At 64.3% G+C, this 57671-nt stretch carries 56 protein-coding genes and 5 tRNA genes (2 of these 61 cut by a window edge); 7 read left to right on the forward strand and 54 right to left on the reverse strand.

Translation table 11 applies throughout. From position 1 onward, the window contains the following. The 8 genes from GEMMAAP_RS09735 to GEMMAAP_RS20420 all read right to left on the reverse strand — a co-directional run. On the reverse strand, window positions 1-578 hold the 5' portion of the coding sequence (locus tag GEMMAAP_RS09735) for a 2,3,4,5-tetrahydropyridine-2,6-dicarboxylate N-succinyltransferase (RefSeq protein ID WP_026850715.1). 274 nt of this gene lie to the left of the window's left edge; the window shows 578 of its 852 coding nt (coding positions 1-578); it begins with the start codon at window positions 576-578; its stop codon lies off the left edge, out of view. Between the two features lie 42 nt (window positions 579-620). Further along, window positions 621-1514: a 4-hydroxy-tetrahydrodipicolinate synthase gene (gene dapA / locus GEMMAAP_RS09740; RefSeq protein WP_026850714.1), complete on the reverse strand. Its 894-nt coding sequence runs from the start codon at window positions 1512-1514 to the stop codon at window positions 621-623. Then, window positions 1511-2236 (reverse strand): 4-hydroxy-tetrahydrodipicolinate reductase, encoded by a 726-nt coding sequence (locus tag GEMMAAP_RS09745; RefSeq protein WP_043581639.1) that lies wholly within the window; start codon window positions 2234-2236, stop codon window positions 1511-1513. The genes dapA and GEMMAAP_RS09745 overlap by 4 nt, the downstream gene beginning before the upstream one ends. After that, window positions 2233-3588, reverse strand: a complete 1356-nt coding sequence (gene lysC, locus GEMMAAP_RS09750; RefSeq protein WP_043581638.1) for a lysine-sensitive aspartokinase 3 — start codon at window positions 3586-3588, stop codon at window positions 2233-2235. The genes GEMMAAP_RS09745 and lysC overlap by 4 nt, the downstream gene beginning before the upstream one ends. Continuing rightward, entirely contained in the window at window positions 3585-4661 is a 1077-nt protein-coding gene (gene asd / locus GEMMAAP_RS09755; protein WP_026850712.1) for an aspartate-semialdehyde dehydrogenase, read from the reverse strand. Before asd ends, lysC begins: the two co-directional genes overlap by 4 nt. Beyond that, the gene (locus GEMMAAP_RS09760) at window positions 4658-5650 is read right to left on the reverse strand and encodes a M20/M25/M40 family metallo-hydrolase (RefSeq protein WP_026850711.1); all 993 of its coding nucleotides are present in this window, start codon (window positions 5648-5650) and stop codon (window positions 4658-4660) included. Before GEMMAAP_RS09760 ends, asd begins: the two co-directional genes overlap by 4 nt. 81 nt (window positions 5651-5731) lie before the next feature. Continuing rightward, window positions 5732-5950: a hypothetical protein gene (locus GEMMAAP_RS09765; protein WP_158514798.1), complete on the reverse strand. Its 219-nt coding sequence runs from the start codon at window positions 5948-5950 to the stop codon at window positions 5732-5734. A gap of 86 nt (window positions 5951-6036) precedes the next feature. Then, window positions 6037-6131 (reverse strand) — tRNA-OTHER (locus tag GEMMAAP_RS20420). Window positions 6132-7949: 1818 nt separating this feature from the next. On the opposite strand from GEMMAAP_RS20420, the gene GEMMAAP_RS20545 reads away from it, so the two are divergent. Then, window positions 7950-8120 (forward strand): hypothetical protein, encoded by a 171-nt coding sequence (locus tag GEMMAAP_RS20545; protein ID WP_158514799.1) that lies wholly within the window; start codon window positions 7950-7952, stop codon window positions 8118-8120. A gap of 6 nt (window positions 8121-8126) precedes the next feature. Further along, window positions 8127-8300, forward strand: coding sequence for a hypothetical protein (locus tag GEMMAAP_RS20550; protein WP_158514800.1), 174 nt, complete (start codon window positions 8127-8129; stop codon window positions 8298-8300). A gap of 473 nt (window positions 8301-8773) precedes the next feature. On the opposite strand, the gene GEMMAAP_RS09775 is transcribed toward GEMMAAP_RS20550, so the two are convergent. The 3 genes from GEMMAAP_RS09775 to GEMMAAP_RS09785 form a co-directional block, all read right to left on the reverse strand. Further along, a tRNA-Leu gene (locus tag GEMMAAP_RS09775) sits at window positions 8774-8857 on the reverse strand. Between the two features lie 137 nt (window positions 8858-8994). Then, window positions 8995-9067: transfer RNA gene (locus tag GEMMAAP_RS09780), tRNA-Gly, on the reverse strand. A 72-nt stretch (window positions 9068-9139) separates the two neighbouring features. Continuing rightward, window positions 9140-10957, reverse strand: a complete 1818-nt coding sequence (locus GEMMAAP_RS09785; RefSeq protein ID WP_053334494.1) for a hypothetical protein — start codon at window positions 10955-10957, stop codon at window positions 9140-9142. 197 nt (window positions 10958-11154) lie between these two features. Here GEMMAAP_RS09785 and GEMMAAP_RS09790 point away from each other — a divergent pair, with 197 nt between their 5' ends. Further along, window positions 11155-12816: a hypothetical protein gene (locus tag GEMMAAP_RS09790; protein WP_158514801.1), complete on the forward strand. Its 1662-nt coding sequence runs from the start codon at window positions 11155-11157 to the stop codon at window positions 12814-12816. Here the strand turns inward: GEMMAAP_RS09790 and recN are convergent. The 17 genes from recN to GEMMAAP_RS09875 all read right to left on the reverse strand — a co-directional run bounded on the left by recN (window position 12792) and on the right by GEMMAAP_RS09875 (window position 30156). After that, window positions 12792-14534, reverse strand: a complete 1743-nt coding sequence (gene recN, locus GEMMAAP_RS09795) for a DNA repair protein RecN (RefSeq protein ID WP_053334493.1) — start codon at window positions 14532-14534, stop codon at window positions 12792-12794. The two genes, GEMMAAP_RS09790 and recN, sit on opposite strands and share 25 nt — an antisense overlap. A 28-nt stretch (window positions 14535-14562) precedes the next feature. Beyond that, complete coding sequence (locus tag GEMMAAP_RS09800) at window positions 14563-15435, reverse strand: NAD(+)/NADH kinase (RefSeq protein WP_053334492.1); 873 nt, start codon at window positions 15433-15435, stop codon at window positions 14563-14565. Next, window positions 15435-17333, reverse strand: coding sequence for a 1-deoxy-D-xylulose-5-phosphate synthase (gene dxs, locus GEMMAAP_RS09805; protein WP_053334491.1), 1899 nt, complete (start codon window positions 17331-17333; stop codon window positions 15435-15437). Before dxs ends, GEMMAAP_RS09800 begins: the two co-directional genes overlap by 1 nt. 69 nt (window positions 17334-17402) lie before the next feature. After that, window positions 17403-18323: a polyprenyl synthetase family protein gene (locus tag GEMMAAP_RS09810; protein WP_053334490.1), complete on the reverse strand. Its 921-nt coding sequence runs from the start codon at window positions 18321-18323 to the stop codon at window positions 17403-17405. 3 nt (window positions 18324-18326) lie between these two features. Continuing rightward, on the reverse strand, window positions 18327-18548 hold the full coding sequence (gene xseB / locus GEMMAAP_RS09815; protein ID WP_026850705.1) for an exodeoxyribonuclease VII small subunit: 222 nt from the start codon (window positions 18546-18548) through the stop codon (window positions 18327-18329). Continuing rightward, on the reverse strand, window positions 18545-19828 hold the full coding sequence (gene xseA / locus GEMMAAP_RS09820) for an exodeoxyribonuclease VII large subunit (RefSeq protein WP_053334489.1): 1284 nt from the start codon (window positions 19826-19828) through the stop codon (window positions 18545-18547). The genes xseB and xseA overlap by 4 nt, the downstream gene beginning before the upstream one ends. Beyond that, on the reverse strand, window positions 19815-20711 hold the full coding sequence (locus GEMMAAP_RS09825) for a bifunctional 5,10-methylenetetrahydrofolate dehydrogenase/5,10-methenyltetrahydrofolate cyclohydrolase (RefSeq protein ID WP_026850704.1): 897 nt from the start codon (window positions 20709-20711) through the stop codon (window positions 19815-19817). Before GEMMAAP_RS09825 ends, xseA begins: the two co-directional genes overlap by 14 nt. Next, window positions 20701-22287 carry a ribonuclease Y gene (gene rny / locus GEMMAAP_RS09830; RefSeq protein ID WP_053334488.1) on the reverse strand — a complete coding sequence of 529 codons (1587 nt, stop codon included), beginning with the start codon at window positions 22285-22287 and terminating at the stop codon, window positions 20701-20703. Before rny ends, GEMMAAP_RS09825 begins: the two co-directional genes overlap by 11 nt. 195 nt (window positions 22288-22482) lie before the next feature. Beyond that, on the reverse strand, window positions 22483-22773 hold the full coding sequence (locus GEMMAAP_RS09835) for a cell division protein ZapA (protein ID WP_158514802.1): 291 nt from the start codon (window positions 22771-22773) through the stop codon (window positions 22483-22485). A gap of 17 nt (window positions 22774-22790) precedes the next feature. Further along, entirely contained in the window at window positions 22791-23231 is a 441-nt protein-coding gene (locus GEMMAAP_RS09840) for a hypothetical protein (RefSeq protein WP_026850702.1), read from the reverse strand. After that, window positions 23221-25656, reverse strand: a complete 2436-nt coding sequence (gene pheT, locus GEMMAAP_RS09845) for a phenylalanine--tRNA ligase subunit beta (protein ID WP_026850701.1) — start codon at window positions 25654-25656, stop codon at window positions 23221-23223. The genes GEMMAAP_RS09840 and pheT overlap by 11 nt, the downstream gene beginning before the upstream one ends. Then, entirely contained in the window at window positions 25653-26663 is a 1011-nt protein-coding gene (locus GEMMAAP_RS09850) for a phenylalanine--tRNA ligase subunit alpha (protein WP_026850700.1), read from the reverse strand. The genes pheT and GEMMAAP_RS09850 overlap by 4 nt, the downstream gene beginning before the upstream one ends. A gap of 110 nt (window positions 26664-26773) precedes the next feature. Beyond that, complete coding sequence (gene rplT / locus GEMMAAP_RS09855) at window positions 26774-27145, reverse strand: 50S ribosomal protein L20 (protein WP_026850699.1); 372 nt, start codon at window positions 27143-27145, stop codon at window positions 26774-26776. Window positions 27146-27157: 12 nt separating this feature from the next. Then, window positions 27158-27355: a 50S ribosomal protein L35 gene (gene rpmI / locus GEMMAAP_RS09860; RefSeq protein ID WP_026850698.1), complete on the reverse strand. Its 198-nt coding sequence runs from the start codon at window positions 27353-27355 to the stop codon at window positions 27158-27160. Window positions 27356-27434: 79 nt separating this feature from the next. Further along, entirely contained in the window at window positions 27435-28037 is a 603-nt protein-coding gene (infC, locus tag GEMMAAP_RS09865; RefSeq protein ID WP_082821212.1) for a translation initiation factor IF-3, read from the reverse strand. Between the two features lie 236 nt (window positions 28038-28273). Continuing rightward, window positions 28274-29161 (reverse strand): MBL fold metallo-hydrolase, encoded by an 888-nt coding sequence (locus GEMMAAP_RS09870; RefSeq protein ID WP_075071642.1) that lies wholly within the window; start codon window positions 29159-29161, stop codon window positions 28274-28276. Between the two features lie 5 nt (window positions 29162-29166). Beyond that, window positions 29167-30156 carry a 3'-5' exonuclease gene (locus tag GEMMAAP_RS09875; protein WP_145979081.1) on the reverse strand — a complete coding sequence of 330 codons (990 nt, stop codon included), beginning with the start codon at window positions 30154-30156 and terminating at the stop codon, window positions 29167-29169. 107 nt (window positions 30157-30263) lie between these two features. On the opposite strand from GEMMAAP_RS09875, the gene GEMMAAP_RS09880 reads away from it, so the two are divergent. Beyond that, window positions 30264-30908 (forward strand): redox-sensing transcriptional repressor Rex, encoded by a 645-nt coding sequence (locus GEMMAAP_RS09880; RefSeq protein ID WP_026850694.1) that lies wholly within the window; start codon window positions 30264-30266, stop codon window positions 30906-30908. 21 nt (window positions 30909-30929) lie between these two features. Here the strand turns inward: GEMMAAP_RS09880 and rsmA are convergent, their stop codons facing one another. From rsmA to GEMMAAP_RS10000, 24 genes are all read right to left on the reverse strand, one after another. Next, window positions 30930-31820: a 16S rRNA (adenine(1518)-N(6)/adenine(1519)-N(6))-dimethyltransferase RsmA gene (gene rsmA, locus GEMMAAP_RS09885; RefSeq protein WP_082821213.1), complete on the reverse strand. Its 891-nt coding sequence runs from the start codon at window positions 31818-31820 to the stop codon at window positions 30930-30932. 7 nt (window positions 31821-31827) lie between these two features. After that, complete coding sequence (locus GEMMAAP_RS09890) at window positions 31828-33462, reverse strand: PP2C family protein-serine/threonine phosphatase (protein WP_026850693.1); 1635 nt, start codon at window positions 33460-33462, stop codon at window positions 31828-31830. Continuing rightward, window positions 33459-33983 (reverse strand): ATP-binding protein, encoded by a 525-nt coding sequence (locus GEMMAAP_RS09895; RefSeq protein WP_158514803.1) that lies wholly within the window; start codon window positions 33981-33983, stop codon window positions 33459-33461. The genes GEMMAAP_RS09890 and GEMMAAP_RS09895 overlap by 4 nt, the downstream gene beginning before the upstream one ends. Before the next feature lie 4 nt (window positions 33984-33987). Further along, entirely contained in the window at window positions 33988-34320 is a 333-nt protein-coding gene (locus tag GEMMAAP_RS09900) for an STAS domain-containing protein (RefSeq protein WP_053334483.1), read from the reverse strand. A 7-nt stretch (window positions 34321-34327) separates the two neighbouring features. Continuing rightward, window positions 34328-35353: a phosphate acyltransferase gene (locus GEMMAAP_RS09905; RefSeq protein WP_026850691.1), complete on the reverse strand. Its 1026-nt coding sequence runs from the start codon at window positions 35351-35353 to the stop codon at window positions 34328-34330. Beyond that, window positions 35350-35913, reverse strand: coding sequence for a pantetheine-phosphate adenylyltransferase (coaD, locus tag GEMMAAP_RS09910; protein WP_145979082.1), 564 nt, complete (start codon window positions 35911-35913; stop codon window positions 35350-35352). The genes GEMMAAP_RS09905 and coaD overlap by 4 nt, the downstream gene beginning before the upstream one ends. Then, window positions 35910-36431, reverse strand: coding sequence for a 16S rRNA (guanine(966)-N(2))-methyltransferase RsmD (gene rsmD / locus GEMMAAP_RS09915; protein WP_026850689.1), 522 nt, complete (start codon window positions 36429-36431; stop codon window positions 35910-35912). The genes coaD and rsmD overlap by 4 nt, the downstream gene beginning before the upstream one ends. Window positions 36432-36434: 3 nt before the next feature. After that, window positions 36435-38198: a single-stranded-DNA-specific exonuclease RecJ gene (recJ, locus tag GEMMAAP_RS09920; protein WP_158514804.1), complete on the reverse strand. Its 1764-nt coding sequence runs from the start codon at window positions 38196-38198 to the stop codon at window positions 36435-36437. A 79-nt stretch (window positions 38199-38277) separates the two neighbouring features. After that, window positions 38278-38991: a zinc ribbon domain-containing protein gene (locus GEMMAAP_RS09925; protein WP_043581634.1), complete on the reverse strand. Its 714-nt coding sequence runs from the start codon at window positions 38989-38991 to the stop codon at window positions 38278-38280. 4 nt (window positions 38992-38995) lie between these two features. After that, complete coding sequence (dnaG, locus tag GEMMAAP_RS09930; protein ID WP_053334482.1) at window positions 38996-40960, reverse strand: DNA primase; 1965 nt, start codon at window positions 40958-40960, stop codon at window positions 38996-38998. A gap of 50 nt (window positions 40961-41010) precedes the next feature. Continuing rightward, complete coding sequence (locus tag GEMMAAP_RS09935; protein WP_145979083.1) at window positions 41011-43473, reverse strand: endonuclease MutS2; 2463 nt, start codon at window positions 43471-43473, stop codon at window positions 41011-41013. Window positions 43474-43506: 33 nt separating this feature from the next. Then, on the reverse strand, window positions 43507-43971 hold the full coding sequence (locus tag GEMMAAP_RS09940) for a GatB/YqeY domain-containing protein (protein ID WP_053334481.1): 465 nt from the start codon (window positions 43969-43971) through the stop codon (window positions 43507-43509). Next, window positions 43968-44156: a 30S ribosomal protein S21 gene (gene rpsU / locus GEMMAAP_RS09945; RefSeq protein ID WP_026850684.1), complete on the reverse strand. Its 189-nt coding sequence runs from the start codon at window positions 44154-44156 to the stop codon at window positions 43968-43970. The genes GEMMAAP_RS09940 and rpsU overlap by 4 nt, the downstream gene beginning before the upstream one ends. Window positions 44157-44388: 232 nt before the next feature. Next, on the reverse strand, window positions 44389-44730 hold the full coding sequence (locus GEMMAAP_RS09950; protein WP_026850683.1) for a histidine triad nucleotide-binding protein: 342 nt from the start codon (window positions 44728-44730) through the stop codon (window positions 44389-44391). Beyond that, window positions 44727-45524 (reverse strand): RsmE family RNA methyltransferase, encoded by a 798-nt coding sequence (locus GEMMAAP_RS09955; RefSeq protein WP_026850682.1) that lies wholly within the window; start codon window positions 45522-45524, stop codon window positions 44727-44729. Before GEMMAAP_RS09955 ends, GEMMAAP_RS09950 begins: the two co-directional genes overlap by 4 nt. Further along, window positions 45497-46354 (reverse strand): 50S ribosomal protein L11 methyltransferase, encoded by an 858-nt coding sequence (locus tag GEMMAAP_RS09960; RefSeq protein ID WP_053334480.1) that lies wholly within the window; start codon window positions 46352-46354, stop codon window positions 45497-45499. The genes GEMMAAP_RS09955 and GEMMAAP_RS09960 overlap by 28 nt, the downstream gene beginning before the upstream one ends. Continuing rightward, on the reverse strand, window positions 46347-47480 hold the full coding sequence (dnaJ, locus tag GEMMAAP_RS09965; protein WP_026850681.1) for a molecular chaperone DnaJ: 1134 nt from the start codon (window positions 47478-47480) through the stop codon (window positions 46347-46349). Before dnaJ ends, GEMMAAP_RS09960 begins: the two co-directional genes overlap by 8 nt. Before the next feature lie 133 nt (window positions 47481-47613). Then, window positions 47614-48672, reverse strand: coding sequence for a heat-inducible transcriptional repressor HrcA (hrcA, locus tag GEMMAAP_RS09970; protein ID WP_026850680.1), 1059 nt, complete (start codon window positions 48670-48672; stop codon window positions 47614-47616). A gap of 10 nt (window positions 48673-48682) precedes the next feature. Next, window positions 48683-49792, reverse strand: coding sequence for a radical SAM family heme chaperone HemW (hemW, locus tag GEMMAAP_RS09975; protein ID WP_158514805.1), 1110 nt, complete (start codon window positions 49790-49792; stop codon window positions 48683-48685). Window positions 49793-49860: 68 nt separating this feature from the next. Beyond that, window positions 49861-50766 carry a DNA-processing protein DprA gene (gene dprA / locus GEMMAAP_RS09980; RefSeq protein ID WP_053334478.1) on the reverse strand — a complete coding sequence of 302 codons (906 nt, stop codon included), beginning with the start codon at window positions 50764-50766 and terminating at the stop codon, window positions 49861-49863. Then, entirely contained in the window at window positions 50747-51769 is a 1023-nt protein-coding gene (obgE, locus tag GEMMAAP_RS09985) for a GTPase ObgE (protein WP_026850679.1), read from the reverse strand. The genes dprA and obgE overlap by 20 nt, the downstream gene beginning before the upstream one ends. Window positions 51770-51797: 28 nt before the next feature. After that, on the reverse strand, window positions 51798-52484 hold the full coding sequence (locus tag GEMMAAP_RS09990; protein ID WP_026850678.1) for a carboxymuconolactone decarboxylase family protein: 687 nt from the start codon (window positions 52482-52484) through the stop codon (window positions 51798-51800). After that, entirely contained in the window at window positions 52481-53590 is a 1110-nt protein-coding gene (locus GEMMAAP_RS09995) for an asparaginase (protein ID WP_053334477.1), read from the reverse strand. Before GEMMAAP_RS09995 ends, GEMMAAP_RS09990 begins: the two co-directional genes overlap by 4 nt. Before the next feature lie 65 nt (window positions 53591-53655). Beyond that, window positions 53656-54600, reverse strand: coding sequence for a DMT family transporter (locus GEMMAAP_RS10000; protein ID WP_043581633.1), 945 nt, complete (start codon window positions 54598-54600; stop codon window positions 53656-53658). A 34-nt stretch (window positions 54601-54634) separates the two neighbouring features. Here GEMMAAP_RS10000 and rfaE1 point away from each other — a divergent pair, with 34 nt between their 5' ends. From rfaE1 to GEMMAAP_RS10015, 3 genes are all read left to right on the forward strand, one after another. Next, a complete protein-coding gene (gene rfaE1 / locus GEMMAAP_RS10005) occupies window positions 54635-55645 on the forward strand; it encodes a D-glycero-beta-D-manno-heptose-7-phosphate kinase (RefSeq protein WP_043581675.1) in 1011 nt (336 codons plus the stop codon). A 92-nt stretch (window positions 55646-55737) separates the two neighbouring features. Continuing rightward, a tRNA-Ile gene (locus GEMMAAP_RS10010) sits at window positions 55738-55811 on the forward strand. A 131-nt stretch (window positions 55812-55942) separates the two neighbouring features. Beyond that, a tRNA-Val gene (locus tag GEMMAAP_RS10015) sits at window positions 55943-56016 on the forward strand. 68 nt (window positions 56017-56084) lie between these two features. On the opposite strand, the gene hflX is transcribed toward GEMMAAP_RS10015, so the two are convergent. Together hflX and GEMMAAP_RS10025 are read right to left on the reverse strand one after the other, a co-directional pair. Further along, entirely contained in the window at window positions 56085-57455 is a 1371-nt protein-coding gene (gene hflX, locus GEMMAAP_RS10020; protein WP_338011331.1) for a GTPase HflX, read from the reverse strand. 30 nt (window positions 57456-57485) lie between these two features. Next, window positions 57486-57671, reverse strand: partial view of an LEA/WHy family protein gene (locus GEMMAAP_RS10025; RefSeq protein WP_043581632.1) — the final stretch only. 294 nt of this gene lie beyond the right edge of the window; 186 of the gene's 480 nt are visible here — the last part of the coding sequence; its start codon lies off the right edge, out of view — the gene reads right to left on this strand; it ends in the stop codon at window positions 57486-57488.

Below are 57671 nucleotides of genomic sequence, written 5' to 3' on the forward strand. Positions count from 1 at the left end.
TCGTACACCCCGCAGTTGCCGCCGACAATCACATCATCTTCGATCACCACCGGCGACGCGTTGATGGGCTCGAGGACACCACCAATCTGTGCCGCGGCACTCAGGTGGACTCGTTCACCAATTTGTGCGCAGCTGCCCACCAGGGCGTGAGAATCCACCATCGTGCCGCGCCCGACATACGCGCCGACATTGATGTACATAGGGGGCATGCAGACCACACTGGGGCCGAGATACGCCCCGCGCCGCACCGTTGATCCCCCGGGCACAATGCGCACCTGATGTTCCACCCGGAATTCACGGGTGGGGTACGTGTGCTTGTCGAGAAAACTGAACGGCGGCGTACTCGGCAGACTCTGCACATGACCGATGCGGAATCCCAGCAGAATGGCGCGTTTGACCCAGGGAACGGCGCGCCAGGTGCCGTCATCATCACGCCGCGCCGCACGGATCTCGCCGCGCTCCAAAAGCGCCATGGCAGTATCGAACAGCAACTGGGCATCGTGCACCAGCGGTGCGCCGCTGTCCAACAGCAGCGGATCGTTCAGACGGACTTCAAGTTCGGCGATCGAGAGGGCCATGGCGGGTCGCGGCCTAGAGAAGAGGAAAGTGAAGCGAACGAATCACGACGCCAGCAGACCGGCGCGGACGAGCACATCGCGTACGCGTGGCCGAAGCGCATCGGCCAGAGGCACTAGCGGCAAGCGCACGCGCTCCTGCATACGCCCCATCACGGCGAGCATGGCCTTGGCGGGAATCGGGTTGGATTCCACGAAGCATGCGTCAATGATTGGCGCGAGCGTGGCATCCAGCGCGCGCGCGGCGGCAAGATCGCCGCGCCACATGGCGTCGCACAGCTGAACCATCAGTGAAGGCGCCACATTGGACACGACGCTGATGATCCCATCGCCACCGTGTGCCATGAGCGATAGCGTGTACCCATCATCGCCAGACAACACGGCGAATTGCGGTGGGCGGTCACGCAGAATCGTGGTCATCTGGGCCAGGCTGCCGCTGGCTTCCTTGACCGCCACAAACCGCGGGTCGCGTGCCAACTCCAGCGTGGTGGCCGCTTCCATGTTCACCGCGGTGCGTCCTGGCACGTTGTACAACATGATGGGCAAATCGCACGCATCTGCAATGGCGCGGAAATGGGCCAGCAACGCACGCTGTGGCGGCTTGTTATACATCGGGGTCACGTGCAACAGATGCGACGCGCCGATGCTGCGCATCTCGCGTGAGGTGGCGATCGCCCGCTGCGTATCGTTGCTGCCGGCACCGGCAATCACCGGGACTCGGCCGTTGACCTCTTCCACCGTGATCTCCACCACGCGCCGATGCTCGGCGGACGCCAACGTCACCGCTTCGCCCGTGGAACCGCAGGGGATCAGCATGTGCACCCCGGCAGCCAACTGCCACTGGACCAGCGCGCGCAGCGCCGGCTCATCGAGCGACCCATCGGGCTGGAAGGGGGTTACCAACGCGGTCCCGCAGCCGCGGAGCGTAGTGGTCGTCATGGCGCGTCCGTAAGGGTTGGCGAAGACGTCAGCACGTCCCGCATGGTATACACCGCCGGTTCACGCGACACGGACAACCACCGGGCAGCGGCCAGTGCCCCGTCGGCAAAGACGCGTCGATCGCGCGCCGTATGCGTCAGCGAGATCTGTTCGAAGGCCGCGTCGAGCAGCACTTCATGTGTACCCGGCACACTCCCCACGCGCACGCTGGTAATGGGCACCTCTCGACCCAATCCGGCCTCCAGACGCTCGCCAATGGCGATGCCCGTGCCAGATGGCGCATCCTTCTTGGCGGTGTGATGTGTCTCGACAACATGCACATCAAACCCGCTGAGCTCGCGCGCCCGCCGTGCCACATCCTCGGCAAGGGCCAGGAACAACTGCACGCCAAGCGAGAAGTTCGGCGCCCACAACGCCGACTGCCCGTTCGCCCGAACAGCGGCGTCAAGACGCGGGAGTTGCGCATTCCACCCCGTCGTGCCGATCACGACCGGACAGCCGAGGGCCAACAGCGCCTCCGCGTTGGGGAGCGCGGTCTCCGGCGTGGTAAACTCAATGGCCACCTGTGCGCCGCCCAAGTCTGCCACGGTCAATCCACGCGCCATCTCCGGTGCATCAAGGCGGGCCACGATCTCGATGCCACGCTCCGGGGCCAGCGCATCAAGCGCGCGCCCCATGCGTCCCATGCCAACGAGGGCGACCTTGACCGCCGGAGCACTCATGATGCGGACTCGAAGAAGGTCGCATGCAATCGCTGCATGGCCGGGATCACCTGATCGTCGTCAATGACCAGCGTGAAATTGATTCCCGTGGCGCTCAGCGAGGCCATGTGGATGGGAATGGGCCCCAGCGCGGCGATGGCCTGCGCAATGGCCAGGCTGCCATCAGAAATTCCGGCCCCGACAATGGCAATCAGGCCGGCACGCGGCGACACCGAGACATCACCAAAGGCGGCCAGATCCTGGAGGATCGAGGCCAGGTTGGTCGCATCATCGAGAGTGACGGACACGGAGACTTCCGAGGTGGTAACGACATCCACCGACGTGCGATGGGTTTCAAACACCTCAAAGACCCGCCGCAGGAAGCCGGGGGCGAGCAGCATGCGCGACGAGCGGAGCTTCACCATGGTGGTGGCGCGCTTGCCGGCAATGGCGCGTACGGGCAGGCGAGGGGCATCGAAGGCAATCATCGTCCCTTTGCCACCCGGGTTCCGTGAGTTGTACACGTACACGGGAATCCCGCGCTGCACCGCCGGTGCAATGGTGGCAGGGTGCAGGACTTTCGCGCCAAACGCCGCCAACTCCGCGGCTTCATCAAAGCTGATACGCTCAATGAGTTGTGCGGCCGGAATCACCCGCGGATCGGCGGTCAGCATGCCGTCCACGTCTGTCCAGATTTCGATGCCGGTGGCATCAATGGCGGCGCCGATCAACGAGGCCGAGTAGTCCGACCCACCACGTCCCAGTGTTGTGGTGACCCGTGAGGCCGTGGCCCCCACAAAACCACCCATCACCGGGATCTTTCCCTGTTGCACCAGTGGCACCAGTCGCGCCTGTGCGAGCTGCCGGATCTCGTCGGTATCCGGTTCGGCCTTGGTGAAAAAGTCGTTGGTGCGCATCACGTCGCGGGCATCCACGAACACGGCCGGGTGCCCCTGATGGCGAAACGCGGCGGCCACGATCTGCGACGACAGTAGTTCGCCGATAGCCGCGACCGCATCCAGAGAGCGCGGCGTGAGATACCCGAGCGTTCGAAACGCCTCGGCCAGATGGGCCAACTCGTCGAATGTCGCACTGATGTCGAGCGACAGTTCCTCTGCCTCAGTGCTGCCACCCAGCAGCGCCTGGGCTTCGCGCTGGTGTCGATCGCGCAACTGCTCGATGAGCTGCAGTGCGGACAGGAGTTCGCCGCCGGCGGCCTTGTTGGCGATATCCAGCAGCAGATTGGTCGCCCCACCGAGCGCCGACACAATGACGACCGGCTGTTCCGACTGCTTGTTGGTAATGATCTCAACGACGCGTGAAATGGCGGCGGCATCGGCCACCGACGTGCCACCAAACTTGCAGACGATCACTGGCGCGCGAGCCCCGCCAACTGCCCGGTCTTGGCCAACAGCTCCGCGTTCAGAATCGAGCCACCGGCGGCGCCGCGCACCACGTTGTGCGACATCGCCACGAGGCGCAGATCAAACAGATGATCGGCGCGGACCCGCCCCACCGTGGTGGCCATGCCGCGCCCTCGCCCGGCATCGCGACGCGGCTGCGGGCGATCGGGTTCATCGCGGATGATCAGCGAGGGCTCGGGCGCCGACGGGAGACCGCGCACCGCTTCGTATCCCGTCCAGCCGCGCAACACCTCCAGCGCCTGCTCCGGTGTGGGCTTGGTGGCGAACGCGACGGACATGCATACGGTATGCCCATGCTCAACCGGCACCCGGTTCGCGTGCGCACTGGTCACGATGTCCGCCATCGTGATCGCGCCCTGCCGGTACGTCCCCAGCAACTTCACCAGCTCCGTTTCGATCTTCGGCTCTTCGTCGCCGATGAACGGAATCACGTTCCCAAGAATGTCGAGCGAAGCCACTCCGGGATATCCCGCACCGGACACGGCCTGCATGGTGGTGGCAAACACTTTCGTGACCGTGAATGCCTGGTGCAACGGAGCCAGTGCCGCAGCCATGACCGTGGTGGCACAGTTGGCATTCGTGACAATGCCTCCACTCCACCCACGATTCGCGCGCTGCACCGTCAGCAGCTCCAGGTGATCACCATTGACTTCCGGAATGACGAGCGGCACATCGGCATCCATGCGATAGTTCTTCGCATTGGACAGCACCATGCGTCCCGCCCTGGCGAAGGCCGCTTCCACGTCACCGGCCACGCCGGAATCGAGCGCCGAAAAGATGATGGGGGCGGTGACCTCGTCGGGCGTGCAGTTCTTCACCGTCAACGCCGCTACCGATTCGGGCAGCGTGCCTTCAAGCCATTTCGCGGCCGACCGATACGATTTGCCCGCGCTTCGTTCCGACGCGGCGACTTCGACCAGATCAAACCAAGGGTGCGCGTCGAGGAGGCGAATGAACGCCTGTCCGACGGCGCCGGTTGCGCCAAGAACGGCGACCGGCCAGCGAGTGGCTGTGAGTGTCATGCGAGAAGGGTGCGAACGATGCGAACGTATGCGTCAACCGACGCGTCGAGTTCCGCCACATCGATGTACTCGATGGGCGTATGGGCCACATGAATGGAGCCGGGCCCGAACAACAGCGGCGTCCCCCACCGATCGAGCAGCGGGATGTCGCTGGTATATGCAACGGGTTCCACCTCGAATCCGCTAATCGTCTGAAAATGCTGCGCCGGAATGTGCGAGCCCCACACCAGCTCGGCACGATCACCTGCCCAGGCCGCGAAGGCCGCCTTGACCGGCTCCACATCGCCGACCAGGCGGATCATGATTTCCGCCTCGGCCAACCCCGGCACGATGTTCGCCTCGGTGCCGGCACGGAGGACGCCGATGTTGTAGGTGGTCTGCCCGAGGATGGGATCACTCGGTAACGTCACGGTCCGCAGTTGCGGCAAAAGATCGAGCATCCCCTCGAGGGCACTCTCGCCGAGGTGCGCGTACGCTGAATGCGCCTCTCGCCCGCGCACACGCACAATGACGCGCTGCGCCCCCTTGCAGCCCGACGCCAGCTTGCTCTCGGTCGGCTCGCCATTCACCAGAAAGCGACTGGTCGCCGGAAGCCGGTTGGCAGCTCGGGCACCGGGGGATCCTTTCTCTTCCCCCACGACGAAGAGCAGGTCAACACGCTCTTCTCCCTGCTCCGCGAGCCGCTGCGCGGCCACCATCATGGCCGCCGCGATCCCTTTGGCGTCGCAGGCGCCCCGCCCGTAGAGGCGATTGCCGTCGAGACGCGGGGGGACAAAAGGCGGTACCGTATCGAGGTGAGTGGAGAGGGTGACCCCACCGCCCTTCCGCGTCGCCCAGACATTGGAGCGCGCCGGCTCCACTTCCTGCAAGGACACGTTCCATCCGCGGGCAATCAGCCAGCGGGAGACGAAATCCACCGCGTCCCGTTCACGGCCGGTGGTGGACTCGATAGACAGCAGTTCAGTGGCGAGAGCAACGGCATCAGACATGCCGACAAGATACACGCCCCACGTCGTGTAGCGCGCCCCCGCCGCCGCCGGTTTTTGCTCCGAATTTCTACGGACGCGTGGTCAACTGCGAACGAGAAACTCGAGGATCACGGCGTTCAGCCGGGCATCATCCATGTCGTCGTCCCAACCGGGCGCCACCAGCGCGATGACTCGATGTGCACCGGAGTTGCACTCAATCGCCACCGTGTCGGGCGCCATGGTGGCCGCGACTTCACGTTGATCTACCGGTACTTCAGGAAGTTCGAGGCAAATCCAGGTGGTGCCCTGCGAATCCGACACGGTGCGCACCGCAGCTCCGACGAAAGGGATGAAAAAACAGTGGTGCGTGGCTCGACGGCGGCGATACCGACGTGGCCGTGCGTCCATACCCGGAGCGGGACTCGAACCCGCACATCCTCGCGGATAAGGGATTTTAAGTCCCTTTTCAATAGACGCGGGACCGGTCTTCAGTTATCCGCACCGAGTAGAAAACGAGAATACCCACAATCTGCATCGGGCGCCATCGACCCCGAACGAAGCCCGTACATCCCCCGAGGCGTCACCCGAGGTTATAGACGGGGCATGTCGCGCGTCCGTATCGACGACGCCGGGTGCTGGATCCGGCACGAGGCTAAGAATAGCCAAGGGTATGGCTCGATTCGCGTCGGAGGCCGGAAAGGCCGTTCCGTCTTGGTGCACCAGGTCATCGCCGAGTCGCGATACGGCGCCATCCCATCAGATCGCATGGTTTGCCACACCTGCGAAGTCCGTACACGCCGAAGCCGCATATACTCTCCGATAAAAGGGCGGTGACATCACGCTGATATCACCGCCCTTGGGAAACCGAGGCCTGACTACCGCTTCGTCGGCATGGGACTTAAGTCGCTGCGAAGCACCTTGCGGCTCAGTACGCGCTGTCCGTCTGGGCTCACAGTAAGACGGAAAAGTTCAATTCCCATCATACCAGGTTCGATGTTGTTGAGCTCAAGCCTGACATCAATAAACTGCGTGCCCGCCGAGTCTTGGAGCGGACTCACTCTGAAGAAACGCCCCGTCATCGGACGCGACTTCGATAACGAGCTCTTGAATTGCGCATAAGCGGCGTTGCCATGGGACTTGCAGGCCACACTCGTGTCCGCACGAAAACACTGGGGACGTGGTACGAAACTGTACGACGACAGTTCCGAACCGAAACTCTCGATTACGGCGCGCACGAGCGCAGGAGAGGGTGTGGACTTTTTCCCCGATGGTTGTGCGTGCGACACACTGGCGCAAGCCAACAGCAGAGCCGAAAGCTGGAAACAAAGAGTTCGCATGGCTGGGATTGGTAGAGGGAGCCGCGCGTTCGACTTACCGGCTGCAGTTTGGCGCCTGAGCATAGATTTGCGTATGTAAGTAGTTTCCAAGGTGCCCTGCCTCATGGCGTGCGATTTGAACGAACTCCGCGTCTGTTGGAGTGTATCCGCTTTTCCGTTTCCCGCTAAGCACGACCTGTTGTGCCGCATACTGGGTTCTTCCGAGTGATTCAGTCGTGTCATCCACCATAAACCAAGTTGATGACTTGTATATGGCAAATTGCTGGGCGGCGTTGTACAGCGCATAACCACTCCGAAAGCAGTATTCGCCAGTGTTCGAGTTCATCATTCGTAGCGCAGTGGCCATGATTGAGTCACGAAGTGCTCCTTGAACGGGGGTAAGGATGCACGTCGAAGATCCGGGTGGATCGCAGTGGGTGATTAGTTGCTGAATCGTTGGTTGTGGCTCCCCCCCGCCACCGCAGTCTACCGTGCACGTTGAACCACCGCCCTCAGAACCTCCACATGGCATACCCGGATTACACGAGCCGTCATCGCCGGGGGTTGGAGCCTCAGGGTCCTCCGGGAAGTAATCGTCGCATTGCGGTTGCGACGGATCTTCCTCGCACGGCTGATCGTACCACTCGCATGGCCAATAGTAGGTTCCTGTAGACGTGACTGTGTGGGTGCAAGACCAAGACGCTCGTGGAGACAACGATACCTCTGCATCGGCCGGCGCGGTGGGGTTTTCGCCACACGCAGTTGTGATGGATAGAACTAGCATACACAACGTCAATGATACTCTTCGAAGCAAAAACATATTCCTCCGATCTGGACTATTACAATTCGCGCCATTTGCGCGAAGCCACGATATGAAGCGGTACAGAAGTCGTCAATAGAAACCTTGTGCAGATTTTTTCCGCTGAGTGCCTGCATCGCAGTTCTGTTTAGTTTCGACTGACCGGTCTATACCATGTTTAGCACGCCCCTTATTGTTTGTTCGCATGCAGCACGCCGTTGAGTGCGAGGACGCCGACGCCGACGTCACGGTGGTAGAAGACACGAGCACACACGTGTTGGCCGCGATCACGTGCACGTCGGCGTTGCGGGAGCGACTCGCGGCGCGGAAGGCGCCGGAGCCGGTGGCTGAGCGTGTGCCGGGCGAAGAGGGCTGATCGTCCATGTCCAAGCCCGCCGTCGTGCGCTACATCGCCGCACTCTCCCCCACCGAAAGCGGACGCCTCCTCAATGCGCACGAGGTGAGCGACAGCGTGTTCGGTGGGCAGGTGAGCAAGAAGTGGGTATGTGCCAAACCTGGGCACTATTGTCACGTGGTCGGGCGGATAGTGCTCTAGATACGTAGGCGAAATCCGCGCATGGGTGGGATCTTTGCAACAGGTGGCGTCCGGAGTTAGCGAGCTTCGGTTGCATGACATCGTGCGCCTGTTCGGACAGACCGCCGCTGACGAGAACGTCTCCGCGGTGCATAAACACGCACAAATGCGACATTGCGACCCGCGCATGACCGGCCGGTACAAGATGCCTGCGCAAGCACGCCAGGCGGCTGAAGCAGTCGCCCGTCGGCTTGGCATCGTAAAGCCGACGAAAAAAAGCCCGCGAAGGGCGATGGACTTAATCTGGGGACTATTGTGCCCTAACTGCCAGCGAACGACCCAATGCCGGGGGCCGACCGATCTGGCCATCGCGAGCTCGCTCACGCTCAGTGAGGTCCAAATGAATGTAGCCCGTCCACCATTTCAGGGGATACGTCCCCTGAATCCTCCCCCGACCGCGACAGACTGAGTCGGGGGCGAGGATCGCAAGTCTATACCCGGAGCGGGACTCGAACCCGCACATCCTCGCGGATAAGGGATTTTAAGTCCCTCGCGTCTACCGGTTTCGCCATCCGGGTGTTGTGCACCACCACGTGCACCGTCCAACGCCGACCGACAGGCGCAGCTTACTCCGTTGGCCCGCCAAACGCAAAACGGGAGCGCCAGAGCGCTCCCGTTTGCCAACACACCACCGTTCCGGCATAACGCCGAAGAGAGCGGGAAACGGGACTCGAACCCGCGACCCCAACCTTGGCAAGGTTGTGCTCTACCAACTGAGCTATTCCCGCGTCTACCGACCACCGCGTCGGCAACGGACAGGATTCTAGCCAGCCCGAGCCCCCCGGACAAGCACCCCCGGGCTAATCCCGCAACCCCAGCGCGTGAGAGGCGTACCAGAGCGTATGCGCCAGAAGTCCGGCCAGCGCCGCATCACCGCCGTTCCCACAGCCCCGACCATCGGCGTCTACCACCTCCGCCGCGATGCCACCATCGAGCGGTGCCCGGCGAAGCCAGCCCATGACTTCCTGTGCCTCGGGACCCAGGAGTCGGGCCACCTGCAGCAACAGCGGATTGACGGACGTCAACTCGACGGCAGTGGCCCGCACGGTGCGCCGGAAAAGGGAATCATCACGATCCAGCGCATCATAGAGGGGCAGCCACAGCAAGGAACCGGCGGCGTCGTCGTGGAGTGCCGCCCCGCCTACCAGATCTACCGCGGTGGCCAGCCGGGCCTTTTCGCCCCGCTCGACAGCGAAGTGCCGGCGGATGGCCGCACGAACGGCGGCCGGATCTTCCACGGCAGCCGCCGCCTCCTCATCCAGCGTGCGCCGGAACACATCCAGCGCCATGGCGACGGCGGCATTCCCATGCAGCGTGAATGGGAAGGGCGCCGGTGCTCCCGATGCCGTAACTTCGGTGGAATACAGCGGGATGCGTTCATCACGTCGCGCCACGATGTCGTCGTGGCTCAGATACAGCGTATCGGCGACCACGGGATCTTCCACCAGCTGATCGTCCCCCGTGTCGCGGATGTACCGGTCGGTGGCGATGGCGAAGGCGGCCGGCCCCTCTACCGCGAAGCCCGGCTGAAAGAGCGTGCCGTCGAAATAATGGACTCCCTGCCCCGGCGCATATCCGTGGAGTTCACAGGCTCGGACCAGCAACTCGCGCGCAAGGCCCGTATCCGCCAGCTGAATCGCCGGCAAGGTCCACATGAGTGCTTCCCAATCGCGCACCGTGCACCCAATACCATGCCACGGCGCCCGTGAGCGCATGAGATAATAGTGCGCATCATCGAGACCGCGTCCGACCGCATAGAAATACGCAAAGAGCAGGTTGCGGTTCAGCAACCGGTCGATGTTTTCATTGCCGGTGGTTTGCTCAAGGGCGGTCAGCGCTTCCCGGGTGGCCGTCAGCAGCGATCGCCATCCACGGCGCCTGAGGACACTCACCGTCGCCTGCGCACCGTCACGCTCCGGCCCGACCGCGATGTAAAACGCGGTCTGCACGGCCTTTCCGGCCGGCGCCGTTACGGTGCGGCGCAAGGCAAACGTGCGCGGCTCGCGCGAAGCGCCCTCGGCCACCTCTACCGTGGCTGGTCCATCACAGCCAATCGCCACGGCCACCATGCCGGGAATCGCGGCTCCCTCGAGCAGGACGACCTCGTCGTCTCCCCGGCTGGCCACATGCTCATCATCGAACGGGCGCGCAGTGCGCACCCGTTGCTGGCGATGCCCAAGGGTCCCCTCCATGGCCAACTCAATGGCGACATCGACCGTCCCACGATTCTCCACGGCCAATGTGTAGACGGCGCCCGCCATGTCGGCGTCCCGGCCATACGGGGCAAAGATTGTCCCACGCACGACGAGCGAACCCACGGTGCACGTAAAGGTGGGTAACCAACCATTCGCCCGTTCCCACGCGATCCCCTCGGCCGCGAGCGCCCGCACTTCTCCCCCCACCCGCAGCACCGGCCCCATCAAGGGTGCACCGTGCCCGCTCACAAAATCGGGGGCCCCCGCCACCTCAATGGCCGCGCGCGCGCCGCGGTGCAGCACGCCGAGCGCATGTATGGCCCCGTCCATGGGGTTGATACACGGAATGGTGAGCCAGTGATTACCGGTCAGCTGCCAGGGAACGGACGGAATGGGACGCATGGGGACCAAGGCGTCGCGCATGGACCGCGACGCGGAATCTGGAGTATCCCAGCATCAGACGCCGCCGCTTCGTTGACGGGCACTCCGTGCCGGGCTAAGGTGCGAAGCACACGGCGGTAATCTAGCCGGTTTTACCATGTCAACCTGACGTGCACTTGATATCCAGCTCGCTCTTGCCAATCCGGCGGATGCTTTTTTCAAGGGAAACCTCCTCCCTGATGCCCCAGCGCATGCTACGCTGCCCGCTGGGGTGGGCGTGGCGCCTGGGCGCGGCGCTGTGCTTTCCTCTTGCTGCAGCCCAGGGGCAAAGCGTGAGCGGCGTTGGAGACGATGCGATCCCCATTCCGCGCGGTGGCTTCCGTATCCAGGTGGGCGGGCTCTGGAACGACTATCGGGAGGTCTACTCCCCCGGCGCAGGCAAACAGGCACTGCTCCGCGGTCTCGCCACCGAGAACCTCGGGGTCAACCTTATGCCCCAGCTCTCGGACGCGCAGGCGGGCATCCGCGCCTTGACGGGAAACAGCAGTTTTGCCTTGTCACTCGGCCCTCTTGAATCGGCCGGTGAAGTGCGTCAGAGTATCGCACCGTTCGCCCTCGACTACGGGGTAAGTCGACGGCTCTCTCTGCGCGCAGTAGTGCCGTACGTCGAATCCCGCGATGTGAGCCAGTTGATCCTCAACCGCAACGGCACCGCCGCCAACGTGGGACGCAACCCCGCCCTGGGCACCGCGGGTCAACAGGCCCGTGCCGCCAACGCGGCGCTGCTCGGTCAGATTGATGCGGCACGGACTGCGCTGACGGCGGAAATTTCGCGCTGTGCCAATGTGAGCGCGACCGGGTGTGATGCCATTCGGGCCAACCCGGCCGGCGCACAAACGCTCGTGACACGGGCGAGCCAAACCCGATCATCACTGGCCACGGTGTACGGCGATGGTGACGCGGCTGGCGCGCCGGTGGTACCCATTTCCGGCTCCTCACTGCACGCCGCCGTCGTCTCCACAGTCGGAGCGCTGCGAACGGACTTTGGCGCCTACGGCATTACGAGCATCGCTGCCGCGGCACAGCCGCAACCAGCCGTGACCATTTTCGGGCCTGGCAGCATTGGCTCGATTACCAGTGACACGTTCAACGTGGGCTACGCACGTCTCGGCGATACCCGCCGGGCCGGAATTGGCGACATCGACCTCACCGCCACGTATCTCCTCTTCGACAGCTTCAACGCTGATCAGGTGAAGCGCGTGCTGTCGCCGGCACGCGGTCTGCGCAGCAATCTGACGGTTGGATGGCGCTTCGGCACGGCGGGGGCAGACCGGGCGGAAGATGCGTTTGACGTACCCATTGGCGAAGGGGCGAACGCTCTGCTGGTGCGCAGCACGACCGACGTCCTGTTCAATAGGTGGGCGTGGATGAGCGCAACGGTGCGTGCCGTGAAGCCCTTCGGTGATCGAATCGCCGTCGTGGTGCCGTTCCGCGATGAGACGTCCCTGCTGTCGTCGCCGGTGGACATCGTCAGTGCCGCACGCACGCTCGGCACCCGTCTTGAGTTCGAAGTGGCCCCACGAATGGCGATCGGTCAGTTCTTCGGACTTTCGGCGTCGTATCTGGTTCGGCACTGGGGCGCGGACGTCTTCGACACGGAGCGCGCCGAGTCGTCAGCGTCGCTGACGGAGCCGTTCACAACGCCGTCGCGGACGTTCAGCGCCGCCGCTGTTGGGGTGACCTTCTCCACGCTCAACAGCTACGTGCGCGGTCGTTCGCGATTTCCTGCCGAAGTGGTTTACACGCATACCACGCCGCTCGGTGCGTCCGGCGGATTTGTCCCCGTGGTCTCCAGCGACCGGCTTGAACTGCGGATTTACACGGGCTTCCCGCGGCGCTGAGCCGGCCGCCGTCCACCGGCCTCGGTCTCGCCGGTGCTGGTGGTGCTCACCATCTCGACGCCGCGCGCGATGAGTTCGCGCGCGTGTGCACGACTGACTTCGCGATCCGCATCCCCGCCGAGCATCCGGGCAATCTCCACCACTCGCGCATCATCGGTCACGACCGTGGTATCCGACGTGGTAACGGTGCCCACCGCGCTCTTGTGGACGACAATGTGATGGTGCGCCCGCGCGGCGATCTGGGCGAGATGCGAAATGGCCAACACCTGATGATGCGAGGCCACGCGTCGCATGAGCGCCCCAACTTGCCAGGCCACCGCGCCGCCGACGCCAGCATCCACCTCGTCGAACACGAGCGTCGGGACCTGCTGCAGCTGGGCCAGAACGGTGCTCAGGGCCAGCATGACACGGGAGAGCTCGCCTCCCGACGCAATGCGCGACAACGGACGCACATCACTTCCGGCATTCAAGGACGCGACAAACGACACGGATTCGGCACCAGCCACCCCCACCTGATCCAGCGGAATCAGCTGCACCGCCACGCGCCCTTCCTGCATCCCGAGCTCCGGCAACAAGGCTGACACGGCTCGAGAAAACTCCGCCGCGCCACTCTGTCGTAGTCGGGTCAGCTCCGCGGCCGCCTCAGACAACGCCCCCTCAGCGGTGGCACGCGCACCGGCAATGGCCGCCAGATCAAGCGCACCGCCATCGACCAATTCGAGCTCGGCGCGCGCACTCGCCCCCGTGGCAAGTACGTCTGACATGGTGGGACCGTACTTCCGCATGAGCCCGAGCAGCTGATCCCGTCGGCGTTCAAGGGTGCGCAACCGCGAGGGATCGGCCTCCACCGTTTCGGCATAATGTTCCAACTCGGTGGACAATTCATCCAGGGCATACACCGCCGCATCAAAGCCAGCCTGAAGACGCTCCAGCTCCGGATCGATGCGGGTTAGCGAAGTGAGTGCACGACGCACCGTCGCCAAGCGGGTGAGCGCGGCGCGATCATCGCCGGTAATCGCCGCCGCTGCCTGCGCGGCCAACCCTTGCAGTTCTTCGGCGTGCGACAGCCGACGGATATCGCCGTCGAGCGAATCGTCTTCGCCCACCACAGGGGCAACATCCTCAATTTCCCGCACCACGTACCGCAGGTAGTCGGACCGACGTGCGGCGTCCTGGCGGCGTTGTTCGAGCTCGCGTTCACGGGCCCGCAAGGCCATCAATTGCGAGTACGCCTCACTCACGCGCTCACGCGCCTCAGCGGCCTGCACGTACGCATCAAGTACGTCGCGTTGGTGCTCGGCATCCACCAGCTGACGCGAGTCGTGCTGTCCGTGCACACTCACCAGACACGCACCGATTTCCGCCAGCACGGCGGCTGTTACTGGTGACCCATTAATCCAGGCGCGCGACCTGCCGTTGCTACCGACCTCCCGCTTGAGGACGAGCAGTTCATCGTCCGCCTCGATACCGCGTTCGTCCAACAGCGCACGGAGTTGGGTCTGACGACGGAAATCAAAAACCCCTTCTACCGTAGCCTTCTCGCTGCCGCTCCGCACACGATCGGCCGCAGTGCGCTCCCCCAGCAACATGCCGAGCGCACCAATGATGAGCGATTTTCCCGCGCCCGTTTCGCCGGTCAGCACGTTCAACCCCTCCGCCAGCGGGAGCGTGACCGCGTCAATGACGGCGACGTTTCGAATGCGCAATTCAACGAGCATCGGCGTTACCGATGAGAGTCGGAACGAATCAGATGGCGGCGTCGCCGTCGCGCTCGGACAGACCTCCCCATCCCAGCTTCCGGCGCAGTCGAGTAAAGAACGTCGTGCCGGGGAAGCGCACGATCTGCACCGAGCTGCGGGCCCGCCGCACCACGAGCGTTTCTCCGCCCGTGAAGGTAGTGCCAACCTGACCGTCGATCGTTACCAAAAGTTCTTCGGGACCATCATCGGCACGCACCTTCACTTCCACCTGCGGAGGCAGCACCAACGGGCGCATGGCCAACGTGTGGGGCGATACGGGGGTGAGCACGATGCTCTCCACCGTCGGCACCACGATCGGACCACCAGCAGAAAGCGAATACCCCGTTGAACCGGTTGGCGTGGAGACCACCAAACCATCGGCAGAGTACGACCCGATGGGCTCGTCGTCCACAAACACGGTGAAGCGCACGACCCGCGCAAACCCGCCTTTGTGCAACACCACATCGTTCAGGGATCGCCACGCGCAGCGTTCGTTTCCGTCGCGGTCCAAGGCGCAGGATTCAAGCGCCATACGGGCTTCGGACACAAAGTCCCCGCGCGCAAACCGCCGCACCCCTTCTTCGAAGTCCGTGGCGCTACTGCTGGTGAGAAATCCCAGTCGCCCAAGGTTGATGCCGAGAATCGGCACGTTGTGTCCGTCGAGCCAACGGGCACCACGCAGCAGCGTGCCATCTCCCCCCAACGTGAAGAGCGCCTGCACCGTGTCTGGTGCACCAAGTCGCTCTCCCCCTTCCGCGATGTCCCACAGCTCATCCTCGAATGCGAGCGTTAGCCCGAGCGAAGGCGCTACGTCCAGCAGCGTCCCGAGGATGGCCGGCAAACCGACATAGCCACGATGTCCAATGATCCCGACGCGCATCAACCGGCGAGTGCTTCAGACTCGTGCAACGCACGCACCCGATCGGCAATGCCCGCCGCATCGAGCCCGAGAGACGCCAACTGCTTCTTGCGTGGCGCCGCGTACACGATTTTGTCCGGCACACCATGTACAGCCGTGCGCACCTGTGGCGACTGGCGATGAATGATGGAGCTGATGAACGCCCCGAATCCGTTCATGGCCACGCCCTCCTCCACCGTGAGGATGTGCGTGTGATCGGCAAGAATGGCCGCGAGCGTGACCTCGTCGTAGGGCTTCATGTAGCGGCAATTCACCACCGTCACATCGAAGCCTTCCGCAGCCAATGCTTCGGCGGCGGCAACGGACGGGCCGACCATGGTGCCGACGGCGAGTATGGCCATCTCCTTGCCTTTGCGCAGCACTTCCCACGTGGCGTACGGCGTGGCGGGAATCTCGGACATCGCGGCCGGCACGTCAGGCGACGTATCACGGGGATAACGCAGGGAAAACGGACCGTCGGTGTGCTCCACCGCCGCACGCAACAAGCCCAGCATCTCTGTGCCATCCTTGGGCGCCGTAACCGTCATGTTCGGTACGGTGAGCATGTACGGGATGTCGTACAGGCCCATGTGCGTTTCGCCATCTTCGCCAACCAGACCAGCACGATCCATGGCAAAAATCACGGGCAGTTTCTGCAATGCAGCATCGTGAATGATGTTGTCGTAGGCACGCTGCAGAAACGTCGAGTAAATCGTCACGATCGGGCGTACACCGCGCGTGGCAAGCCCCGAGGCAAACGTGACACCGTGTCCTTCGGCAATACCGACGTCAAAAAACCGATCGGGAAACGCTTTGGCAAACGCTGCGGTGCCCGTGCCCCCAGGCATGGCGGCGGTGATGACAGCCACGTCACGACGCTCGGCGCCAATCTCCGCGAGCCCCTTGCCGTACACGGCCGTGTAGGCGGGGTTGCCCGTGGACACCGTGATCTGCTTGCCGGTTGCCGGGTCGTGGCCAGGCGGCAACGCGTGCCACTTCTCACCGTGTTCGCCGGCGGGAAACCCACGGCCCTTCTGCGTAATGACATGCACGAGGCGTGGCGTATTCATCTCACGCACCGCCGCGAACGTATCCATTAGCGCATCGATGTCGTGCCCGTCGATGGGGCCGAAATACCGGAAGCCCAGCTCCTCGAACAACACACCCGGCGTGAGGAACGACTTGACGCTTTCCTCCCACTTCCGGAGCAGTGTCCCCGCCGACTGGAACGGCTGCGGCGCGCTGTCCACCAGATCGCCAATGCGCGAACGCAACCGATTGTACAGCGGGTTACGCTGAATGCTGGTGAGGTACTTGTGCATCGCCCCCACATTCGGCGCGATGGACATCTCATTGTCGTTGAGGACGACAATGATGTCTCGATCGGAATGTCCCGCGTTGTTGAGCCCTTCGTACGCCAGACCGGAGCCGAGCGAACCGTCGCCGATGACGGCGACGGCCTTGAACGATTCGCCCATCACGTCGCGTCCCGCGGCCATCCCGAGAGCCGCCGAGATGGCGGTGGCGGCATGGCCAGCGCCGAACGTGTCGTACTCGCTCTCCGTGCGCTTGAGGAAGCCGGACAACCCGCCCTCCTGACGCAGCGTCTCCATGCGATCGTTGCGACCCGTCAGCAACTTGTGCGGATACCCCTGATGACCGACGTCCCAGACGATCTGATCGGCGGGCGTCTCAAAGACCGCGTGCAGGGCGACGGTGAGTTCCACCACGCCCAACCCGGCGCCGATGTGGCCGCCGGTACGCGAACACACATCGATCAGACGCTCACGGATGTCCTGCGAGAGCGTGCGCAGCTCCTCACGGGAGAGGCGGCGGACGTCGGCGGGGGACTTGATGCCTTCGAGGATGGACATGGACATATCGGGAAGAATGCGGAGACCGCGTTCGAACGAGAAGACAACTCGGGAATTCGCGACGGGGACACCGTCTCAGGACCGGCGCTCCACGATGTAGCGCGCCAACTGCTCGAGGGTGGGGGTCAGCAACCCCTCCTCCTGCAGTGCCGCACACCCGTCTTCCACCAACGCAACAGCGCGCTCAATCGCTCCCTCGACCCCAAGAAGCGCTGGATACGTGCTCTTGTTCAGGTCGAGGTCGCGGGCCGCCGTCTTTCCAAGTTGGTCGGTGGTGGAGGTAATATCGAGGACATCATCCGCAATCTGGAATGCCAGGCCAATGGAGGCACCGTAGCGGGCGAGCGCAATGCGACGCGATTCCGTTGCACCCGCGGCCCTCGCCCCAAGGGTCACCGACGCCATGATCAACGCCCCGGTCTTGAGCCGGTGCACCCGCTCGAGCGCTTCCAGGGTCAGCTGGACCCCCTCCCCTTCGAGGTCGAGCAATTGCCCACCGATCATGCCACCGGCCCCGGATGCATCCATGAGGTCACGCACGATGTCTGCGGCCACCAAATCGGACAATCCCATGGCCTTTGAGGCATGCCAGGCACTCCGGGCCGCCAGGGGCACCATGGCCAGACCAGCCGCGGTCGCCACCGGCACGCCGTAGACCCGATGGACCGTTGGACGCCCACGGCGCACATCGTCGTCGTCCATGCACGGCAGATCGTCGTGCACGAGCGAATAGGCGTGCACCACTTCCACCGATGCGGCGAGATCGAGCGCCACCCCCGTCCCGCCGCATGCCCGGTAGGCCTCGAGCAGCAGAATGGCTCGCAACCGCTTCCCTTCTCCGAGCAAGGCATAGCGGATGGCCTCCGCCGTGAGCGGGGCGACGTCGCCGAGCCAGCGCGCACAAAAGCCGTCGAGCGCGCGCTGCACCGCCACGCGTTCACTCGCGAAGGTCCGCGCCGTGTCTTCCGTCATCGCCGACGTGCTGGACACAGGCATCGATCAGGCTCCCAACTCAACCACGGAGAATGACCCGTCCACCGCCTCAACCAGCTGCTGGACGCGTGCATCGACCGTCTTGAGCGATGCGCCCGCGGTCCGCAGGTGGGCGATCCCCTCCTCAAACAACTTGAGCGCCTGTTCAAGATCCAAATCGTTGCGCTCAAGAATGCGCACGATCTCCTCGAGGCGGTTCAACGCCTGCTCGAAGGTCATCTCGGTCATGTGCGCTCCGTCTGAGGCGTGTCGTCCATGCTGGGCTCGGCCGATCCAATCATGCCATCGGGCAGTGGGCGGTGGTCGCCCGCTGTCGCAGCTACGATGCCGTCGCGCAGCCACAAATCGAACGGCGCGCCGGCAGGTAACTGCTTCCAACTGGACAAAGTAGCGCCCCCGGGCGTTCGCGCCACCGCAAACCCTCGGGCGAGTGTGCTCAGAGGCGACAGGGCCTGCAATTGCCCGGCGACCAACTCCACGCGCGCCCGGCGTCGCTCCACGACACGCTGGGCCGCGACCCCGAGGCGTTTCTGCACCTGGGTGAGCGACGCGATGGCGCGGTCTTCCCGACGCTTGGCGGCGGCGGCGAGACGCTTCCCGAGGGCGTCAACGCGTGCAATTACCTCGCGGCGTGACGGCACCGCCAATTCCGCCGCGGCAGAAGGCGTGGCCGCACGCACATCAGCCACCAGGTCGCAGATGCTCACGTCCACCTCGTGGCCTACGGCGGAGACCGTCGGGATGGGACAACCTGCCAAGGCCCGGGCTACCCGCTCGTCGTTGAAGGCCCACAGATCCTCCCGCGAGCCTCCCCCACGGCCAATGATGAGCAGGTCGGCATCATTCCACCGCGCCAGCTTACCAATGGCCGCCACCAGCGATTCCGGGGCGCCCTCGCCCTGTACCTTGGCTGGAATGATCACCAGTTCCACATCCGCACTGCGGCTACGGGCCACCGTAATGATGTCGTGCATGGCCGCGCCGTCCGGGCTGGTAATCACGGCAATCCGCCGCGGAAACGCCGGCAGCGGCCGTTTCCGCGAGGGATCGAGTAACCCGTCCTTTTCGAGCCGCAGCCGCGTCTGCTCGAGCGCTTTTCGCCAGAGTCCATCGCCAGCGGCTTCGAGTGCCCGTACAGAGAACTGCAGATCGCCTCGCACCGGCCAGACCGTCATCTGCCCAAGCGCCAGGACCTGCATCCCTTCATCAGGGGGAGCCGGAATGCGCTTGGCCGCAGAGCTCCAAATGACGCAGTTGATCTGCGCCTCGGCATCGCGGAGCGAGAAGTACCAGTGCCCGTTACGGTGTGCCTTGAAGTTGGTGACCTCGCCCCGCACCCACAGCGGAGGGAAGGCCCCTTCAATCAGATCCTTGGCGGCAGACGTCAAGGTATGCACCGCAATGGCCGCCTCGGGTGTGCTGCCCGGCGACTCGTCGGCAGGCACCGACGGCCCGTACCCGCTGGTGCGACGCGATGCCATGGTCAGCGCGGCGTCAGCGTGCGGCAACCGCGAGTGTGCGCTCGGCAGCCCGCACCGTGTTGCGCAACAACATCGCAATGGTCATCGGGCCCACCCCGCCCGGCACAGGGGTGATCTTCGATGCCACGTGCACGGCGCTTTCAAAGTGCACGTCCCCGCACAACCTCGTGCCTTTGGCCTTGGTCGCATCCGGCTTGGTGTTCATCCCGACATCGATGACCACGGCACCCGGCTTGATCATGTCGCCCGTGATCATCTCGGCGCGGCCAATGGCGGCAATCAGGATGTCGGCGCGGCGTGTATGAAATGCCAGGTCTTTGGTGCGGCTGTGGCAAATGGTCACGGTGGCGTCGCCACCGGCGCGCCCCTGCACCAGCAACGCCGCCATCGGCTTACCCACAATGTTGCTCCGCCCAACGATTACCGCTTCCGCACCACGCGTATCCACGCCGCTGCGCACGAGCAATTCAATCACACCGGCCGGAGTACACGACACGAAGCCATCCGTGTGGCCGATGAGCAGCTTGCCCACATTCACCGGATGAAAACCATCGACATCCTTTTCAGGCAGGATGTGGCGGATAACGGTGTCCGGATCGATGTGCGAGGGGAGCGGCATCTGCACGAGGATGCCGTGCACACTCGGATCGACGTTCAACCGCTCCACCACCGTCAACAATTCCGCCTGCGTGGTGGAGGCGGGCAAGCGAAGGGTTTCCCCCTGCATGCCGGCCGCCTTCGAGGCCTTCTCCTTGGCGCCCACATACGTGGCGCTCGCCGCATCATCACCAACCAGGACGACAGTCAGTCCGGGGATGATGCCATGTGCCGCAAGGCGGGTCACGTCCGCCGCCACTTCGTGGCGGATGGTTTCCGCAATCGCCTTCCCGTCAATCAACTCAGCGCGCAAAGTCCACCGCCCGGCTTTCACGGATGACCACGACCTTGATCTGGCCGGGGTACTGCAACTCGGATTCGATACGACGGGCAATCTCCTCGGACAGCGCCGTCATCCGCACGTCGTCTACCTGCTCTGGCGTCACCACCACGCGCACTTCGCGTCCGGCCTGAATGGCAAAGACACGCTCAACGCCGCGGTAGCTCGAGGCGATTTTCTCCAATCCTTCCAACCGCTTGACGTACGTTTCAAACGCTTCACGACGCGCCCCAGGGCGCGATCCGGAAATGCTGTCACCAGCCTGGACCAACACGGAGACTTCACTCTCGTGCGGCACGTCATCATGGTGCGCGGCAATGCAGTTCACCACCAACGGATTCTCGCCGTATTTGGTGGCCACTTCCACGCCGAGCTGTACATGGGTGCCTTCGTGCTCATGAGTCAGCACCTTGCCAATGTCGTGCAACAGGGCGCCGCGTTTGGCGAGTGCCACATCGAGCCCGAGTTCCGCCGCCATCATGCCCGCCAGCCACGCCACTTCCTTGGAATGGGCGAGGATGTTCTGCCCATAGCTGGTACGCCAGCGCATGCGGCCAATGAGCTTGATCAGCTCCGGATGGAGCCCCGTGACCCCCACATCATATGCAGCCTGCTCACCGGTTTCGATGATGGCCGCATCCACTTCCTTGCGTGCCTTGGCTACGACTTCTTCGATGCGCCCCGGATGAATCCGGCCATCACTGACCAGCTTCTCGAGCGCGAGTCGCGCCGTTTCGCGTCGGACCGGGTCAAAACAGGAGACGACAACCGTGTCCGGCGTGTCGTCAATAATGACATCGACGCCAGTGGCGAGTTCGAACGCCCGAATGTTGCGCCCCTCTCGCCCAATGATCCGCCCCTTCATTTCGTCGTTGGGCAATGACACCGCCGAGACGGTGCTCTCCGCCGTTGTTTCGGCAGCCACCCGTTGCACCGCCAGCGCCACGATCTTCTTGGCCTCACGCTCGGCGTTGCGTTTGGCACTCTCACGGATTTCCCGCAGACGGCTGGACGCATCAGCGAGCGCTTCGTCTTCCAGACGGCGTACCAGCTCGGCCTTCGCCTGATCGGCACTCAGCCCAGCCAACTGCTCGAGTTTCCGACGTTCTTCAGCGATGAGCTTTTCCAGCTCCTGCTCACGACCACCAGCGGCCTGTTCCCGAACGCCGAGTTCCTTGCCCCGCCGCTGCAACTCCTGCTCGCGACCTTCCAGTGACTCGCGGGCGCGATCCAGCTGCGTCTCACGATCGACAACGCGCTTCTCTTCGCGTTCAACCTCGATGCGGCGTTGGCGCACATCCTGCTCGTGATTTTCGCGCAGCAGAAGAATCTCTTCCTTGCCGGCCACCACGGCGCCTTTCCGGATGTTCTCTGCTTCACGACGTGCTTCATCCAGCACCCGTGCCGCCGTTTCTTCCGCCGTTGCCTTGGCCCGCTGCTGTGCAGCAAGCTCGATCGTGCGTCCGGACTTCCGTCCCAGCACGAAGGCAATGACGGCCGCGATAACACCCACGGCGCCAACAAGCGCCGCAAGGGAAATGTCACCCATGGGGATCTATACTCCACCGCGCCGAACGCGGGTTGGATCGTGAGCCGCAAGATCTATTGGTCGGACAGTCACGGCACGCGCGTGGGACGAAACGCGTACCGCGCCACCCGGCGCGCGCGCGTCACTCCCCACAGCAGCCCTGCCAACGACCGTCTGAAAAGAACGTACGGCTCGACGGAAGGGGCCGCAACGGGGTTACGCGGCCCCGAGGTCCTCGCCCCGTTTCGCGGGGGGCAGCAAGGGACGAATGTCGGCCGCCAACTGTTTGATGTCCGCGGTCAGCTCTTCCATCGCCATCCGTTCCCGGAACAGATCGTCGGTGATCTGGAGCGCCGCCAGAATGGCGGCCTTTTGCGTTTCCATGGTGGCGCTACCGTTGAGGATCGCCTTGATAGTCTTGTCCACATGGTCGGCGACGGCCTTGGTATGCTCCTGGGAAGCCTCGGTGCGCAGCGTGTACTCCTCGCCCATGATGCGCACTTTCACGACGGTCCGCTGATCCATCATCGCTCCGCCCCCTGTCCAATTTGCTGCCGCAGAAAACGGACCCGTTCCGTGAGCTGGGTGGTCTTCTCTCGGGCTTCCTGGAGGCGCGCGCGCAACCGCTCGTTCTCACGCGCCAGCTCCTGGTCCATGGCTTCAGGAGTCGCCTTGGCCGATACCTCCTGAAACGCGGCTTGTACCCGGACGACATCCGCCCGGGCCGCCGCCAGCTGCGCCTCCACCGTGCGCGCCTGAATCAGCGCCGAATCACGGGACTGCTGGGTATCCTCTACCTGCTGGCGGACTTCATCGAGTTTGCCCGTCATCCCGGCAAGGATCTGCTCGAGCTCTCGCGAACGCGCCTCCGCGGCGAGCGCCCGCCGCCGAAATCCGGCCAGCTGGTCACTCAGATTGCGGACGAGCGTGTCAAGCTCGCGAAAAGCCGAGGTCTCAGGTCGCACGAGGACGGATACCCAGTTCCTTGTCGAGAAGCTCCAGGAGGCGGGATCGGCGCCCCTCAATCTCCTTGTCCCGGAGGGTGCGCTCCGGGTGTCGCCACGTCAACCGCCAGGCCAGACTCCGCACCCCATCCGGAACACCGGGGCCCCGGAATTCGTCGAACAGCTGAACACGTTCCAGCAGCTCGCCGCCGCCGGTCCGCAGCGCGGACTCCACGGTCGAGGCCGCTATGCCGTCAGGGACCAGGAGAGCCAGGTCGAACTCCGCCGCCGGCGTTGTAGGGAGCGGAACAAAACGAACGGCCCTGGTGGCTCCCGACTCACGATCCGCCGGCGCATGGGCGTGCGCGCGGGGCTCGGCGATGTCCTGCGAGGAGATCTCCCCCAGGGTCACTTCCACCCCCCAGGCGTCTGTTGCCCAAACCGGCTTGTCCAGCGCCACGGCCTCCACCCGTCCGACCACCCCTACCTCAGGCACCGTGATCGTCCACAGCACGGGCACGGAAGCGCCAACGAGCTGCACGGGGCGCCCGGGGAAAGCCGACGCCGCAATGCGCTCGGCCAGCTCCTTGGCATCCCACATATCGAAGACGGGAGGATTGGGCTCCGTAAAGTGCGCCGGGCGACGTGCCCCCATGATGAGCGCGCCCACCCGCACTTCCTCGAGGGGCAATCGACCGGCCCGGGGCGTGAACACGTTGCCGATTTCGAACAGCCGCAGGTTGCCCTGCATGTGCGAGAGGTTGTATTCCGCACGGCGCGCGAGCGTATCCAAGATCGACCCGCGGAGAAACGGTTCATCCTCCGCGAGCGGATTGCGCACGCGAGGCGTGTCGTCGCCGCCCGACGCGGTAAAGGGCATTGGACGCGTTTCCGCGAGTCCCACGCCGACCAGCGCATCGCGCACCCGACGTGACGCCAGATGGAGCGGATGGTCGGGCGCAGATCCCGGACGGAACGGGCGCAGCTCATCGGGGAGCGCATCAAATCCGACCAGGCGCGCGACCTCTTCAATGAGATCGACCTCCAGCAAGAGATCATGACGCCACGTGGGTGCCTGCACCGCCAACGCCTCTCCCTGGGTCGATACGACGCATCCCAACGACTCCAGACGACGGACGATCTCGTCCACCGGGATTGCCACTCCCAACAGGCGCGCCAGACGCGCTGGCCGAAGCATGACCGGAGCGCGGCTGGCGGGTGCCGAGCCAACGTCGAGGACTTCCACCACCGTCCCACCGGCGACCTGCGTAATGAGTGCCGCCGCCATGCGGGCTACCTCGGCCGTATTACCGGCGTCGATCCCACGTTCGTAGCGATAGCTGGCATCGGTGTTCAGCCCCACGGTCTTGCGCACGCGCCGCACGAAGCGCGCGTCAAACACCGCCACTTCCAACAGAATGTCGGTGGTATCCGTGGTGACTTCGCTGTGCAGCCCACCCATGACCCCAGCCAGGGCCACTGGAGAAGCCCCGTCACAGATGCAGGTGGTCCCGGCGACCAGCGGGCGTTCCGTCCCGTCCAGCGTGACGATCCGCTCGCCCTCGCGCGTTTGGCGCACCACAATGGCCCGGCTCTCGAGTTTGGCCAGGTCGAACGCGTGTACCGGCTGCCCCAACCCATGCAGGACATAATTGGTCGCATCGACCACGTTGCTGATGCTCCGCGCCCCAATTGCATCCAGTCGCTTTTGCAGCCACTCGGGACTGGGCCCTACCTGCACCCCCTTGATGACCACCGCCACGTAGCGAGGGCAGCTCTGGGGGTCCGCCAGGGTCACAGAGGCATGCGTGCCCTGCACCATCGTGGCGCCGCACAGCGTATCACCCAAAACCGGTGGTGCCTGCAGATCCGCTGGCAGGGCCCGAAGCGGCGTGTTCGTGAGCGCACTGATCTCCCGCGCCAGTCCGACGTGTGACAACAGGTCGGGGCGATTCGGCAGCACATCAAGATCGAGGCGTGCATCGCCCACCGGCAGCACCTCAAGAATGGGCGTCCCCGGCGGAACGTTGGTCTCGAGGGTCAGGATGCCGTTGTGCTCTTCACCCAGGCCCAACTCGCGCGCCGAACAGAGCATGCCGTTCGACGTCTCGCCGCGGATCTTGCGCTTCTCGATCTTGAGGCCACCCGGCATCACGGTACCGGTGCGGGCAAACGGATACTTGTTGCCGGCCACCACGTTGGGGGCCCCGCACACGACATCGAGCAGCGTTCCACTGCCGTCGTCAACTTTCGTCACCCAGAGGTGATCGGAGTTCGGATGCCGCGCGGCTTCCACCACCTGCGCCACAACGAACGAGGACAGATGGGCGCCAAGCGTCTCGATGTTGTCGAGGGTCACGCAATGGCGACTGAGCGCCTCACCAATGTCCTGCGCGGAGTGCGTGTGCGGAACGAACTGTTTGAGCCACTCGTGCGAGACGATCATCGAGCGAACTGCTCCAGGAAACGGACGTCGGAATCGTAGAGAACGCGGATGTCGTTGACGCCATAACGGGACATGGCGATGCGGGCGGGGCCCATGCCGAAGGCCCAGCCCGTGTACTTCTCACTATCGAGTCCGGCGGCTTCGATCACGTTGGGATGCACCATGCCGCACCCCAGAATCTCCACCCACCGCAGCCCCTTCCCGTCTCCCAGATCGACCTCGACGTCCATTTGGGCGCCCGGTTCGACGAAGGGGAAATACGAGGGCCCAAAGCGCACGCGACGCGACGAGCCATAGAAGCGACGCGCAAACTCGGCCAGCGTCGCCTTGAGATCCACGAAGCTGATGTCTTCGTCCACCGCCAATCCTTCCAGCTGCATGAACGCCGGGGCGTGGGTGGCGTCGAAGAAATCGCGCCGATACACCTGCCCCGGTGCGAGCACACGCACCGGCGGCGCAAAGCGCTGCAACGTGCGGACCTGTACGGGCGAAGTGTGCGTCCGCAGCAGCGTGTCGTCGCCCAGATACAGCGTATCGTGCAACTCCATGGCCGGGTGATCGGCGGGGAAGTTGAGGGCCCCGAAATTGTACCATTCCGTTTCCGCTTCCGGCCCGAGGGCAATCGTGAAGCCCAGCTCGCGGAAGATTTCGCAGATCTCGTCGATGACGAGGGTGACCGGATGCAACGACCCCCGCCACGACTGACGCGCGGGCATGCTGGCATCAAACGCCGCCGGGCCGGCCGCGGCGCCTTGCCGCGCCCCAAAGGCCTCAAGGGCGTCCTGAATGGACGTCTTGAGGGTATTGAATGCCCCGCCAGCGGTTCGCCGATCCTCGGGCGGCAGCGCGCGCAACGCGCCCTGAAGCGCGGCAAGCCGCTCGTCCTTGAGCGCGTTCAGCTGGCCCTTGGCGACATCAAGCCGGGTGGCCGGGTCGAGCCCGTCCAACAGCGCACGGCATTCGAGCGCGAGCGCATCGGCTTGCGCGAGATAATCGGAGAGGATCACGAGAGGAATCGGAAACGGGAGCACGAAGGGCCGGCATCTTTCGACGCCGGCCCTCGCAACATAACCACTGCCGGTGGCCGCGTGGCGGCACCACCGCAACACGGCCGACCTTACGCGGCCGCTTTCGCTTCGAGGGCCTTGCGCGCCTGTTCGGCAATGGCGGCAAAGGCTTCGGGCTCACGGATGGCGAGATCGGAAAGCACCTTGCGGTCGATCTCGAGGCCAGCCGCATGCAGCCCGTTGATGAACGCGCTGTACGACATGTCGTGCAGGCGCGCCGCGGCGTTGATACGCACGATCCAGAGGCGACGAAAGTCGCGCTTCTTGTTCTTGCGGTCGCGGTACGCGTAGCGCCAGCCGCGCTCCACGGTTTCCTTGGCAGCCTTCCACAGCTTGGAGCGGCCACCGAAGGCGCCCTTGGCATGCTTGAGGATCTGCTTTTTACGCTTCAGGCGAACAACGTTTGATTTTACGCGTGGCATAGTAGGAGATCCTCAGGCAAGAATGAGACGCTTGATTCGCTTCGCTTCGCCGTTGGTCTCGACGATGGCGGGGCGGCGGAGATTACGCTTCCGCTTGCTGTCCTTCTTGGTCAGGATGTGGCTCTTGTAGGCCTTCAGACGCCGCACCTTCCCCGATCCCGTCACGGAGAAGCGCTTCTTGGCGCCGCTGTGGGTCTTCATCTTCGGCATGTTTTACTCACGTCAGCGGTCAACCACCCCGATGTGGGGCGGCCTTTTGTCAGATCACGCGCCAATCACCGAATGGTGTTCACTTGGGCGCGAGGATCATCGTCATCGATTTTCCTTCCATCGTTGGCGCACTCTCGACTTTGGCCAGATCGGCGAGCTGCTGCGAGACCCGCTCCACCACCGCACGCCCCAACTCGGGGTGAGCAATCTGGCGGCCGCGGAACATCAGCGTCACCTTGACCTTGTTGCCTTCTTCGAGGAACTGCCGGGCATGGCGGGTCTTCGTATCGAAGTCGTGATCGTCGATCCCAGGGCGGTACTTGACCTCCTTGAGATGAATCACGTGCTGCTTCTTCTTCGCGAGTCGGGCTTGCTTGGCCTGTTCGAACTTGAACTTGCCGTAGTCCATGATGCGGACCACGGGAGGCCGTGCAGCCGCCGCCACTTCTACGAGATCGAGACCAAGCTCCACCGCCATGGACAATGCTGCGTCCACTTCGAGGATGCCAAGCTGGCTGCCGTCAGCGCCGATCACGCGAACGGGACTGATCCGGATCTGCCGGTTCACCCGTGGCGGACGCTTCGTCGAATCCTGAATAGTGCGTACTCCGGTAGAAGAAACAGAAAACGCGGACCCCTGTGAGGAGCCCGCGTCGCATACGGCACACGCCCTCTGACACACGCACAAGTGCGCGCACGGCAAGGGCTGCCGATCCGATGGACTCCTGCAGCACGCCTTGGAGGACAAATCCTCGCGCAAGGGCCGAAGGGTGGGACGGGCATCGATGTCCGTCCACTTCTCGATTGTAGCCGGACAAGCCCTCCGGGCCGACCGTAAAACCACCACAAACACCTACAACACGATAAACCTAGACAACCACCGGCCAACGTCAACCCCCGTTGGCCTGCCCGTGGCCCCTATTCGGCCAGACGGTAGCCCTTGCCGTCGTGCGCCACCCGCCCAAATCCCACCTGCGCGTCATGTTCGAACATGAGAAGCCATTCTTCCCTGACCGCCTCCGCCAGCAGCGCCCGCTTGGATTCCAAGGTGACCAGCGGCTCCACGTCATAGCCCATGATCCAGGGGAGCGGCAAATGGTGGGTCGTGGGCACGACATCGCCCAGAAAACAGAGCGTTTCTCCGGCGGACCGAACCAAAACGCTCTGATGATGCGGCGTGTGGCCAGGGGTTGGCCGTACGATGATCCCCGGGACGATCTCCCGCTCCCCCTCCACAAAATCGAACCGGTCGGCCGCCACGATGGGGGCCCAGTTTGGCGGGAAGTAACTCGCGGTGGTTCGCTCATTGGGCGTTTCGGCATAGGCCCGTTCGCCCGCCTGCACGACATACCGAGCGTTGGGAAACGCCGAGATCACCTCACCCGTTGGCGTCCGCCACGTGTTGCCGCCGGCATGGTCAAAATGCAGGTGAGTGTTGATGACCATTTTGATGTCGTCCGGCGTAAACCCGGCGGCGCGAATGCCGTCTTCCAGCGCCGTGCGGTCGTCGTGACCACGATTCTCAATGGCATAGATGTCATGGAACTTCGGGGTCTCCTTGTTGCCGGCCCCGGTATCCACCAGAATAAGCCCGTCGTCGTGCTCCACCAGCAGACACCGCATCCCGAGCGGAATGCGGTTTTTCTCGTCCGCGGCCAGCCGCCGCGACCACAACGTCTTCGGCACCACGCCAAACATGGCGCCGCCGTCCAGTTGCTGACCTCCCGCCTGAATGGCGTGAATTCGCAGCCGACCCAGCTGACGGGTCTCGTGCAAAGGCTGCGGAAACGGGTACGACGCATACATGTCGGTCACGCGGGATCGTCCTCAATAGCTGGGAGTGGAAACGCCCGACGCCGGCGGTCACTGGCCGTGGTGCGGCGTTGCTTGGCCGATGGATTCAGGCGAGCATCCAGTTCGGCCCAGGTGCTCACCCCCTCCCCCTCGGCCACCTGCAGCATCCGACACAACGCTTTGGCGGTGGCTACGGCATCGCCGCCCGCCCGGTGGCGCCCCTCGATGTCGATGCCGAAGTACCGGGTCACATGGTCGAGCGACCTTCGGGGCAGTTGCGGGAGCAAGGCCTTGGCCATCCGCACGGTACACAACCGCGGCCCGGACAGCTCATGGCCGGCGGCCCGGCGGAGCTCCTCGCTCACAAAACGCCAATCAAATGCGGCATTGTGAGCCGCGAAGACCGCGCCACGCAGGTGCTCTACCACCTGATCAGCGATGTGACGGAAGCTGGGCTGGTCGCGCACCATTTCCCACGTGATCTGGGTGAGCGCCATGATGTACGGCGGAATAGGCCGCTCGGGATTGACCAGCTGACTGTAGACGTCAGTGACCTCCCCGCCCCGGACCTGCGCGATGGCGATTTCCGTGATGCGGTCCCCACTCGCCGCCTGGCCCCCGGTGGTTTCGACGTCCACGACGGCAAAGGCAATGTCGCGCAGCCGTGGACTGTTCTCCGGGGCCCGCCCACTCCCGGTGCCACGCTTCGTTGTGCTCCCGACCTGGGCAGGCAACGGGACAGCCAAGCCCTCAGCGACGCCCTCGGCCAATGCCCAATGCCCACTAGGCAGACAGACAAACTCCGGGTGGCTGCCGAGCAGCGCGTGCGCCATCCGTTCGGCGGCATCGCCCTGCAGACGATCAACCTGGCACACGTCGCGCATGAGCGTCACGGCGTCGAGCGGCCCGGCCGTCAGGCGACGAAGCGCGCGCCCCGACAACGTGGTCGGTCGCGGGGTCGCAGCGGTACCGAAGGGGCGCGGGGCGCCAGGGAAAGGTCCAGACACAGTTCTAAGATAGCAGCAGGTATGACACCCCCGCTGGTGCTGCCGCGGTCACCCTCCTAGCTTACCAAAGTCTTTGTGAAGAATTTCACAAGCCCAAACACGACGACGTGAAACGCATCGCCGACTCTACCGTTCGCCGGCTGTCCATGTACCTCCGCTACCTGGAGGATCTGGACACGCGCGGCCAGCAAACCGCTTCCAGTGACGAACTGGCCCATCTTTGTGGGACCACGCCGGCACAGGTCCGAAAAGATCTTTCCTTTTTCGGATCCTTCGGGAAGCGAGGCCTCGGCTATCCCGTCCACGAACTGACCGCCCACCTGCGCGAGATCCTCGGACTGCAGCGTGAATGGAAGGTCATCATCATTGGCGCCGGGAAGATCGGCGCCGCCCTGGCCAACTATCGTGGGTTCCGCCAGCGCGGGTTCAAGGTGGCCGGCGTCTACGACAATGACCCCCTCAAGGTGGGACAACCCTGGGGCGAGGCCATTGTTCGTCGGATGGAGGACATTGAAGCGGATCTCACGCGTGAGGACGCGCCGATTGCCGTGCTCGCCATCCCAGCCGAAGGAGCGCAGCAGGTGGTGGACCGCCTTGTTGCCGCCGGCGTCCGTGCCATCCTGAACTTTGCCCCCACGCAAATTACCGTGCCGCCGCACGTGAACCTCAAAAGCGTGAACATGGCGATGGAACTGGAGGGGCTGTCCTTCGCCCTTACCAACCCCGGATATCTCGACGAAGGGGTGGCCTGACGTCGGCGCTGCCCTCCTCCGTTACTGGAGGGCGCGCACGAGTCTGGCGAAATCCGCCGGCGACAATGTTTCCGGCCGAGCCTCCGGGTTGAGCCCACAGGACGTCACGATGTCCAGCGCGCGTTCCGCATCGAGCGACGCGACGGTGCGAACGACCCGCACCAACTGTTTCCGCCGAAGTCCAAAGGCCGCCAGCACAAAACTGCGGAAGCGGGGCTCCAGCTCCGGTTCGATCACCGCCTCCGGTCGAGGAGTCACCCGCACCACGGCGCTGTCTACCGCGGGCGGAGGATTGAAGGAACCGGGGGGCACCTTTCGAATGAATTCGACGTTCACCACGGCCTGCAAATTGACACTCAGCGCGCCGTAGGTCTTGTCCCCCGGGGGCGCAGCCATCCGGTCGGCCACTTCCTTCTGTACCAAATAGACAGCGACGTCAGGGCGAGGTAACTCCAACGCATGGAATATGATAGGCGTTGTAATGTAATACGGAACATTACCTGCCAGCACGTACGAACCGCCGGCCAACTCCGCCAGATTCGTCGTCAGGACATCCGCCTCCACAATCTGCACCTGCGACTTGTCGGCATACCGTGCCCGAAGGTGCTGCACCAAATCGCGGTCCACTTCGACCGCCACCACCCTCTGGGCTTTCGCGACCAGACGATCCGTGAGTGCTCCGCGACCGGGGCCGATTTCCACCACGGTGCGCTGCGACAGATCGCCCAACGCGTCCACAATACTGTCGAGCACCCGGGTATCGCCTAGAAAGTGCTGACCGAAACGTTTCCGGGGACCGGGGAGCCGGTCGGCCTGTCGCGGTGGCCGGGAGACGCTGGCCTTGCTGTTGGCACCGCTGTTCGCAACGCTACGGTTGCCGCCCCGTCCACTTCCGAATGGTCCGTGTTTCATGAATGCCTCATGGTCGGTCTACCACAACCACAGTGCAGTCATCGCGCAGTGGGGTGCGGCCAACGTGTGCCGATAATTGCTGGAACAGGGCGTCGAGTATGGCATCGGGCGTTTCCCCGTGGGTCATGGTGCGGAGTGTGTCCAGAATGGCCGGCTCCGTCAGCCGGTTATCGCGGGCATCCCTCGCATCGACCACCCCATCGGTGATGAAGACCAACCGGCTTCCCGGCTTCCAGGTCATGACACACTCTTCGATGGTGTCGTCGCACCACCCCAGGGGCGGGGCCACTGCAGCCAACCGCGTCCATTGTCCGTCGGCCGTTACGACAAACGCGTGCGGATGCCCGGCATTGGCAAAACGCAGTTCGCCGGCCCGCGCATCGATGACGGCATAGCACATGGAGATGGACATCTCCGTGCTTTCGAGTTCATCGCGGAGGCTGCGGTGCACCGCCTCGAGGGCAATGGACGGGTCGAAGGCAGCCTGGACATGAATGCCCGCCGCGCTCAACGCGAGCGCCATGATCAGGGCCGATTGATACCCATGCCCGGAGACGTCTCCAATCAGCACGCCGGTACGGTCTCGATCGAGGCGTGCCAGCAGGAAGAAATCCCCCCCAACACTCTCGGCCGGAACCACCCGGGCGGCCGCTCGAGCTTCCGGCTGAACCACACGGGGATTGGGCAACAGCTTGAGCTGCAATTCGTTGGCCAATTGCATTTCACGCGCCATCTGCTGACGTTCGACCGCTGCGCGCACCAGACTTGCATTATGCATCGCGGTGCCGATCTGTGTGCTCACCGCAACGGCGAGCTTCCGATCGCCAGCGCTGAATGGCGCCCCCCCTTCCCGGCCGCCGAGCACCAGTACGCCGAGCGGAAGAGCCACCCCCTCAGCGCCCCGTCGAGTGGGAACGGCGAACGTCCCGGTGATGCCCACGCCACTGCTGGGGCGGGTAATGGCGACGGCCAATAACGGGGCGCCGCGCCCGGATAGCACAGGATCGGCGAAAACGGCAGCCGAACCGTCTTCCGTACACGCACTGCCCGACCGGAACGCCCGCACGGCCACATGCTCGTGGCGATCCAGAGAAACCGGTTCGTAGGTGATGTCTCTCAGACCCATTGAAGCAATGGGGGTGAGAAGCCCCTGCGGGCGATTGGTCTGCAGAAATACCGCGCGTTTGGCCCCCACCGTTGTGGCCAGCTCGACCAGCAACGTGTCGGCCACGTCCTCCACCGAGGTGGTGCCCCCCAGCAGTTCTCCAATTGCATACAGGAGATTGATTTCCTCGTATCGCTCTGCCAACTCACGAGTGGCCCCATCGCGCTCACGGGTCAGTCGGCGGACCACCGGCAGCAGGCGACCAAGCAGCCGGTCGGCATCAGCAGCATGACCCGGTTCGACAAAAAGCCACCCAACGCTGTCACCGGTGGTCACCAGCTGAGCGTGAAGTGCCTGCGAACGAGCCCAGGTGGCCACATCCCACGCACTGGCGCCCGCTTCTGTCCGTGCCGCGAAGCCGGACGAAGAGGCGCCAAGTAGCGAGGGAATAACTGCCCCTTCCCGTCGCTCCCAGATGGCGGCCTCTCGCCCGGTGGCCTCAAGAAATGCGGCCAGAAGGGCGGTGACCTCGGTCATGCCTTGTGCAGGATGAGGCGGAGGAGATGGCCGGCCTCCAGACATTCACTGACCACCTCATCCATCAACTGACGCATGAGGAAGATGCCGCGCCCGTCCTCACGTTCCAGCCAGTCAGGATCGTCCGGGGTGCGCTGCTCGACCGTCACATCAAAGCCTTGGCCTTCGTCGGTGACGTCCACCACCATGCGTTCGCTGTTCACGACAGCCAGCACCACCACCGTCCGCGACACGACATTGCGGTTGCCCTGAAGGATCGCGTTGGCGAGTGCTTCCGTGATGGCGACCGGGACGTTGAGCCGGCACTGTCGTGGCGAGAAGCCCGCCGCGGCGCACAGCGCCACGATGTCCTCCACCACCGGTCCGATGCACTGCAGGTCAGAAACCAGCACCCACCGTTTCGACACGTGCGTCACCGTCGCCTCCGGGGCGATCTCCGCCAGAAAGGCCCGCGCCGCGACGGTCTCTCCTCGCGCCACTGTCCGAGGGGACGCCCCCCGCTGACCAATGCGCGTGGCCACAGACTTAGCGGGCCGCGAGCGCGTCGGCGCGCGTGGCATAGAGAGGGAAGAGCGCATCCAGGCGCGTGAGTTCGAACAAGGTGCGCAGATCTTCATTCAATCCCACCAAGCGCAGATCGCCGCCGGCGTCCCGCAGTCGCCGGCTCAGCGACACCAGAGCGCCGAGCCCAGAGCTATCGATGTACCCGGAGGTGGTGAAATCCACCACGACCAGACGGGCCCCCTGCTCGACCGCGTCGAGAATGGTCTGCTTGAACTCCTGCCGATTGGTGACCACCAACTGACCGTCCACCGTGACGATCGCGATGTCGTCCATGCGTTCCAGCGAGAAGCTCATACTGTGCTCAGAGTCCGGGGGTCAGGTCAGGCCGGGCGGCGGCCTGCAGGGCGGTGATTGCCGCAACATGTGCAATGTCGTCGGCAGTTGCCCCGCGGGACAAGTCACTGCACGGTTTCGCGAGCCCCTGTAGAATGGGGCCAATCGCCGTGCCGTGGGCCAAGCGCTGTGTGAGCTTGTAGGCAATGTTGCCCGCGTCCAGCGACGGAAACACGAGAATGTTGGCAATCCCGGCGGCGGGCTCCCCCGGCGCCTTCCGGCGAGCCAGCTCCGGAATGAGCGCGGCATCCACCTGAAGTTCCCCCGACACGATCAATAAGGGCGCCTCTTCGCGCACGATGGCGACGGCTTCCCGGACCTTGCTCACCGAGGGGCCATCGGCGCTGCCCATTGAGCTGTAGGAGAGGAAGGCCACCCGTGGCTCATCCCCCACGATGCGACGACGGTCAGCGGCGGCGGCCAGGGCGATGTCCGCCAGTTGCCGTGCGGTGGGATCGGGGACCACCGCACAGTCGGTGTACGTCAGGACTTCGGCCTCGTTTCCACGGAAGGGCGGTACGATGAGATAAAACGACGAGGATACCGTTTTGACGCCGGGGGCTGCCCCAATGGTCCAGATGGCGGCCCGCAACACATCGGCCGTGGTATGGACCGCACCCGCGACGCAGCCATCGGCCTCACCTAGCGCCACCAGGCTATCGGCAAAGTACAGCGGGTCTCTGGCCAATCGCTCGGCGTCATCCCGCGTGAGCCCCTTGCTTCCACGACGGGCGAGCAGATGCTCGACGATCTGCGGCAGCCGCGGATCCTCCAGCGGGTCAATCAGCGTGCCTCCCGATGGCACAACACCGGTCGGAGCATCCCCGCGTCTGACCAGCACGGGGTGTACCGACCCCTGCTTTTGCAGACGCAGAACGGCCGAGACCGTACGCGGGTCGGTGGCTTCGGGAAACAGAATGGTCCGCCGAGTGGCACTGGCCCGCTCATGCAGCGAATCAAGAAACGATGTGGTGGCGGCGCTGTCCTGACTCATGTGGACGTGCCTCCGCTCGCTGCAGCTTGCTCCCGGTATCGTGCCACCAGCGCCTTCCCCACCACCGGATGAACCAACCCGGATACGTCGCCGCCAAACTTGGCCACTTCGCGGACCATACTGGAGCTGATGTACGTGGTATCGAGCGAAGGCGTCATGAAGACCGTCTCGAGATCCGGGTACAGGTGGCGGTTCATCAAGGCGATCTGAAACTCGTACTCGAAATCACTCACGGCCCGCAATCCACGAACGTTGACGCGGGCGCCCAGCGTCCGAGCAAACTCCACGAGGAGCCCCTTGAAGGACCGGACCTCGATGCGCGGATCCCCGTTGGTACACTCGTGAATGAACGCCATGCGCTCCTCAACCGAAAAGAGGGGCTGCTTGTTCATGTTGTTCGCCACTGCCACGATCAGATGGTCGGCAAACGTCAGCGTACGCCTGATGAGGTCTTCGTGCCCATGCGTAATGGGATCGAACGACCCCGCGTAGAGGGCGACAAGCGGGCCACTTGGGCGAACAGCGTTGAGAACGATCGCGGGAGCCGGATCAGGCGTCACAACGAGGTACGGAAGAAGGTCAGGGCCGTGGTGCCATACCGACGGGTTTCGCCAATCGCAGGAAGTGCGACTGCCGACGAATGTTCAACGGCAAACACGGCCGCGAAAGGGACCTCGAGCCATTGTTGCGCCAACTGGTGAGCAATGTCGGTCCCATAGGGAGGATCCGCAAAGGCCACATCGTAGGCGCCGGCGGGAAGTGTCTGGACAAACCGCACGGCCTCGTCGCGGTGGATCCTGGCGCCTTCGTGTCCTCCCAACCCTTCGAGATTGGCCTGCAGGACTTTCACGACCTTGAGCGATTGCTCAACAAAGTCACATTCGGCCGCGCCGCGGGAGAGACTTTCCAACCCCAGCGCTCCACTGCCGGCGCACAGATCAAGCACCCGCGCGTCCGGAAGAATGGGGTGCACAATGCTCATCCACGATTCACGAACGCGATCGCCGGTGGGACGAACCTGGTCGCCCGGAGGAGCCTGTATCCGTCGCCCTTTCCAGCGACCGGAGATGATGCGCATCGATTACTCCTCCGGGTGGCGGACATCGGCCACCCGCAGCTGAAGGCGTGAAACACCGCGGTACTCATCCCGCTCCAACTTGAAGGCCAGATCGAGCGACCTGGTCACGTCCAACTGGGCCGCGCGCGAGGCAAGCCCCCACCCAATCGCCTCCACCTCTCCATGACCGGCGTCTATCGCCAGCTTGAGGCCATCGGCGCCCACCTTGCGCGGCGCCCGCGCAAGTCGAGCCCCGGTGGCCCGGAACAACGGGGCCGGATTACCAATACCGAACGGCTCAAAATGACGGACCAACTTCTCCAGTGCTTCGCCCACCTGCTCCATTGGCACCTCCAGATCCACTCGTAACATCGGGACGAGGTCCTCAGCAGACAGGCGTGCACGTGCCACCTCGTCGAACCGCTCAACAAAGGCCGGGAGCTGTCGGGCGTCCATCGTCAGTCCGGCGGCGGCGCGGTGCCCCCCGTAGCGCTGGAACAGCGGGGCACATTCTCCCAGAGCGCTGTGCAAGTCAAAAGCACCGATGGAGCGCCCAGACCCCTTCCCGACCCCTTGCTCAACGGCCACCAGAACAGCCGGTCGTGCCGTCGCCTCCACGATTCGCGACGCGACAATCCCAATGACCCCGGCATGCCACCCCTGCTGGTGTAACACATGCGCATACCGATCGCGCATGTCCGGCTGTTCGACTTGCCGCATCGCCTGATCCAGCACGGCACGATCGAGTTCCTGCCGGGCCCGATTCAGTTCCTCCAGCTCGCGCGCGATGATATTCGCCTCCTCTTCCCGTTCGGCAAGCAACAGCTTGAGCCCCAGCTTGGCGTCGGCAATGCGACCAGCAGCATTCAGCCGAGGTGCCAGCACGAATCCCACCCGTCCGGCGGTGAGCGGCTTGCCTTCCAGTCCGGAGGAACGAATCAGTGCGCGCAATCCCGGATGCGTTGTTTCCGCCAGCAACTTGAGCCCATAGCGGACCAGTACGCGATTTTCCCCGCGCAACGGCGCGACGTCTGCAATCGTGGCCAACGCCACGAGATCCAGTTGACGATGGGCGAGGGCGGGCGATCCCCCCAAGGCGTCGCACAGCGCCAGCGACAGTTTGTACGCCACGCCGACCGCGGCCAGGTCTTTGTCCGCGGAGGCGCAGGACGGGTGCCGGGGATTGCAGATGGCGTACGCTGCGGGCAGCGTGTGCCCCGGCAGGTGGTGGTCGGTGACGATCACGTCCACCCCCGCAAGCATGAGCTCCTGCACCGGCTGCAACGCACTGGTGCCGCAGTCACAGGTAACGACCAGCGTTGCCTGGGCCTGACGCGCCGCGGCCACGCCCGCCGCCCCGAGATCGTACCCATCGGTGAGACGATTGGGCACAAAGGGCACTACATGCTGCGCTCCGAGTCCGCGCAACACCCGGGTGAGCAACGCCGTTGACGACATGCCGTCAACATCGTAGTCGCCGTGGACGAAAATCACTTCCTGGCGTCGCACAGCATCCGCGATTCGGGCAACAGCGCGCGGGGCGTCGTGCAACTGCGACGTAGGCTCCACATGCTCCAGCCGTGGCCGCAGGAACCGCTTGGCCGCCTCCGGCGTCTCGTAGCCCCGCGACGCCAGGAGCCGGCACACTTCGAGGGGGAGGAGCAGATCGCGTTGGAGGCCCTCCACGACGTGCGCTGACGGCAACGGCACAGGAACCCAACGCGCCGCTGGGCGGAGCGCGGGAGAGGAGGAGCCGGCAGGCGCAGCAACGGTGGCGGGGGGAGTCACCTTGGCAATCTATGGCAGGTGCTGTTCAGAAGGCACCCAATGGCCCGCAGCCGCCCCGGCCTGCCGCAACGCGCCTGCCTTACGCCCCGCTCTGGTGAAACAGCAACACGCCGCACCCTTCGCAGGGCTCAATCACGGAGCCCGTCGAGAATGCCGGACGACGTTGCAGCGGAATGGCGGTGTCGCAGGCACTGCAATAAAAGTCCCGTAATTCGATCAGCGCCGCCGATTGACGCCGCGCGGCGATGCGATCGTACTTCGACAGCAAGCCGAGCCCCACGCCGGCGGCGGACAGCTGCCGCTTCACCCTGGCCGTCGCCAGCTCCGCATCGATTGCCGCAAGAGTGGCCTCCATCTCGGAGCGCGCAGCCCCCTGTTCATGACTGATTTGGGCCAGAACTTCGCGATGCGCGGCGAGTGCCGTGCGCAAATCACCAATGCGACGCGAAATGACCAGCGCTTCGCTCTCGCCGTCGGCCAGGGCGCGCTTGGTTGATTCGACCTGCGAGGCCGCGGCAGTGGCCTCACGCAACTTTTCCGCGTTGTTCAACACACTGACGTACTTCTCGTGCAAGGTCCGCGTCTCCGCGAGCCGCGCCTCAAGTACACGCTGACGCGTCAACTCGCGCTCCAGTGATGCCTCGGTCCGCGCCACCTCCTCCACGGCCCGCTTCTGCGTGGCGTCCAACAAGGCCATCTTGGGCGCCAACGCCGATCGCCGTGCGTCGATTTCCCGAATCACCACGTCGTCGGCCTGGACCGCCAGTAACGCTTGCAGTTCTCTGTTTACCACTGTGTCATCCCTGTCCCCGTGACCTTCCGCGTGGTGACCGAATGGGCACCAGGCGACGAATCTCTGCTTCGAGCTCCAACCGTTCCCGCATCAACGCATCCTGCTCCTCACGCGTTGCCGTCCGCAACGCTTCGAGGATTTCGTTGATCCGCGTCTCCAGGACGCGCGCATCGAGCTTGCCGAGCGTGAGGCCGATGTCGGCCGCACCCGCTTCGTATCCACCGGCGTCGGTCAGCTCACGCAGCACGTTCAGCGTGTCAGACGACAGGCGCTCGGCAATCTGCTCGAGGTCGTCCTCCAGCGGCGCGTGCAACAACGTGTCAAACAGCTCCCGGTAGCGGGGCTCACGAAACGCGTCCGGCGGATGCCGTTCGGCAACGCGTTCGGCCACTCCGCGATCCACCAACATGGCCCGAACCAAAGCGCGCTCCACCGGCTCATCACGGCGGGGACGCGGTGGCACGTTGGTGGCCTGCCACTCCGGTCCCTGCTTGTAACCCTTTTTGCGGCCTGGTGTCCACGGCTTCCGTTGTTCGGACGCCGGCGGTGGGAGAGGGGCTGGCTCGGCCTGCTCCCCGTACTCATCCATCGTGGGCGGAGGCCCATCAAAGGAGGGAGGTCCGTCTCCCGGATGGTGCCCGCTGGTGGGTGCCCCACCACGCGCCGTCGTCCGACGAAGGCCGGACTCAGGCAATGCATCCGCTTCCGCCGACAAGGTGGCCTTGTCCACATGCGTGGCATCCGACAAACGCGCCAGGTACATGTCGCGCGTGAGAGCCTCACGCGCCGCACGAATGGTTGGCAGCAGCTTGTCGATCGCCGTGCGGCGATGACGCAGGTCGGCAAACCACCCCCGCCGCTCGAGCAACTGGACCTGGCGATCGAACAGGTCAATCGCATTCCCCAATTGCGATTCCATGGCGGCCCGGCCATGGGCCTGTACATACGTGTCAGGATCTTCGCCTTCGGGCAGCGACACCACATGCACGGTGGCTTTCGCGCGCAACAGCTCCAGCCCGGAACGGAAGGTGGCCTTCTGTCCGGCTTCGTCGCTGTCGTACAACAGGAACACGCTGCTCGTATAGCGCACCAGCAGTTGGGCCTGCTCCTCCGTCAACGCGGTGCCCAGCGGCGCAACCACCTCTTCTATCCCGGCCAACGACAGGCGAATAGCGTCGAGATAGCCTTCCACCACAATGGCCCGGGAGACCCGCCGCATGGCCTGCTTGGCTGTGTGCAAGCCGTAGAGGGTGCGCCGCTTCTGAAAGACCGACGATTCCGGGCTGTTGAGGTACTTGGGTTGGTCATCACCCATCGCGCGGCCTCCAAAGCCCACCGAGCGCCCCAACTCATCAAGAATGGGGAACATGATGCGGCCCCGAAATCGCACCCGCGGCTCCGGGTCACCTTCGCGCACCACGAGAATGCCTGCCTCGAGCTGACGGGCATCATCAACGCCCAGCGAGTGGAGATACCGCCGGAGCAGTTGTCCGTCGCGCGGCGCAAAGCCCAGCCCGAACTTCTGCCACGCATGCGGATCCAGCGCGCGCGACGTGAGGTATTCGCGCGCCTGTCTGCCCACCTCATGATCGAGCAACTGCTGCTGAAACCACTCGGCAGCCGCAGCGAGTGCTTCAAAGTTTGGCGCGTTGGGATCCGGCGCCTGCTGACGGCGTGGCGCATCGATGACCTCGACGCCCACCTTTTCCCCAATCAGCTTGACGGCCGCCGGCCAGTCGAGCCCAAGACGCTTACGCACAAACGTGAAGACATCACCGCTTTCATGGCAGACGAAACAGTGATAACTGCCGTGCGCCGGTGAGACCGAGAAGTTGGCGTTCTTGCCCTGATGAAATGGACAGGGACCACGCCACGTCCCGCCGGATCGCTTGAGCGGCACGTACTCGCTGATGATCTCGACGATGTCCGCCGCGAGGCGTACACGTTCGACGGTTTCGTCAGCAATCACGAGAGCACACGCTCACACGCACAGGGGCCCATAGGCTGAATCAACTGCCGTCAGCTCAGTTCTGCCACCGTCACACCGGCCCCACCTTCGTTCCAGGCGCCAAGCCGGAACCCCGTGACCCGTGTGTCCTTCTTCAGCATCTCCCCTACCCGTGCGCGCAACGCCCCCGTTCCCTTCCCGTGGATAATCCGCAACTCGCGCAGGTCATTCCGCACGGCCGCATCCAGCGCCTGCAGGACGAGGTCATCCATTTCGTCCACGCGCATGCCACGCACATCCACCTCACGCACCGGCTCCACTTCGACCATGTCTCCAGACAGGGTCAGCTTGAACGCGGGGGGCGGTGCGGCCTTCGTTCGCGACAATGATGCGAGCGGCACGGTGACCGTCAGCGAGCCCACCACCACCCGGACATCGTTGCCGCGCACCGACACGATGCGCCCCACCTTGTCACCCAGCGTGGAGACCAGCACGGTATCGCCTTCGGCCAATGGCGCCACGCGTGCTGGCGCGACGCCGGGTGTCCGTTGCGCGGTTGCGGGAGTCGTGTCCGTGGGCCTGCCTTGCTGCTTCTGAGTGACACGAGCGCGTTCCTTGGCGGCGCGCTGCTCGACGGCCTCCACGGCTTGCCCTTGCACGGCGGCGGCCTCTTCGACAGACCGTCTGGCGGCGCGCGCCGCCTCATCAAACGCGACCGATTGTTCAGCAGCGCGTGCCCGCACGTCGGCAATGGCACGCTCCACCTGCCCGCGCGCTTCCAGCAGATACTTGCGCGCCTCCTGCCGAGCCACGCGCTCCGCATCACGCTCGCGTTCACGCACCTTGAGTTCGCGGTCGGTCACGGTAGCCACCCGCGACCGCATCTTCTCCTGCTCGCGATCCATGAGCTGTTCGCGCGTCGTCAACGCCGCCTCTCGGGCTTCGACGTCGGCGAGCAGGACCGCCATGTCCCGTTCCCCGTGTGGCAGGCGCTCTTCCGCCCGGGCAATGACCTCTTCCGACAGCTGCAAGCGTCGCGCGATACTCAAGCCATAGCTTCGGCCCGGAACGCCCTTGAGTAACCGATACGTGGGCGCCAACTGCACGGCATCAAACTGCAGTGATGCATTCACGACACCGGGCACTTCAGTGGCCAGCAACTTGAGCTGACCGAGGTGCGTGGTGGAGAGCGTCAGTGTGCCGCGACGCGTGAGCGTTTCCAGAATGGACCCACCCAGCGCGGCGCCCTCGGCCGGATCCGTCCCCGAGCCCAGTTCGTCAATGAGTACCAGAGCATTGGCCGTGGCCGAGCGGAGAATCTCTCCGAGATTTTTGAGATGCGCACTGAACGTGGACAGACTCGCCTCGATGCTCTGCTCATCACCGACATCGGCGAACACGTCATCAAACACGGGCAGACAGCTGGTTGCCCCGACCGGCGCCGGCACCCCCGCCTGCGCCATCATGCACAGCAAGCCGATGGCCTTGAGCAGCACGGTCTTGCCGCCGGTGTTGGGACCGGAAACCAGCAGGGTGCGTTCGTCGGGAGCCAACGCCAAGTCAAAGGGCACGACCGTGGTCCCCTTGGCGAGCAGCAGCGGGTGACGGCCATCGACAATAGCCATGCCATTGGACGGTTCACCGAATGTCAGTGCGCCACAATTGGCCTCAAGGCTGTAGCGCGCGCGGGCGTACAGACTGTCGAGTGCCACCAAGGCATCGAAGGCACCGACAATGGCATCGTGATAGGGATGCAACTGCTCGGTGAGGGCACGCAGCACCCGCTCGACTTCCCGCTGTTCTTCCAGCTCGAGTTCGCGTACCCGATTGCCGAACTCCACGGCAGCGGGCGGTTCGACAAAAATGGTGGCGCCGGTTCCGGAACTGTCGTGCACAATGCCGCCTACGTAGCCTTTGGCTTCGCGGCGCATTGGAATGACCCATCGCCCATTACGCATGGTCACGGACAGATCGCTGACCTGATGATGGGACTCGAGCTTTCCCATCTCGCGCTCCAGCAAACGCACGAGTTCCCCTTCCGTCTGTCGCAATTCCTTGCGCACGCGACGCAGTGTGGGGGACGCATCATCGCGTACGGTGCCATCCTCACTGATGGCCCGCGTAATGGCCTCTTCCTGCGCACGCAGGTCCACCAGCCCCTGTGCGTACGCCGCGAGGAACGCGAGCGTGATGGAGGGTCGGCGCGGGTCACGCAAGGCGTCGCGCATGCGCCGCGAGGAACGGAGCAACATGGCTCCCTGCAGCAGCTCCAGCGCGGTCCAGGTAAGCCCTTCGATGCGCAACCGCTTGAGCGGTTCGCCGAGCTCCGGGATGGGCTCTGTCGGCCAGCCGAGATCGCTCAGAATGAGCGAGCGCACCGCGTTGACGCGGGCATGCTCTGCCTCAATCCACTCGCGATCGACCCGCGGCACGAGGGAGCGTACGGCGGCGGCCCCTGGGGCCGACGACGCCCGTCCGGCCACGTGGGCCAACAGGCGGGGAAACTCGAGAATGCCGAGCGCGTGCGCGTTCATGAAGTCCGGCTTGGTAGCCGGCAACCGCCGGCGTTACGCGCGCGCGAGCTCCTCGCGCGCAATGGCGTTGATCACGCTGCCGTCCACACGCCCCTTGAAGGCCGGCATGACGCGGGCCATGACGGCGCCGATGTTGGCAGCTCCTCCGGCGATGGCGGATTGCACAGCCGCCCGGAGTTCGGCCGGATCCACCTGCGCGGGCAGGTACACTTCAAGCAGGACCACTTCCTGTTGTTCTTTGTCCTGCAGGTCGCTTCGCCCAGCCTTGGCATACATCTCAACCGACTCGCGGCGCTTCTTGATGCCTTTGCGAATCACGTCGATGACGTCGTCGTCGGTCAGCTCCCGACGCAGCTCAATTTCGCGATTCTTGACCTCTGACACGATCATGCCGAGGAGCATCACGCGATCCTTCTGCTGCTCCCGTCGGGCGGCCGCCTGATCACCCTGCAACCGCGCCAGCAGCGTATTGCCGCTGGCGTCCACGGGACTGCTCACCCGTTCCGGGTGCGGCGATTCTTACGGACGGCCGCGTTCATCTTGCGCTTGCGGCGCTCCGACGGCTTTTCGTAATGACGATGCTTGCGCAGGTCGGAGAGGATACCGGCCTTTTCGCACTTCTTCTTGAAGCGCTTGAGCGCACGCTCGAAGTTTTCGTCCTCGTGGATAATGACTTCCGACAAACTGAACCTCGGTTGTGTTCGCGATCAGGATCGCGAAATGTGCTGGGGAATTAACGGAGAGCGAAAGGAGACCCCAAAGGCAGGCCATCCGACCTCACCGGACAGGTACGGAAAAACAAGACAAGGACCCATGGCGGGCCAGCCCATAATGTTAGGCATCCCCACCCCACCGGTCAAGGACTCCGGTGCCAACTAATTGACGATCTGGTGGGCGTTTAGCCCCAGTGTGCCATCACCCCGGGGGCCACGCCATGGAACGCCCCCCCAACACATGCAGGTGGAGGTGGGGCACCGTCTGCCCGCCGTCGGCCCCAATATTGGTCACCACCCGGTATCCCCCCGCGACCAGCCCCTCCGCCGACGCGACGTCCGCCGCCAGCACCATCATGGCGCCCAGCTCGGCGGCATCGGTGGCCTCGGCCAACGACGTCACGTGCCGGCGGGGGATCACCAGAACATGCACCGGGGCCTTTGGATGCAGATCCCGGAACGCCAGCGCCTGCTCGTTGTGCGCCACGATGGTCGCGGGAGTGCTCCCCGCCACGATGCGGCAGAAGATACAGGATTCGTTCATGCGCCCTCCGGCCGGTCGGCGGCAGGATCAAGGTGAGGAGCCCACTGCCGGCCAAAGGCGGTCCGGGCCATGGAAAGGGCCGCGATGGCGGCCGTCTCAAAGCGCAGAATGGTCGGCCCCAGGCTGACCCGCCGAAACCCGGCGCCTTCGAGCTGAGCCAGCTCATCCCGTTCGAGGCCGCCTTCGGGGCCGACCGCGATGACCAGCGGTTGCCCGAGGACGGCGGCGTCCGGTCCCACCAGCGGCGCGCCGGCTGGGTCGAGCACCACCCGATCCCCAGGGGGGGCTGCGAGCACGGCCCGTTCCAGATTGGCCTCGGGAAACGGCTGTGGCAGCCAGGCCCCTTCTGATTGTGCTAGTGCCCCTTCCATCCGCGCCCGGACCTTGGCCTGGAAACTCACCCCTTCTCCCCGAGGTGATACACTGCGCGACCGACGCCACAACACCGGTCGCCAGCTCGTCGCGCCCAACTCAGAGGCCTTTTCCGCCAACCAGAGCATGCGATCCCGGTCGGCCACCGGGACCAGCAGGTGGACCGGGGGCAACGGAAGGACCCGTTCCACCGCCGTGACCTCCACCTGCGCCTGTGACTTGGTCAGGAGGACCAGTTGTCCGGCGCCAATGCCTCCCTGCCCGTCCCGCAGCCCCACCACGGCTCCGGCGCCAAGCCGAAGCACGCGAATGTGCCGCACTGCGGCATCATCCAGCATGACGGTGCTACCGACGTCAAAGGACGCCGCCGTGACGAACTGCGGCCGACCAGCGGCTACGCCTTCGCGATCGACACCGACCACCAGATGTCCTCCGCGTCTTCTTCCAGAATCGTCCAGCCGTGCACCGACAGCACCTCGATCATCGTGGGACGCTCCTCGAGAAGGATGCCACTGAGAATCGCACTGCCGCCTTCGCGCAATGAGGCGCCGATGACCGGCATCAATTCGATGAGCACCGAGGAGATGATGTTGGCGAGGATGATGTCCACTGGAGCGACCAGCGGCAGCACGGCCCCGGCATCGGCCTCAAACACATGCACCTGCCCGGCCACCCCATTGCGCTGAACGTTCTGTTCGGCGTCGGGGATCGCATCGCCGTCCAACTCGATGGCATACACACGTGCCGCACCGAGCTTGGCCGCCGCAATCGCCAGCACCGCGCTGCCGGCTCCCAGGTCGGCGACGACCTGCCCAGCGGCAAGGCGATTGGGGAGCAGGCGGACCACGCCGCGGGTCGTGGGATGCTCGCCAGTCCCAAACGCCATTCCGGGCTCAATCACGATCGTGACGGCGGGATCCATCCCCTCCGCCAACCAGGGCGGCGTCACGGTCAATGGTCCCAGCTGGTGGGAGGTAATGCGCGATTTCCACGCCTCACTCCAGTCGACGTCGGGAACCGGAGCGGTTTCAATCACCGCCTGCTCGTCGGCCTCGGTCACGATCCGATGAACGGCCTCCAGATCAGTACCCGGGGGAAAGTGCGTCACCAACGAGGTGCCGTCCTCGTGTACCCCTTGTGCCCCGGCCTCGAACAACGCGGCCATACACGCCTCGCGAGCACCGCTCGCGCGGTCTGGCCGCACCCGCACACTGATCCACTTCTCCGTGGGGCCCCGCAAGGAATCAGGCACCCAGCGCTTCCTTCATCTTGGACCAGAATCCCTTTTCCCGGCGGTCCGGCGCCTGGCCCTGCATGGTGCCCAACCGCTCGATGAGTTGCTTCTCCTCACCCTCCACGGTCTGGGGGGTCCACAGCTGCACCTTGATATGCAGATCACCGGTGCCGGATGCATTGACCCGCGGAAGCCCTCGCCCACGCAGGTGAAAGACCGTACCACTTTGGGTACCTGCCGGCACGCGGAGTGACAACTCACCGGTGAGCCCGGGAACCGTGACATCCGCGCCGAACACCAGTTGCGAGTAGGTGACCAGCGTTTCGCAGAACAGATCTTCGCCGTCCCGGTCAAACCGTTCATCGTCGTCCACCTCGAAGACCACCAGCACATCGCCACGCGTACCGCCGCGGGGACCAATGTTACCCGCACCACGCAGCGTCATGTACTGACCAGTGGCGACGCCAGGTGGGACCTGGATCTTGAGCGTCCGTTCGGCCCGCGTCCGCCCCTCGCCACGGCACTTCTTGCAGGGCGATGACACCACCACGCCTTCACCCGCGCAGGTGGGGCATGGTGCCACCGATACGAACTGACCGAAAAACGAGCGCTGGGCGCGCCGCACTTCTCCAGCGCCTCCACAGGTTCCGCAACTCTGGGGCTTCGTCCCGGGCTCGGCGCCCGATCCTTCACATTTGTCGCAGGCTTCCAGCACCTTGAGCACGACGGTTTTTTCCACGCCAGTCGCGACTTCCGTCAGCGTGAGGGGTAACGGCAGCTTGATGTCGGACCCGCTGCGTGGACCCGATCGACGACCGCCGGCCGCGGCCCCAAACAGATCACCAAAACCGCCGAAATCACGCATGAAGATGTTCAGCGCATCGGACAGATCCACGTGCTCGTAGGCGGATTGCCCACCACCACCACGCAATCCGGCCTCCCCGTAGCGATCGTAAGCGGCGCGCTTCTGCGGGTCACGAAGCACATCGTACGCCTCCGTGATCGTTTTGAACTTCTCTTCGGCTTCCTTCGAACCGCCGTTACGGTCGGGGTGCCACTGCATCGCAAGGCGACGATACGCCTTTTTGATGTCGTCATCGGACGCGTCGCGCGGTACGCTGAGGACCGCGTAAAAGTCAGCCATAAGAATCTGATGCGAGTGCTACGAATGCCTGGGAACCCGCGCCCATGGTGCAGCAGGGCGCAGGGACGCTGAAGGAAGCTGGAAAGCTAACGCAGCCGGGGCCCTCGGGGGGACCCGGATGCATCGTGGAGCGCTAGCAGAGCAGGTCAGAGACCAGCCGAGACGTGTGTTCCACGAGGGCAATCACCTTGTCGTAGGGCATGCGGGTGGGGCCGATGACCCCGATGACGCCACTCAGGCTCCCGACCTGGTATTCCGCCGTGACGACCGTGAACGGCTCAAGACGGGGGTCGCCGTGCTCATTGCCAATGGTGATGGAAATCCCCGGGCCGCCGGACCGGGCGCCCAGCAAAGTCCCCAACTGCTGGCGGGTTTCCGTCAGTTCAATCAGCTGCCGCAACCGCTCGCCACTGGCAAACTCCGGCTTGTCGGCCAGCAACGACGGCTGTCCGAGCACCACCGTATCGAGGGGGTCGGTCGCCGCCCGTCCAAACACCTGCTCCCCTTCCTGCACAAAGATGTTCAGCAGCTCCGCCGCTTCCGGCGTGGTGGCAACATCGCGCAGGCGCGATGCCAACGAGGTGCGCACCTGATCGAGCGTCAGCCCGGCCAGCCGCTCGTTCAGGACAATGGTCACCCCAATCAACGCTTCGTCGGCAATGATCCCGGGCACTTCCACAAAAATCGTACGGACGGCGCCGCCGCTGAGACTGAGCACCATGAGCAGCCGATCGGACGAGACACGAACCAGCTCCACCTGCCGCAACGTGGCGCGGTCGAGGCGGGGGCCAAGCGCAACCCCCAGCTCCTGGGTAAGCACCCCCAGCGACTGCGCGGCCCGCCGCAAAATGGTTTCGATGGCCGAGCCCCCGCCCTGAATGTCGGCCTCCAGGCGACGGCGATCCTCGCCCGAAAGGGGATCGACCCGGATCAGTGAATCGACATACGTCCGGTACGCCTTATCGGTAGGGATGCGCCCTGCGGAGGTGTGCGGATGGAAGAGAAATCCCTTTTCTTCGAGATCACTCATGGTGTTTCGAATCGTGGCGGGCGAGATGCCGAGGCCGAAGCGACGAGACAGCGTGCGCGAGCCGGCGGGTTCCGCCGTTGCGACATAGCTGTGAATCACCGCCTCCAGTACCTGCCGCTCCCGCTCGGAGAGCTCTCCGCCGTGCACCATGTCGCGTCCCATGAGTGGTAGCCTACGAACCGCTGCGAAACGCTGTCAAGTCTGCGGCCAGTGCATCAAGCCGCATCCACCCCTGTGCCGTACACACAACCCGGCGTGCATCGGCGTCGCGGTGGACGGTGATCCACCCGGCCCGTTCCCACTCGGCCATGTGCGCCAGTTCACACTCGCTCACGAAAAGCCCGTCATGGGTCCGCAGTCCAAGATACACTCCCTCGGCGATCCGGTTCTCGTCGGTCAGCACTTCCTCACCGCCCACCGGATCCTGCAAGTCACGCACGGCGCGATCCCAGGCGGCGTATGCCTCCACGTTCCAGCGCCGCGCTACGCCATCGTAGCCGTGCGCTGACGGCCCCAGTCCAAGGTACGGAACGCCGCGCCAGTAGGCGCTGTTGTGCCGGGCGCGTCGTCCCGGACGCGCAAAATTTGACACTTCGTAGTGCTCGAACCCCGCCGCCTGTAACCGCTCATGGGCGGCCAGGAACTCCCGTTCGTACCGCTCCTCGGAGGCTTCGGATTCCTGCCCACGCGCATGCCACCGCCCGAGAGGCGTGTGCGGTTCCACGGTCAGGCCGTAGAGTGAAACATGATCCGGCTGGAGAGCAATCACCCGCTCAAGATCCACGTTCCACTGACGCGCCAGTCGATCCGGTGTGGCAAAAATGAGATCGAGGGAGAACGCGTCAATGCCGCCGGCACGCGCGGCAGCGATGGCCCGCTCAGCACCCGCCGCATCGTGTACCCGGTGCATCCACGACAACACCAGGTCATCAAAACTCTGCACACCGATACTCAAGCGATTGATGCCAGCCTCGCGCCACGCCTCAACCGCCGAAGGGGTAATGTCTTCGGGATTGGCTTCCAGTGTGACTTCGGCGTTATCCGCGAGCATAACGTGTTGACGCAGCGCATCCAGCATCGCCTGCACGCCATCCGGGCCCAGACGCGACGGTGTCCCACCGCCGAAATACAAGGTGCTCAACGGTCCGGTCACGTCCTGCACCTGGCGGATGCTACACTCGCGATGAATGGCGGCCGCGTATTCCCGCCATGGCACCTGTCGCCGGACGGCGATCGAGAAATCGCAATAGCTGCACCGGCGCGCACAAAACGGGACGTGCACATACAAATGTTCGTAGCGGGACGACAACGCCTGCAACGGTACGCGGAGTGGTTTCCTGGAGTCCGCGTTCATCCGAGTCCAACAGCGGGGCGCGGCTGTCCGGCCGCATCGAAGGTCACCAGCCCATCAATTTCGAGTAACGCCAGAATGGACGAGATCTGACGAGGCGACAATGCGGTGTGGCGTGCCATGGCGTTCACGTCGGTGACGCCATGCTGCAAGGCGTCCCAGCACAGGGCCGCATCCCCTTCCAGGCAAATGCCAACCGACGGAGACGCGGACATGCGCAAGAGAGCGAGCACATCGTCTGGCTGACACACCGGTTCTGCATGGTGGAGCTTGAGGAGCGCGTTGCTCCCCCGTCCGTTTGGCGAGTCGATGGGGTGCGGCACTACCGCCAGCGTACGGCCAAGCTCTTGCGCGTAGCGCGCCGTATTCAAGGCACCACTGCTCTCGGGCGCCTCTACCACCACGGTGATGTCGGCTAATGCGGCAATCAGCCGGTTTCGCAGCGGGAACGAGCCCCCGTGCCCGGTGTCCCCCGGGCCCAGTTCACTCATCACGAGACCATCGCGGGCAATGCGTTCCTGCAGGGTGCGATGAGCACGCGGGTAGTACTGATCGATACCGGTGCCGAGGACAGCAACCGTCCGCCCGTGGGCATCGAGGGCGGCCTCATGCGCCGCCGCATCAATCCCGCGGGCCAGTCCGCTCACCACGCAGACGCCGGCGCGGGCGCACGCGGTGCTGATTGCCTTCGCCACCCGCAAGCCGTAGCCAGTGGCAAGCCGCGTACCGACAATGGCCACCGCCGGTGGCTCCCCGATGGCCATGGTACCGCGTACCCATAACTGGCGTGGTGCCTGCGCGAGGTCACGTAATCGCGCGGGATACCCCTGGTCGTCGGGCGTGAGGCAGCGCGCGTCGCTGGAACCGGCGCCCGCGTGGTCGTAATCAGGGGAGAAGCTGGGCATCCTGCTCCGGCTTCAGCGCTTCGGCACGCATGGCCAGAATCTGGCGCCACCAGCCGTCCAGCATGGTATCGAGCCCCATGCGTCCCGCACCGCTGATGGCATACATCGCGAAGGCACCCTTGGCGTCGATTTCCGGGATATAGTGCTCGCCCAGCAAGTCGAGCTTGGAGAACACCACGCAGAACGGCTTCTTCGCCAGTTCGTCAGAGTACGCGGCAATTTCGTGGCGCAGCTGATCGAATTCCGCTTGCCAGTCGAGGGCATCAATGGGGATGAGGAACGCAAGCAGGCGGGTGCGTTCAATGTGCCGCAGGAACTGCAACCCGAGCCCCTTTCCTTCGTGGGCGCCTTCAATGATGCCGGGAATATCGGCGACCACGAACGAGCGGTGGTCGCTGAGCGGCACCACGCCGAGGTTTGGTGACAGGGTGGTGAACGGATAGTCGCCGATCTTCGGGCGCGCGGCGGAAATCACCGACAGCAAGGTGCTCTTCCCCGCGTTTGGCTGGCCGACGAGTCCGACATCGGCAATGAGCTTGAGTTCAAACTCCAGCTTGCGAACCTGCCCGTCTTCCCCGGGCTGCCATTCGCGAGGCGCCTGGTGGGTGGCGGTCACGAAGAACGCATTGCCTTTGCCACCACGACCGCCCTTGGCGACGGTGAGCAGATCGCCGTGCTCCATGACTTCGCCAACCAGTTCACCGGAATCGGCGTCACGGATGATCGTGCCCGGAGGCACAGGCATGACGATGTCTTCGCCGGAACGACCGGTCCGGTTCGAGCCTTCTCCGTGCTGTCCGCGCTCCGCCTTCCACGCATCCCGATAGGTGTAATCGAGCAACGTGGTGAGGTTGCGGTCGGCTTGCACGATAACGTCGCCGCCGCGCCCACCGTCGCCACCATCCGGCCCGCCCATGGCCACATACTTTTCGCGGCGGAACGAGGTCTGGCCGGAGCCACCGGTGCCGGCTTCTACTTTTACGAGTACGCGATCGACGAACATAAGACGCTCTAGACTCTCTTGAAGAAATTCACTTCCCGAGCACGCGCGCCCAGAGCCCCTGATAGCGACGAACATCATCGGCATCGAGGAGGGGCGCGACGACGTCCAACGCGGCGGTGACCGTCCTTTCCGACGCCCCCGCGTGTAACGCCCCGTGCAAATGGGAATGCAGCTGACGATCCTGCTTGGCAATGGCACAGGCGGCCACCACACACAACTCCCGCCGGGCCAGATCCAGCGGCGCCCGGGACAACACCTTTCCGTACCCTTCTTCCACCATCCAGCGGTCGAGCGCCGGGTGCAGATCGTGAATATTCACACGGAGCCGATCGTAGAACCGTCCGTATACGGTGGCACACGTGGCTTCGCCCTTTGCCTGCCGCTCCTGCGGGTCGTCCACTCCGAACGCATCCTGTGCCGGTGCCTTCGACCCACTGATACGGCGCCATTCACGCGCGGAGTTGAGGGCCCGAGGAAAACCGGCAAAGAGATACGTCTGCAGGATGACCTCTTCCACCCAGACGGTCCGCACTGTGCCAGCGGCATCGGTCAGCGCGGCGCGCATCTGCGCCTCACTGCCGCCCGCCAGCACCGCAGCGAGATAGACCAACGCAGCCGTCTCCACATCCAACGATGACAGAATAGCGTCAGGCGCCGTCGGTACTGTCATCGATTCGTCGGCCGTTGGTTCCTGCGAACGCACGTGGTCACTCATGCCGGAAATTCCATCCGATCGCCGACATCGGCACGGCCAACCCGCACGACGCCCACCGGCTCGCCCCGCGTATTGCGCACCGCTCGCTGCATGTGTTCTCGCAGGGCGTCAGGCAATGGCGACGGGAGCGCGTCGTAGGCGGCCAGCAGTGCCAACACCGCGGGATACTGCGCACGGGGGGCGCCGTCCTCCACTTTGAGCGCAAAGCCGATTCCCCGATCGACGATCGCAAACGTGTGCACGCCTTCCGCGCCAATTTTGCAAAGCACATTCCCACCGCACGCTTCCATCAGCACGGTGTCGAACCGATCGGTCCCACCGACCAGAAACGGATGCGCCGTCATGGCGCTCACGACGCGGCGACTGGCGGCATCTCCCTCCGCGGCAGCGCGGACCAGCCGCGCGTACGACAGCGCCATGTTGGCCAGCGGGAGAGAGAACACGGAGACGCCACAGCCATCGACTCCAACACCGATGGCGGTCGGATCCACCCCACTCCATTGCGCCACGGCCGACAGGCAGTCCTGCTGTACCGCATGCATGGGACGTTCGTACCCTACCGTAGACGCTCCCGTTTGCGCCGCACGCGCCAGCATCGCCGCATGCTTCCCCGAGCAGTTGTTGTGCAGACGGGTGAGACGTTGCCCGGTCTCCCGGGCCAGGCGGGCGCCACGACTGGCCAGTGGCTCGTGCGGGCCACAGGCGAGATCGCCTTCCTCGAGGCCAAGCCGTGCGAGCATGCGCGTGGCCACCTCCACATGCTCCGGCTCACCGCCGTGCGACGCGCAGGCCAAAGCGAGCTCTTCCACTCCCCACCCGAGGGACTCAAAACCGCCGCTCCGCAGCAGCGGCATGACCTGAAATGGTTTGGCGCACGAGCGCCACCACACTTGCAGCTCGGGGTCGCGAGCGGCATCCAACAGCACGCCATCGGCGGACACGACCGCGGCGTGCACGCGATGCAGCGACTCGACCGTCCCCCCACGTGAGACCACCACGTCGAGGCTGCGCGTCTGGGAAGGCGGGCCGAACCCATTGCCCACATGGTGCGCAGCGGGCAGGTTGGCACCGCTCGTCGGCTTGGCGAAAGAGTCAGGAATCCACACCCGCAAAAGATAACCCGGCCGAGCCAGTCACCGGCTTCCCGGCGGTCAAAAACCCGGGGCGCGGCCTATTTCCGTGCCGCCAGCACCACGCCGGTCAGCACCAGGGCCCCGCCGACGATCGTGCCCCACCCTGGGACCTCGGCAATTCCTGGCAGCAGGGCCGCCAGGAGGGTCGCGCCAATGGGCTCCCCCAGAGTGGTGAGGTTCACGATAAAGGCTGGCAGGTGGCCCAACGCCCAGATCATCCCGGTGTGCCCCAGCAACATGGGACCCAGCGCCAGCCCGGCGAAAATGGCCATTTCACGTGGCGGCTGAGGTGTGAGGGGCTTGCCCGCGAGCTGCGTGAGCACGAGACAGACGACGAACGCGGCACCGTAGACGAGCGCCACGTAGGGCCATAATCCCAGATGCTGCCGGATACGGCGACCGATCAGGTAATAGCCTGCGGCGCTTACCCCACCCAACAACGCCAGGGCATTGCCAAACAAGGCTCGGGAGCTGCCGCTACCGCCAGTCCCCAGTAACGCCGGCCCAATGGCAGCCACTCCTCCCGGGACATCGGCCACGCCAACCACCAAGGCTCCCACAACCGCCAACACGATGCCCAGCCATTGCCCACGTGACGGCGACTCATGGAGCCACAGCACACTCACGATGGCAATGATGACCGGCTGCAGATTTACCAGCGACACGGACGCGGCCACCGTCGTATAGCGGAGCGACGCGTTCCATGACCAGAAGTGAATGGCCAGCATGACACCGGCCCCGAGCGCAAACAGATACTCGCGACGATCAAGGCTGCGCCACTCCCGCCACCCGCCACCGACCGCCAGGGCCGCCGCCACGATGATCATCGAGAAACCGAGCCGCCACGTCGCAATGACGAGAGGATCAGCGGCGGACAGGCGAATCAGCGGAGCGGCGAACGAAATACCCACGACCGACACCGCCAGCACCAGCAGGGGCGATGTCCGTGCGCGAGCGGCGGGAACGGCGTCGGGGGATGTCATCACGATCAAGCTACTGATTGTTTAGCTTTAGCGCATGACGCCAATCATCACTCGCGCCCGGCTCGAGGCGCTTCTGACGGCCGCACGCGATCAGCATGTGGTCATCGTGGGCGATGCCATGCTCGACGTGTACCTCCGCGGCGATGTGGACCGTATCTCGCCGGAAGCGCCGGTGCCCGTCGTTCGCGTCCGCGATCGTAAACTGGCACTGGGCGGGGCGGCCAACGTGGCGCAGAACGTCGCGGCCCTTGGCGCCGGCTGCGATCTGGTGGCAGTGGTCGGCCATGACGCGGCCGGTTCAACACTGCGGGACCATCTCGATGCCGGCGGCATGCAATCCCGGTCGCTGGTCACCGTGGCTCGTCCGACAACCACCAAGACGCGCGTCATGGCCAGATCGCAGCAACTGGTTCGGTTTGACGAAGAAGACGACGCCGATCTTGACGCCACCGATGTGGAACGTGTACTGGCGGCCATCGAACGGACCTTGCCGCAGGCCACTGCCCTCGTCTTCGAGGACTACAACAAGGGCGTGCTGGTTCCGGCGGTCATCGAAGGGGCCATCGCGTTGGCACGCAGCCGCTCGTTGCCCATCGTGGTCGATCCGAAATTCCGGAATTTCTTCGCCTACCGGGGCGCGACCGTCTTCAAACCGAATCGGCGTGAACTGGAGAGTGCCCTCGGCGCGGCGGTGGACCTCGATCACCCCGCGGCGCTGCCGGAAACGTTCGCGCGGCTGGGCGTCGAACACCTGCTGCTCACGCTTGGCGAACGCGGGATGGCGTTGGTGTCAGCCGACGGCGTCGTGCATCGGGTCCCAACGACAGCACGCGAGGTGTACGATGTGGTCGGTGCGGGCGACACCGTCACCGCCTATCTGGCCACCATGCTGGCTGCCGGGGCGAACACGCTTGAGGCAGCCATCGTGGCCAACTACGCCGCAGGGGTGGAAGTCGGCAAACTCGGCGCCGCCACGGTGTCCCCGGACGAAGTACTCGAAGCCTATGATGCGCATCATGCGGATGGGGCTTTGTTGTCCGCCTAGCGACAACGGGGGGCGAAAGGGACTGGCGCCAGTGCGCCCATCGCCCGAAACTACAGTGGTGCAGTGAACGGTCGTGGTCACATGACCGGTACGGTCCGGTAGCTTAGTCGGTTAAAGCAGTCGACTCATAATCGATCGATCGTGGGTTCAAGTCCCACCCGGACCATTCGCGCCCCGACCCCAGCGGTTGGGGCGCGTTTTTTCTCTGTTTTGCGGGCGGGGGCTTCCCACACCCGAGTTGCACCGTTACGTTTTCGATCCGTCAGGTGCTGGTCGCCTGCGGCGAAACATGGTGTCGGGCGCGTAGCTCAGCTGGTTAGAGCGCTGCTTTCACACAGCAGAGGTCCGGGGTTCGAGTCCCTGCGCGCCCATACGGAACGGCCGGTGATCTGACGATCACCGGCCGTTTGCGTTGTGCCCACCAGCAAGCCCGCGCGATTTATGGCAACGGGACAGCAGCGACGTTAGGGGACGTGGAACGCGTGACCCCCTGCGTAACGATGACCCGCACCCCGGACTGCCGAAGCCGTCCAATCGTGCGTTCGTCGAGCCGCGCGCGAAGCACGATGACATCGTCGTCGGCGCGCTGATCCAGCACCTCTCCATCCCGATGCACTTCGGCGATCAGTCGCCCATTGGCGGCCGGGATATGGACCTCGAGAATGGGGCGCTGATTGCGCATGCTGTGCAACAACGTCGCCTTGAGGCCGTCGAGCCCACCCGGCTCCAGGGCAGACACGAACAGCGAATTCGGCATCAGATTGGCCACGCGCTCGCGAACCGACGAGGCATCCTCGGCGGATATCGCATCCATCTTGTTCATCACGTAGGTGAGTGGTCGCTCGGACAATCCCAGGTCATTCAGGACGCCGTCCACGACGTCACGTTGTTCCTCCCACGCCGGATGACTGGAGTCGATCACGTGCAACAGCAGATCCGCTTCGCGAGCTTCTGAAAGTGTGGCCCGGAATGATGCCACCAGATGGTGAGGCAACTTGCGAATGAAACCCACGGTATCCGTCAACAACACCGTATAGCCATCACCGACTTCCACTTCACGCGTCAATGGATCGAGCGTGGCAAACAGTCGATCTTCGACAAACACATCGGAATCGTTGGCCATGCTGCGCAGGATGGACGATTTCCCGGCGTTGGTGTACCCGACCAGCGCCACCCGGAAATGAGTGTGCCGCCCCTGGCGCTGCACCTCGCGCGCCCGCTCGACGTCGGCCAGTCGTTCTTTGAGAATGCGGATGCGATGCTGAATGAGTCGGCGATCCGTTTCCAGCTGCGTTTCACCTGGACCACGCATACCGATACCACCTCGCATCTTCTCAAGGTGGGTCCACATCCGCGTGAGGCGAGGCAACAGGTACTCCAGCTGCGCCAACTCCACCTGCATTCTCGCTTCGTTCGAGCGGGCCCGCGTGGCAAAGATGTCGAGAATGAGCTCGGCACGATCCATCACGCGCGTATTGACGATCAACTCGACATTCTTTCCCTGTGCCGGGGACAGCTCGTCATCGAAGATGACCAGGGTCGCGCCCAGTTCCTTGATGCGCTCCTTGAGTTCCTCGACCTTGCCGCTGCCGAGGTACGTGCCCGGATGCGGTCGATCAAGTTGCTGCGTGAGCGTACCCACGACCTGTGCCCCCGCCGTGTCGGCCAGACGCGCCAGTTCCTGAAGGTGCTCATCGACAAAATGCTTCGCTGAGCTCCGCTTGAACGGCGCACTGACCAGAATGGCCCGTTCGACGGGCAGCGTGAGATTGATTGGCTCGCGACTGATGAGAATCGACCTGCGTTGAATGTCTCGAAAATGCCGTAAATGGCGGCGGGACTATTTCGCGCCCGCCACGGAGGAGTAGCGTCCCGTTTGATCATACGGACGGGTGAAGTTGCCGAGCGGCGTGGCGACCGTAAAATCGCCACGTACCCGGTAGTTCACCGTGCCCGATTGAATCAGGGCGCGTCCGGCAGCCCCAAGACCGGCATACGTGAACCGGATCGGCAGTTTGACCAGCGA

Source organism: Gemmatimonas phototrophica (assembly GCF_000695095.2).
Taxonomy (GTDB): domain Bacteria; phylum Gemmatimonadota; class Gemmatimonadetes; order Gemmatimonadales; family Gemmatimonadaceae; genus Gemmatimonas; species Gemmatimonas phototrophica.

Bases quoted from the DNA above. Each gene is read 5' to 3' on its own strand.
- rpmI (WP_026850698.1), bottom strand. From the start codon at position 27,355: ATGCCGAAGATGAAGACCCACAGCGGCGCCAAGAAGCGCTTCTCCGTG.
- GEMMAAP_RS09905 (WP_026850691.1), bottom strand. From the start codon at position 35,353: ATGAGTCAGGACAGCGCCGCCACCACATCGTTTCTTGATTCGCTGCAT.
- recN (WP_053334493.1), bottom strand. From the start codon at position 14,534: ATGCTCGTTGAATTGCGCATTCGAAACGTCGCCGTCATTGACGCGGTC.
- GEMMAAP_RS09810 (WP_053334490.1), bottom strand. From the start codon at position 18,323: ATGCCTGTGTCCAGCACGTCGGCGATGACGGAAGACACGGCGCGGACC.
- rsmD (WP_026850689.1), bottom strand. From the start codon at position 36,431: ATGCGCATCATCTCCGGTCGCTGGAAAGGGCGACGGATACAGGCTCCT.
- dxs (WP_053334491.1), bottom strand. From the start codon at position 17,333: ATGTCCATGTCCATCCTCGAAGGCATCAAGTCCCCCGCCGACGTCCGC.
- rsmA (WP_082821213.1), bottom strand. From the start codon at position 31,820: ATGAAACACGGACCATTCGGAAGTGGACGGGGCGGCAACCGTAGCGTT.
- GEMMAAP_RS09800 (WP_053334492.1), bottom strand. From the start codon at position 15,435: ATGCGCGTCGGGATCATTGGACATCGTGGCTATGTCGGTTTGCCGGCC.
- GEMMAAP_RS20550 (WP_158514800.1), top strand. From the start codon at position 8,127: ATGTCCAAGCCCGCCGTCGTGCGCTACATCGCCGCACTCTCCCCCACC.
- GEMMAAP_RS09785 (WP_053334494.1), bottom strand. From the start codon at position 10,957: ATGCGCGACGCCTTGGTCCCCATGCGTCCCATTCCGTCCGTTCCCTGG.
- GEMMAAP_RS09900 (WP_053334483.1), bottom strand. From the start codon at position 34,320: ATGAGCTTCTCGCTGGAACGCATGGACGACATCGCGATCGTCACGGTG.
- GEMMAAP_RS09870 (WP_075071642.1), bottom strand. From the start codon at position 29,161: ATGTATGCGTCGTACCCGTTTCCGCAGCCTTTGCACGAGACCCGTCAG.
- dnaJ (WP_026850681.1), bottom strand. From the start codon at position 47,480: ATGGCTGACTTTTACGCGGTCCTCAGCGTACCGCGCGACGCGTCCGAT.
- rplT (WP_026850699.1), bottom strand. From the start codon at position 27,145: ATGCCACGCGTAAAATCAAACGTTGTTCGCCTGAAGCGTAAAAAGCAG.
- xseB (WP_026850705.1), bottom strand. From the start codon at position 18,548: ATGACCGAGATGACCTTCGAGCAGGCGTTGAACCGCCTCGAGGAGATC.
- dprA (WP_053334478.1), bottom strand. From the start codon at position 50,766: ATGCCCAGCTTCTCCCCTGATTACGACCACGCGGGCGCCGGTTCCAGC.
- GEMMAAP_RS09890 (WP_026850693.1), bottom strand. From the start codon at position 33,462: ATGACCGAGGTCACCGCCCTTCTGGCCGCATTTCTTGAGGCCACCGGG.
- rfaE1 (WP_043581675.1), top strand. From the start codon at position 54,635: ATGACGCCAATCATCACTCGCGCCCGGCTCGAGGCGCTTCTGACGGCC.
- obgE (WP_026850679.1), bottom strand. From the start codon at position 51,769: ATGTTCGTCGATCGCGTACTCGTAAAAGTAGAAGCCGGCACCGGTGGC.
- GEMMAAP_RS09990 (WP_026850678.1), bottom strand. From the start codon at position 52,484: ATGAGTGACCACGTGCGTTCGCAGGAACCAACGGCCGACGAATCGATG.
- GEMMAAP_RS09760 (WP_026850711.1), bottom strand. From the start codon at position 5,650: ATGTCTGATGCCGTTGCTCTCGCCACTGAACTGCTGTCTATCGAGTCC.
- GEMMAAP_RS09950 (WP_026850683.1), bottom strand. From the start codon at position 44,730: ATGAACGAATCCTGTATCTTCTGCCGCATCGTGGCGGGGAGCACTCCC.
- hrcA (WP_026850680.1), bottom strand. From the start codon at position 48,672: ATGGGACGCGACATGGTGCACGGCGGAGAGCTCTCCGAGCGGGAGCGG.
- pheT (WP_026850701.1), bottom strand. From the start codon at position 25,656: ATGATCGTCTCGCACGAGTGGCTCAAACAGTTCGTTCCGCACACGCAC.
- rny (WP_053334488.1), bottom strand. From the start codon at position 22,287: ATGGGTGACATTTCCCTTGCGGCGCTTGTTGGCGCCGTGGGTGTTATC.
- GEMMAAP_RS09790 (WP_158514801.1), top strand. From the start codon at position 11,155: ATGCCCCAGCGCATGCTACGCTGCCCGCTGGGGTGGGCGTGGCGCCTG.
- GEMMAAP_RS09935 (WP_145979083.1), bottom strand. From the start codon at position 43,473: ATGAACGCGCACGCGCTCGGCATTCTCGAGTTTCCCCGCCTGTTGGCC.
- GEMMAAP_RS10000 (WP_043581633.1), bottom strand. From the start codon at position 54,600: ATGACATCCCCCGACGCCGTTCCCGCCGCTCGCGCACGGACATCGCCC.
- GEMMAAP_RS20545 (WP_158514799.1), top strand. From the start codon at position 7,950: ATGCAGCACGCCGTTGAGTGCGAGGACGCCGACGCCGACGTCACGGTG.
- GEMMAAP_RS09745 (WP_043581639.1), bottom strand. From the start codon at position 2,236: ATGAGTGCTCCGGCGGTCAAGGTCGCCCTCGTTGGCATGGGACGCATG.
- dapA (WP_026850714.1), bottom strand. From the start codon at position 1,514: ATGACGACCACTACGCTCCGCGGCTGCGGGACCGCGTTGGTAACCCCC.
- asd (WP_026850712.1), bottom strand. From the start codon at position 4,661: ATGACACTCACAGCCACTCGCTGGCCGGTCGCCGTTCTTGGCGCAACC.